Source organism: Nocardioides dongkuii (assembly GCF_014127485.1).
In the GTDB taxonomy this organism is placed as follows: Bacteria; Actinomycetota; Actinomycetes; order Propionibacteriales; family Nocardioidaceae; genus Nocardioides; species Nocardioides dongkuii.
In genome coordinates this window covers 1,518,177-1,574,824 of record NZ_CP059903.1, presented here as the reverse complement: position 1 = coordinate 1,574,824, position 56,648 = coordinate 1,518,177, and the positions used below count along the sequence as shown (strand labels likewise).

The 56,648-nt window shown below is 73.1% G+C and carries 53 protein-coding genes and 1 tRNA gene (2 of these 54 cut by a window edge); 14 read left to right on the top strand and 40 right to left on the bottom strand.

Going from position 1 to position 56,648, the window contains the following annotated elements:
* A protein-coding gene (locus tag H4O22_RS07650; protein ID WP_182526413.1) for an SGNH/GDSL hydrolase family protein crosses the window boundary here: on the bottom strand, positions 1–33 show its 5' end (the start). 1,311 nt of this gene lie to the left of the window's left edge; the window shows 33 of its 1,344 coding nt (coding positions 1–33); the start codon lies at positions 31–33; the stop codon falls past the left edge of the window.
* The gene (locus H4O22_RS07645) at positions 30–974 is read right to left on the bottom strand and encodes a GlxA family transcriptional regulator (RefSeq protein WP_182526412.1); all 945 of its coding nucleotides are present in this window, start codon (positions 972–974) and stop codon (positions 30–32) included. Before H4O22_RS07645 ends, H4O22_RS07650 begins: the two co-directional genes overlap by 4 nt.
* Before the next feature lie 92 nt (positions 975–1,066).
* Here H4O22_RS07645 and H4O22_RS07640 point away from each other — a divergent pair, with 92 nt between their 5' ends.
* Positions 1,067–1,213 (top strand): hypothetical protein, encoded by a 147-nt coding sequence (locus tag H4O22_RS07640; protein ID WP_182526411.1) that lies wholly within the window; start codon positions 1,067–1,069, stop codon positions 1,211–1,213.
* A gap of 89 nt (positions 1,214–1,302) precedes the next feature.
* Here the strand turns inward: H4O22_RS07640 and rpsA are convergent, their stop codons facing one another.
* A complete protein-coding gene (rpsA, locus tag H4O22_RS07635) occupies positions 1,303–2,802 on the bottom strand; it encodes a 30S ribosomal protein S1 (RefSeq protein ID WP_182526410.1) in 1,500 nt (499 codons plus the stop codon).
* A 232-nt stretch (positions 2,803–3,034) separates the two neighbouring features.
* Complete coding sequence (locus H4O22_RS07630; RefSeq protein ID WP_244963151.1) at positions 3,035–3,952, bottom strand: phosphotransferase family protein; 918 nt, start codon at positions 3,950–3,952, stop codon at positions 3,035–3,037.
* 90 nt (positions 3,953–4,042) lie between these two features.
* On the opposite strand from H4O22_RS07630, the gene H4O22_RS07625 reads away from it, so the two are divergent.
* A complete protein-coding gene (locus H4O22_RS07625) occupies positions 4,043–4,888 on the top strand; it encodes a class I SAM-dependent methyltransferase (RefSeq protein WP_244963150.1) in 846 nt (281 codons plus the stop codon).
* Positions 4,889–4,950: 62 nt separating this feature from the next.
* On the opposite strand, the gene pgfA is transcribed toward H4O22_RS07625, so the two are convergent.
* Positions 4,951–5,952 carry a cell envelope lipid trafficking protein PgfA gene (gene pgfA, locus H4O22_RS07620; protein ID WP_227466265.1) on the bottom strand — a complete coding sequence of 334 codons (1,002 nt, stop codon included), beginning with the start codon at positions 5,950–5,952 and terminating at the stop codon, positions 4,951–4,953.
* A 178-nt stretch (positions 5,953–6,130) separates the two neighbouring features.
* Between pgfA and H4O22_RS07615 the strand changes: the two genes are divergently transcribed.
* Entirely contained in the window at positions 6,131–6,826 is a 696-nt protein-coding gene (locus H4O22_RS07615) for a class I SAM-dependent methyltransferase (RefSeq protein ID WP_182526407.1), read from the top strand.
* A 7-nt stretch (positions 6,827–6,833) separates the two neighbouring features.
* Positions 6,834–7,856: a hypothetical protein gene (locus H4O22_RS07610; protein WP_182526406.1), complete on the top strand. Its 1,023-nt coding sequence runs from the start codon at positions 6,834–6,836 to the stop codon at positions 7,854–7,856.
* 16 nt (positions 7,857–7,872) lie between these two features.
* Here the strand turns inward: H4O22_RS07610 and H4O22_RS07605 are convergent, their stop codons facing one another.
* The 6 genes from H4O22_RS07605 to H4O22_RS07585 form a co-directional block, all read right to left on the bottom strand.
* On the bottom strand, positions 7,873–9,042 hold the full coding sequence (locus H4O22_RS07605) for a glycosyltransferase family 4 protein (RefSeq protein ID WP_220451316.1): 1,170 nt from the start codon (positions 9,040–9,042) through the stop codon (positions 7,873–7,875).
* A gap of 3 nt (positions 9,043–9,045) precedes the next feature.
* Positions 9,046–9,822: a glycosyltransferase gene (locus tag H4O22_RS07600; protein ID WP_182526405.1), complete on the bottom strand. Its 777-nt coding sequence runs from the start codon at positions 9,820–9,822 to the stop codon at positions 9,046–9,048.
* 97 nt (positions 9,823–9,919) lie between these two features.
* Complete coding sequence (locus tag H4O22_RS20735; protein WP_264674361.1) at positions 9,920–10,054, bottom strand: hypothetical protein; 135 nt, start codon at positions 10,052–10,054, stop codon at positions 9,920–9,922.
* Between the two features lie 51 nt (positions 10,055–10,105).
* Complete coding sequence (locus H4O22_RS07595; protein ID WP_182526404.1) at positions 10,106–11,800, bottom strand: MmpA family trehalose lipid delivery protein; 1,695 nt, start codon at positions 11,798–11,800, stop codon at positions 10,106–10,108.
* Positions 11,797–13,581: a hypothetical protein gene (locus H4O22_RS07590; protein WP_182526403.1), complete on the bottom strand. Its 1,785-nt coding sequence runs from the start codon at positions 13,579–13,581 to the stop codon at positions 11,797–11,799. The genes H4O22_RS07595 and H4O22_RS07590 overlap by 4 nt, the downstream gene beginning before the upstream one ends.
* Complete coding sequence (locus tag H4O22_RS07585; RefSeq protein ID WP_182526402.1) at positions 13,578–17,693, bottom strand: alpha-(1->3)-arabinofuranosyltransferase domain-containing protein; 4,116 nt, start codon at positions 17,691–17,693, stop codon at positions 13,578–13,580. Before H4O22_RS07585 ends, H4O22_RS07590 begins: the two co-directional genes overlap by 4 nt.
* A gap of 144 nt (positions 17,694–17,837) precedes the next feature.
* Here H4O22_RS07585 and H4O22_RS07580 point away from each other — a divergent pair, with 144 nt between their 5' ends.
* The gene (locus H4O22_RS07580) at positions 17,838–19,100 is read left to right on the top strand and encodes a lipopolysaccharide biosynthesis protein (RefSeq protein WP_244963149.1); all 1,263 of its coding nucleotides are present in this window, start codon (positions 17,838–17,840) and stop codon (positions 19,098–19,100) included.
* Here H4O22_RS07580 and polA read toward each other — a convergent pair.
* The gene (gene polA / locus H4O22_RS07575; protein WP_182526401.1) at positions 19,097–21,784 is read right to left on the bottom strand and encodes a DNA polymerase I; all 2,688 of its coding nucleotides are present in this window, start codon (positions 21,782–21,784) and stop codon (positions 19,097–19,099) included. The genes H4O22_RS07580 and polA overlap by 4 nt on opposite strands.
* A gap of 42 nt (positions 21,785–21,826) precedes the next feature.
* Here polA and H4O22_RS07570 point away from each other — a divergent pair, with 42 nt between their 5' ends.
* On the top strand, positions 21,827–22,258 hold the full coding sequence (locus tag H4O22_RS07570; RefSeq protein WP_182526400.1) for a PaaI family thioesterase: 432 nt from the start codon (positions 21,827–21,829) through the stop codon (positions 22,256–22,258).
* 23 nt (positions 22,259–22,281) lie between these two features.
* Here the strand turns inward: H4O22_RS07570 and H4O22_RS07565 are convergent, their stop codons facing one another.
* Positions 22,282–22,854 carry a GNAT family N-acetyltransferase gene (locus H4O22_RS07565; RefSeq protein WP_182526399.1) on the bottom strand — a complete coding sequence of 191 codons (573 nt, stop codon included), beginning with the start codon at positions 22,852–22,854 and terminating at the stop codon, positions 22,282–22,284.
* A 136-nt stretch (positions 22,855–22,990) separates the two neighbouring features.
* Between H4O22_RS07565 and H4O22_RS07560 the strand changes: the two genes are divergently transcribed.
* Together H4O22_RS07560 and H4O22_RS07555 are read left to right on the top strand one after the other, a co-directional pair.
* Complete coding sequence (locus tag H4O22_RS07560; RefSeq protein ID WP_182526398.1) at positions 22,991–23,737, top strand: DUF554 domain-containing protein; 747 nt, start codon at positions 22,991–22,993, stop codon at positions 23,735–23,737.
* A 144-nt stretch (positions 23,738–23,881) separates the two neighbouring features.
* Complete coding sequence (locus tag H4O22_RS07555) at positions 23,882–25,189, top strand: ABC transporter substrate-binding protein (RefSeq protein ID WP_182526397.1); 1,308 nt, start codon at positions 23,882–23,884, stop codon at positions 25,187–25,189.
* Positions 25,190–25,634: 445 nt separating this feature from the next.
* Here H4O22_RS07555 and H4O22_RS07550 read toward each other — a convergent pair whose 3' ends face one another.
* The 5 genes from H4O22_RS07550 to H4O22_RS07530 form a co-directional block, all read right to left on the bottom strand.
* On the bottom strand, positions 25,635–26,402 hold the full coding sequence (locus H4O22_RS07550; RefSeq protein ID WP_182526396.1) for an ABC transporter ATP-binding protein: 768 nt from the start codon (positions 26,400–26,402) through the stop codon (positions 25,635–25,637).
* Entirely contained in the window at positions 26,399–27,304 is a 906-nt protein-coding gene (locus tag H4O22_RS07545; protein WP_182526395.1) for an ABC transporter ATP-binding protein, read from the bottom strand. The genes H4O22_RS07550 and H4O22_RS07545 overlap by 4 nt, the downstream gene beginning before the upstream one ends.
* Positions 27,294–28,289 carry a branched-chain amino acid ABC transporter permease gene (locus H4O22_RS07540; RefSeq protein ID WP_182526394.1) on the bottom strand — a complete coding sequence of 332 codons (996 nt, stop codon included), beginning with the start codon at positions 28,287–28,289 and terminating at the stop codon, positions 27,294–27,296. Before H4O22_RS07540 ends, H4O22_RS07545 begins: the two co-directional genes overlap by 11 nt.
* A 10-nt stretch (positions 28,290–28,299) precedes the next feature.
* Entirely contained in the window at positions 28,300–29,637 is a 1,338-nt protein-coding gene (locus H4O22_RS07535) for an ABC transporter permease subunit (protein WP_182526393.1), read from the bottom strand.
* A 149-nt stretch (positions 29,638–29,786) separates the two neighbouring features.
* Complete coding sequence (locus H4O22_RS07530) at positions 29,787–30,404, bottom strand: ANTAR domain-containing response regulator (RefSeq protein ID WP_182526392.1); 618 nt, start codon at positions 30,402–30,404, stop codon at positions 29,787–29,789.
* A 38-nt stretch (positions 30,405–30,442) separates the two neighbouring features.
* Here H4O22_RS07530 and H4O22_RS07525 point away from each other — a divergent pair.
* A tRNA-Leu gene (locus H4O22_RS07525) sits at positions 30,443–30,516 on the top strand.
* Between the two features lie 4 nt (positions 30,517–30,520).
* On the opposite strand, the gene pyk is transcribed toward H4O22_RS07525, so the two are convergent.
* The 8 genes from pyk to trpC all read right to left on the bottom strand — a co-directional run bounded on the left by pyk (position 30,521) and on the right by trpC (position 42,701).
* Positions 30,521–31,987 carry a pyruvate kinase gene (gene pyk / locus H4O22_RS07520; RefSeq protein WP_182526391.1) on the bottom strand — a complete coding sequence of 489 codons (1,467 nt, stop codon included), beginning with the start codon at positions 31,985–31,987 and terminating at the stop codon, positions 30,521–30,523.
* A 64-nt stretch (positions 31,988–32,051) separates the two neighbouring features.
* Entirely contained in the window at positions 32,052–33,521 is a 1,470-nt protein-coding gene (locus H4O22_RS07515) for a glutamate synthase subunit beta (RefSeq protein ID WP_182526390.1), read from the bottom strand.
* A gap of 72 nt (positions 33,522–33,593) precedes the next feature.
* Positions 33,594–38,150: a glutamate synthase large subunit gene (gene gltB, locus H4O22_RS07510; RefSeq protein WP_182526389.1), complete on the bottom strand. Its 4,557-nt coding sequence runs from the start codon at positions 38,148–38,150 to the stop codon at positions 33,594–33,596.
* 159 nt (positions 38,151–38,309) lie between these two features.
* Positions 38,310–39,221 (bottom strand): prolipoprotein diacylglyceryl transferase, encoded by a 912-nt coding sequence (gene lgt, locus H4O22_RS07505; protein ID WP_244963148.1) that lies wholly within the window; start codon positions 39,219–39,221, stop codon positions 38,310–38,312.
* 1 nt (position 39,222) lies between these two features.
* A complete protein-coding gene (locus H4O22_RS07500; RefSeq protein ID WP_182526388.1) occupies positions 39,223–39,828 on the bottom strand; it encodes an SCO family protein in 606 nt (201 codons plus the stop codon).
* On the bottom strand, positions 39,821–40,633 hold the full coding sequence (gene trpA / locus H4O22_RS07495; RefSeq protein ID WP_182527014.1) for a tryptophan synthase subunit alpha: 813 nt from the start codon (positions 40,631–40,633) through the stop codon (positions 39,821–39,823). The genes H4O22_RS07500 and trpA overlap by 8 nt, the downstream gene beginning before the upstream one ends.
* An 8-nt stretch (positions 40,634–40,641) precedes the next feature.
* Positions 40,642–41,925, bottom strand: a complete 1,284-nt coding sequence (trpB, locus tag H4O22_RS07490; protein ID WP_182526387.1) for a tryptophan synthase subunit beta — start codon at positions 41,923–41,925, stop codon at positions 40,642–40,644.
* Positions 41,922–42,701, bottom strand: coding sequence for an indole-3-glycerol phosphate synthase TrpC (gene trpC, locus H4O22_RS07485; protein ID WP_182526386.1), 780 nt, complete (start codon positions 42,699–42,701; stop codon positions 41,922–41,924). The genes trpB and trpC overlap by 4 nt, the downstream gene beginning before the upstream one ends.
* A gap of 140 nt (positions 42,702–42,841) precedes the next feature.
* On the opposite strand from trpC, the gene H4O22_RS07480 reads away from it, so the two are divergent.
* The gene (locus H4O22_RS07480; protein WP_182526385.1) at positions 42,842–43,195 is read left to right on the top strand and encodes a DUF4190 domain-containing protein; all 354 of its coding nucleotides are present in this window, start codon (positions 42,842–42,844) and stop codon (positions 43,193–43,195) included.
* A gap of 65 nt (positions 43,196–43,260) precedes the next feature.
* On the opposite strand, the gene H4O22_RS07475 is transcribed toward H4O22_RS07480, so the two are convergent.
* Genes H4O22_RS07475 through H4O22_RS07450 form a run of 6 tightly spaced genes read right to left on the bottom strand, consistent with a single transcriptional unit; the run spans position 43,261 to position 48,464 of the window.
* A complete protein-coding gene (locus tag H4O22_RS07475) occupies positions 43,261–43,686 on the bottom strand; it encodes a DUF2752 domain-containing protein (RefSeq protein WP_182526384.1) in 426 nt (141 codons plus the stop codon).
* 2 nt (positions 43,687–43,688) lie between these two features.
* A complete protein-coding gene (locus H4O22_RS07470) occupies positions 43,689–43,892 on the bottom strand; it encodes an HGxxPAAW family protein (RefSeq protein WP_182526383.1) in 204 nt (67 codons plus the stop codon).
* Positions 43,893–43,946: 54 nt separating this feature from the next.
* The gene (locus tag H4O22_RS07465) at positions 43,947–44,525 is read right to left on the bottom strand and encodes a Trp biosynthesis-associated membrane protein (protein ID WP_182526382.1); all 579 of its coding nucleotides are present in this window, start codon (positions 44,523–44,525) and stop codon (positions 43,947–43,949) included.
* A complete protein-coding gene (gene hisI, locus H4O22_RS07460; RefSeq protein WP_220451315.1) occupies positions 44,525–44,860 on the bottom strand; it encodes a phosphoribosyl-AMP cyclohydrolase in 336 nt (111 codons plus the stop codon). The genes H4O22_RS07465 and hisI overlap by 1 nt, the downstream gene beginning before the upstream one ends.
* A gap of 23 nt (positions 44,861–44,883) precedes the next feature.
* Positions 44,884–46,668 (bottom strand): ABC transporter ATP-binding protein, encoded by a 1,785-nt coding sequence (locus tag H4O22_RS07455; RefSeq protein WP_182526380.1) that lies wholly within the window; start codon positions 46,666–46,668, stop codon positions 44,884–44,886.
* Positions 46,665–48,464 (bottom strand): ABC transporter ATP-binding protein, encoded by a 1,800-nt coding sequence (locus H4O22_RS07450; RefSeq protein ID WP_182526379.1) that lies wholly within the window; start codon positions 48,462–48,464, stop codon positions 46,665–46,667. Before H4O22_RS07450 ends, H4O22_RS07455 begins: the two co-directional genes overlap by 4 nt.
* 120 nt (positions 48,465–48,584) lie before the next feature.
* Here H4O22_RS07450 and H4O22_RS07445 point away from each other — a divergent pair, with 120 nt between their 5' ends.
* Together H4O22_RS07445 and H4O22_RS07440 are read left to right on the top strand one after the other, a co-directional pair.
* Positions 48,585–48,983: a Rieske (2Fe-2S) protein gene (locus tag H4O22_RS07445; protein ID WP_182526378.1), complete on the top strand. Its 399-nt coding sequence runs from the start codon at positions 48,585–48,587 to the stop codon at positions 48,981–48,983.
* Positions 48,980–49,609, top strand: a complete 630-nt coding sequence (locus tag H4O22_RS07440; protein ID WP_182526377.1) for a TIGR03085 family metal-binding protein — start codon at positions 48,980–48,982, stop codon at positions 49,607–49,609. Before H4O22_RS07445 ends, H4O22_RS07440 begins: the two co-directional genes overlap by 4 nt.
* Before the next feature lie 92 nt (positions 49,610–49,701).
* Here the strand turns inward: H4O22_RS07440 and hisF are convergent, their stop codons facing one another.
* Genes hisF through hisD form a run of 7 tightly spaced genes read right to left on the bottom strand, consistent with a single transcriptional unit; the run spans position 49,702 to position 55,247 of the window.
* Entirely contained in the window at positions 49,702–50,484 is a 783-nt protein-coding gene (hisF, locus tag H4O22_RS07435; RefSeq protein ID WP_182526376.1) for an imidazole glycerol phosphate synthase subunit HisF, read from the bottom strand.
* On the bottom strand, positions 50,481–51,212 hold the full coding sequence (gene priA, locus H4O22_RS07430) for a bifunctional 1-(5-phosphoribosyl)-5-((5-phosphoribosylamino)methylideneamino)imidazole-4-carboxamide isomerase/phosphoribosylanthranilate isomerase PriA (protein ID WP_182526375.1): 732 nt from the start codon (positions 51,210–51,212) through the stop codon (positions 50,481–50,483). The genes hisF and priA overlap by 4 nt, the downstream gene beginning before the upstream one ends.
* Positions 51,213–51,228: 16 nt before the next feature.
* Complete coding sequence (locus tag H4O22_RS07425) at positions 51,229–51,558, bottom strand: hypothetical protein (RefSeq protein ID WP_182526374.1); 330 nt, start codon at positions 51,556–51,558, stop codon at positions 51,229–51,231.
* Between the two features lie 4 nt (positions 51,559–51,562).
* Positions 51,563–52,198 carry an imidazole glycerol phosphate synthase subunit HisH gene (gene hisH / locus H4O22_RS07420; protein ID WP_182527013.1) on the bottom strand — a complete coding sequence of 212 codons (636 nt, stop codon included), beginning with the start codon at positions 52,196–52,198 and terminating at the stop codon, positions 51,563–51,565.
* Positions 52,195–52,803: an imidazoleglycerol-phosphate dehydratase HisB gene (gene hisB / locus H4O22_RS07415; RefSeq protein ID WP_182526373.1), complete on the bottom strand. Its 609-nt coding sequence runs from the start codon at positions 52,801–52,803 to the stop codon at positions 52,195–52,197. Before hisB ends, hisH begins: the two co-directional genes overlap by 4 nt.
* Positions 52,800–53,927, bottom strand: a complete 1,128-nt coding sequence (locus H4O22_RS07410; protein WP_182526372.1) for a histidinol-phosphate transaminase — start codon at positions 53,925–53,927, stop codon at positions 52,800–52,802. The genes hisB and H4O22_RS07410 overlap by 4 nt, the downstream gene beginning before the upstream one ends.
* Before the next feature lie 9 nt (positions 53,928–53,936).
* Entirely contained in the window at positions 53,937–55,247 is a 1,311-nt protein-coding gene (gene hisD / locus H4O22_RS07405) for a histidinol dehydrogenase (protein ID WP_182526371.1), read from the bottom strand.
* An 81-nt stretch (positions 55,248–55,328) separates the two neighbouring features.
* On the opposite strand from hisD, the gene H4O22_RS07400 reads away from it, so the two are divergent.
* Both H4O22_RS07400 and ybaK read left to right on the top strand, forming a co-directional pair.
* Positions 55,329–55,994, top strand: coding sequence for an LON peptidase substrate-binding domain-containing protein (locus H4O22_RS07400; protein WP_182526370.1), 666 nt, complete (start codon positions 55,329–55,331; stop codon positions 55,992–55,994).
* An 18-nt stretch (positions 55,995–56,012) separates the two neighbouring features.
* Complete coding sequence (gene ybaK / locus H4O22_RS07395; RefSeq protein WP_182526369.1) at positions 56,013–56,507, top strand: Cys-tRNA(Pro) deacylase; 495 nt, start codon at positions 56,013–56,015, stop codon at positions 56,505–56,507.
* 13 nt (positions 56,508–56,520) lie between these two features.
* Here ybaK and H4O22_RS07390 read toward each other — a convergent pair whose 3' ends face one another.
* On the bottom strand, positions 56,521–56,648 hold the end of the coding sequence (locus tag H4O22_RS07390; protein ID WP_182526368.1) for a hypothetical protein. 1,624 nt of this gene lie beyond the right edge of the window; 128 of the gene's 1,752 nt are visible here — the last part of the coding sequence; its start codon lies beyond the right edge, outside the window — the gene reads right to left on this strand; it ends in the stop codon at positions 56,521–56,523.

Genomic DNA, 56,648 nt, shown 5'->3' with positions numbered 1-56,648 from the left:
CGCTGCCCGCCGCGCGCCCCCGCCGCCGGTCATGCCGAGAACGCCCGGCGGTACTGCTGCGGGCTGACCCCCCGCACCCGGGCGAAGTGGTGCCGCAGGGTCGCCGCGTTGCCGAAGCCGACGTCGCCGGCGATCCGCTCGATCGGGCGGTCGGTCTGCTCGAGCAGCTGCTCGGCGCGGAGCACCCGCTGCGTGGTCACCCAGACGTGCGGCGTGGCGCCGACCTCGTCGCGGAAGCGCCGGGCGAAGGTGCGCGGCGACATCACCGCGCGCCGGGCGAGGGTCTCGACGTCGAGGTCCTGGTCGAGGTTCGCGACGATCCACTGCTGGAGCGCGCCGAAGGTCTCGCCGTCGCAGTCCGGCACGGGGCGGGCGATGTACTGGGCCTGGCCGCCGTCGCGCTGCGGCGGGACCACCATCCGGCGCGCGATCGCGCTGGCCACCCCCGCGCCGTACTCCTGGCGCCACAGGTGCAGCGCGGCGTCGATGCCGGCGGCCGTGCCGGCGCTGGTGATCACCCGCCCGCTGTCGACGTAGAGCACCTCGGGCACCACCCGCGCCAGCGGGAAGCGGGTCGCGAGCTCGTGGGTGTAGCGCCAGTGCGTCGTGCACTCGCGCCCGTCGAGCAGCCCGGCCTCCCCCAGCACGAAGGCGCCGGAGCAGACCGAGAGGATCCGCGCCCCCCGGTCGTACGCCGCGCGCAGCGCCTCGATGACGCTCGCGGGGGTGACCCCGTTGCGCGGCATGGCCGGCACGGCGACCAGGTCGGCCGCGGCGACCCGCTCCAGCCCCTCCTCGACGTTGATCGAGAAGCCCATCGAGGTGGGGACCGCGCCGGTCTCGGGGCCGCAGACCGCGAACTCCAGCCCGGGGATGCCCTCGTCGGAGCGGTCGATCCCGAACGCCTCGCAGAGGACGCCGAGCTCGAAGGGGGCGACGCCGTCGTAGACGAGGGCCGCGACGTTCTTCAGCACCCGGCCATGGTGCCACAGATCTGGCAGGAAATCGGTGCAACATGACTTTCCTGCCACTGTGGCAGCATCACGACGAAGCGCATGATCCTGCCATGACCTTCTTCTTCCTGCTCCTCGCCCTGGCGGCGGTCCTGGCGTACCTGACCGTCCGCACCGTGCTCCGCGACGGCCTGGGGACGACCCGTCCCCCGGTCTCCCACCGTGACGACCCGCAGTTCCACGCCCCGGGCCTCGGATGACCGGCCCCCGACGCACGACCCCGGACAGCCCGAAGGCCCGGTCACCGTGAGGTGACCGGGCCTTCGTCGTCGTGCGGGGTGCTACCGGATCAGCTGGCGCCGCCGGTGAGCTTCTCGCGGAGCGCCTGCAGCGCCTCGTCAGAGGCGAGCGAGCCGCCCTCGGCAGCGCCGCTGCCGTCGCCGTCCTCGGTCGCCTCGGTGCTGCCGCCGCCGCTGGAGTACGACGTGGCCTCGCCGGCCTCGACCTCGGCCTGCTTGGCCTCGGCCTGCTGCTTGACGTGCGCCTCCCAGCGAGCGTGCGCCTTGGCGTACTGCTCCTCCCAGACCGCGCGCTGCTCCTCGAAGCCCTCGAGCCACTCGCCCGTGTCGGGGTCGAAGCCGTCGGGGTAGACGTAGTTGCCCTGCTCGTCGTAGGTCGCGGTCATGCCGTAGAGCGTCGGGTCGAAGTCCTCGACCTCGGCCGCGGCGGCGGTCTCGTTGGCCTGCTTGAGCGACAGCGAGATCCGGCGACGCTCGAGGTCGATGTCGATGATCTTGACCATGACGTCGTCGTTGACCTGGACGACCTGCTCGGGGATCTCCACGTGGCGCTCGGCCAGCTCGGAGATGTGCACCAGGCCCTCGATGCCCTCCTCGACACGGACGAACGAACCGAAGGGCACCAGCTTGGTGACCTTGCCGGGCACGATCTGACCGATCTGGTGGGTCCGGGCGAAGTGCTGCCACGGGTCCTCCTGGGTCGCCTTCAGCGACAGGGAGACACGCTCGCGGTCCATGTCGACGTCGAGCACCTCGACGGTGACCTCGTCGCCGACCGCGACGACCTCGGACGGGTGGTCGATGTGCTTCCAGGACAGCTCCGAGACGTGCACGAGGCCGTCGACGCCGCCGAGGTCCACGAACGCACCGAAGTTGACGATCGAGGACACGACGCCCTTGCGGATCTGGCCCTTCTGGAGCTGGGTCAGGAAGCCGTGGCGAACCTCGGACTGGGTCTGCTCGAGCCAGGCACGGCGCGAGAGGACCACGTTGTTGCGGTTCTTGTCGAGCTCGATGATCTTCGCCTCGAGCGTCTGGCCGACGTACGGCTGCAGGTCGCGGACGCGGCGCATCTCCACCAGCGAGGCGGGCAGGAAGCCGCGCAGGCCGATGTCCAGGATCAGGCCGCCCTTGACGACCTCGATGACGGTGCCCTCGACGACGCCGTCCTCTTCCTTGACCTGCTCGATGGTGCCCCAGGCGCGCTCGTACTGGGCGCGCTTCTTGGACAGGATCAGGCGGCCTTCCTTGTCCTCCTTCTGGAGGACCAGGGCCTCGACCTCGTCGCCGACCGAGACAACCTCGGACGGGTCGACGTCGTGCTTGATCGACAGCTCGCGCGAGGGGATGACGCCCTCGGTCTTGTAGCCGATGTCGAGGAGGACCTCGTCGCGGTCGACCTTGACGATCGTGCCGGCGACGATGTCGCCGTCGTTGAAGTACTTGATCGTCGCGTCGATGGCGGCCAGGAAGTCTTCTTCAGAACCGATGTCGTTGATCGCGACCTGGGGCGCGTCGTAATCGGGAAGAATCGAGATGGTGCTCGTCATAAGGGAATGAGACCTTTGGTGGGCAGAATGTCGGGAAGCACGCGCGCGAAGGCCGGTTTCACTACCGATGTCGACGTGCTCCGACCCCGAGAACGGGAGCGGTGCTGATAGCGAGCGAGCGTCCGCTCCGTCCGGGACGCAGGCAGACCTCTGGCGCGATCTCCAAGAGTACGCCGGTGCGTTCACCGCCGTCCAACCGGCGACGCAGGTCACAGCACACCCGGGGCCGCGCTCAGACGTCAGGGTCCCACGCGGCCGCGTCGCGGGAGCGCGCGACGACGCGCAGCAGCCGGTCCGCGCGGGCCGCCACCGGGTCGCGATCCCGCCGGCCCGCGAGGTCCACCAGCGCCCACAGGTCGGCGGCGCGCGCCAGCGCCAGGGCCCGGTCCGGCGGGGTGCCGCGGCGCTCGGCGTACGCCTCCAGGACGGCGGCAGTGAACGCCGGGTCGCGCTCGAACCGGAGCAGGCTGCCCAGGTCGGCGAAGGGGTGGCCGGCGTGGGCGAGCTCCCAGTCGACGAGCCCGGTGACGGCCAGGGTCGCGGGGTCGACGAGCAGGTTCCCCGGGCTCAGGTCGCCGTGCACCAGCACCCGGCGGGTCACCGTGTCGAGCAGGGCCTGCACTTCCTCGGCCACGGCGGCCAGGCCCTCCCTCTCCACCGGGCTCAGGTGGTCGAGCGGTGCGGCGCCCACCAGCTCGGCCAGGCCGTCGGCGTACCCCTCCCAGCGGCCGACGCGCAGCGTCGCGTCCACGAACGGGCCCGCCTCGAGCTGCGGCATGCCGCCGAGGTCGGCGACCAGGACGCCGAGGTGCCGTCCGAGGGTGCGCCGGCCCGCCTCGTCGAGGTCGGGCAGCAGCAGGTCGCCGCGGACCCCGGGCAGGTAGGAGGTGACCAGCAGCGCGGGCATCCCGGTCGCGGCGTCGGCGCGCTTGAGCTCCAGCACGTCCGGCACCGGCACCAGCCCGCGCACCAGCCGCAGCAGGGACGCGTCGACCTCGGCATCGGCCCCGCGGCGCTGTCCACCGCCCGGCCCACCACCCGGACCACCGTACACCCGGACGACGGAGCGCTCCCCCGCGACCTCGGCCAGGAACATCTGGCCGGACCAGCCCCCGGGGAGCGGCGAGAGGGAGGCGGCGGCAAGGTCCACGGCGCGATGCTGCCACGAGGCGGACTACCGTTTTCCCATGCACCCACCCGAGCTCGCCGGCGGGCAACGCCCGGCCGCGGTCGTCGAGCCGTGAGCGGCAACCCCTCCGCCCCCGACTCCCGGCACCACCCCGACCTCCCGCCGTTCCGCGCGGAGCGGCGCGCGGTGAGCGAGGCGGAGTCGCGGCGGGCCAACGGCCCCGACTGGGACCGGTACGCCGACGAGTACCAGGCCACCCACGGCGAGTTCCTCGGCGACGCGGGCTTCGTGTGGGGGCCCGAGGGCCTGACCGAGGCCGAGGCCGGCGTGCTCGGCGTGCTGACCGACCGCGACGTCCTCGAGGTCGGCTCCGGGGCCGGCCAGTGCTCGCGCTGGGTGCGCACCCGGGGCGGACGCGCCATCGGGCTCGACCTCTCCTACCGGCAGCTCCAGCACTCCCGGCGCCTGGACGCCGACACCGGCGTCGCGGTCCCCTCCGTGCTCGGCACCGCCACCGCGCTGCCGTTCGCCGACGCCACCTTCGACGTCGTCTTCTCCTCCTTCGGCGCCCTGCAGTTCGTGCGGGACGTCGACGTCGCGGTCGCCGAGACCGCGCGGGTGCTGCGCCCCGGCGGCCGGTTCGCGTTCTCGATCACGCACCCGACGCGGTGGATGTTCGCCGACGACCCCACCGACGCGGGTCTGGTCGCGACGCAGTCCTACTGGGACCGCACGCCGTACGTCGAGGTCGACGACGCCACCGGGGAGGTCTCCTACGTCGAGCACCACCGCACCCTCGGCGACTGGGTGTCGCTGCTCGCGGCGGCCGGCTTCGCGCTCACCACGCTGGTCGAGCCGGAGTGGCCCGAGGGCCACGAGCGGGTGTGGGGCGGCTGGTCAGCCGTCCGCGGACGGCTGACTCCCGGCACCGCGATCCTCGGCGCCGACCTGCGCTGAGAACGCGACAGTGGGGCGGGACCCCTCCGGGTCCCGCCCCACTGATGTCGCTTGCGCGGTCCTCAGACCTTGGAGACGTCCTTGCGCGGCGTGACGGACCTGCCGCCTGCGTGTGCGGAGCCGCCGGTGTCCCGCCGACCCAGGAACAGGCCGAGACCGATGAGCACCAGCCCGAGGATCAGCGCGACCAGCGGGAACAGCCCGTTGACCATCCCGAGGAGCGAGGCCTTCGACTCGTACTCCTCGACGTTCTCGAGGACCTGCTCGTCGGTGTAGCTGAGGTTGGCCTCGGTGGTGATGGCGCGCTCCTCGCCGTCGATCTCGAGGATGCTGCGCTGCTCCTCGGTGCGGTCGATGATCGCGCCGGTGACGGGCTCGACCCAGAACGTGCGCTTGTTGGCGTAGGACACGTCGGCCTCGACGTTCTCCTCGTCCGGCTCGTCCACGATCACGCCGGGGACCTCACGGGTGCCCACGACGCCGGCCGGGACCACGGACTCGAACTTGTAGACCGTGAGGCCGTCGATGTCGGTCTCCTCGACGAACTCGGCGGGCACCGTGGTCGCCGCGGTGTTGTCCCACCAGTCGTAGGTCTCCTTCTCGGTGCCGAAGGGGAACTTGTAGATCAGTCCCTCGCGCTGGACCTCGACACGGACGTCCTCCTCGCTCTCGGAGAAGCCGCCGCAGCAGTCCACCGCCTCGCCGGTGTGGGCGTCGAACGCGGCCCGGTCGCGGCTCTGCGAGCGGATGGCGCCGTCGTCGGAGGTGATGGTCTGCGTGCCGGCCCAGACTCGGACCTCCTCGCCCTCCTCGTCGCTGGCCTCCTGGCTCGCCTCGACGTCACCGCGCGTGGTGTTCACGACCGACAGGTCGGTCACGACCTCGCGCAGGAAGTTCGGGTCGGTCTCGAAGATGATGGCGTCCTCGGCCGACAGGTTCGTGACGCTGTCCTGGTCGATCGGCGCGACTGCGAGTGCCGGGTAGGCATAGAACTTCAAGAGGGCTGCAGCCACGAGGAGGAAGACCCCCACACCCACCAGTACTGCTGGAACCACGCGACGCATGAAAACTCCCTCTTACTCTCGCTGAGTGGCACTCGTCACCCAGCCCCGGCGCGCACATTAGCAGCATGATTGCCCCATCTACGTGAACTGGGAAAAGTCGGCCGAATAGTCGGAGAACCCGCGCCCCCTGGCGGATCGTGCGGATGCTCCGGACGGTCGGACAGTAGGGTGCCGCCTCGTGGACGAGCAGGAGATCAGGAAGTCGGCGTCGCTGGAGCAACGGCACTGGTGGTACGCCGAGCGGCGGGCCCTCGTACGGCGCCTGGTGCGGCCCCTCGTCCCCGGCCGGGCGCTCGACGTGGGCTGCGGCGGCGGCGGGAACACCCGGGTCCTGCAGGACCTCGGGTGGGACGTCACCGGGCTCGAGCACTCCCCCGCCGCCGCCGGCATCGCGGCGGGGCGCGGCCTCCAGGTCGTGCGCGGCGACGCCCGCCTGCTGCCGTTCGCCGACGAGTCGATGGACCTGGTCATGTCCACCGACATGTGGGAGCACATCGAGGACGACGGTGCCGTGGCGCGGGAGACCGCCCGCGTGCTCCGGCGCGGTGGCCGAGCCCTGGTGGCGGTCCCCAGCGGGATGGACCTGTGGAGCGGGCACGACGTCGCCCTCGGCCACGTGCGCCGCTACGAGCGGCCCGAGCTGGTGGCCCTCGTCGAGAGCGTGGGGCTCGAGGTCGTCGACGTGGCGTCGTGGAACATCCTGCTGCGACCCGTCGCCCGCGCCCGCCGACGCCACAACACCTCCGAGAGCGAGATGGAGCACGTCCACCCGGTGGTCAACGCGGGACTGCGCGTCGCCGTGGCCGCCGAGCGCGTGCTGCCGATCCAGCGGCTGCCCGGGATCAGCCTGGTGCTCCGGGCCGTGAAGCCCTGAGGCCGTCGTGACCGGTCCCGCAGGTGACGCCGGCCCGCCTGCGTGGGTCGCCGACCCGAGCGCGCCGTGGCGCATCCTGCTCAGCGCCCGGCTCCGGACGCCCCGGCAGGCAGCGGATCTGCACGCGACGCTGAGCCGGTTGTTCGACGACCAGGCGTGGCCGGGCGTCCCCGAGGTCGTCGCCCACGACGACCCGGAGGCGCTGCGTGTCCTGCTGGCGGGCCGGGACCGCGCCCCCGTCGTGCTCGGGGTCGCCGGGTCCGAGGTCGTCGTGTCGGCGCACCACTCCTACGTGGACGGGCTGGGCCTGCTCGCAGTCCTGGCCGCGGTCACCGGCGGCCCGGTCAGCTCGACGGCACGCGGCGTGGCGGACCGTCCCCGCGAGGGGTCCTTCTCCGCGGTGGCCGCCCGCCGTCTCGCGGAGGTCGCGCTCCGTCCGCCGGCCCGGGTCGTCGCTCCCGGTGCGCCCTCCGCGGAGGGGGACGTGCTGGTCCAGCAGACCACGGAGCGGACAGTCCGGACCGCCGAGCTGGTCCACGCCGGGGTCTCGGCCGTCGTCGCCCACAACGCCCGGCACGGCCGGCCCAGCCGCCACGTCGCGGTGGCGATCGGCGCGGGACGCCCCGCCGACGGCGCACGCGCGATCGCCGACCGCAGCCAGCTGCTGCGGCTGCGCGACCTCGAGGGCCGCAGCCTCCCGGAGATCGAGCAGCTGGTGCGCCAGGCTCCCACGCAGCCACCGCCGGCGGCCCGGGGAGCGGCCTCCTCCCGGCTGCTCGAGGCGGCCCTCCGTCTCCTCGCGCCCCGGCTGGGCTCGACGCTGCTCGTCTCCCACCTCGGCGAGGTGTCGGCCCCGGAGGTCGCCGGGCTGGCCTTCCACCCCGTCACCGTGGGCGGCACCGGCCTCTCGCTGGGCGCGGTGGGCCGGGACGGGGTGACCACCCTGGGCCTGCGCGCCCGGGCGGCCGACTGGGACGCCACCGCGCTGCAGCTCCTGCTCGACGACGTCGTGCGAGCCCTGGCCCCGTGACCAGGACCTGCGGGTCCTAGCGCGAGCGGGCGAGCTCCTCCTCGACCACGGCGCGGGCCCGCTCGCGCATGCGCGCCCAGGTGAACCCGGCCGCCCAGCGCTGGCACTCCTCGAACGTCCGGGCCCGGGCCGCCGGAGCGTCCAGCTCCTGGAGGGCCGCGCGCACCTGCTCGGTCAGGCGACTTCCCACCACCTCCAGGTCGTCGTCGTCGGGAACGAGCCACCCGGTGCGCCCGTCGCGGACCGAGTCCCGCAGGCCGGGCACGGCGCGGGCGACCGTGGGGACGCCGGCCCCGGCGGCCTCGATCACCACCTGGCCCCAGCCCTCGCTGTCCGAGGCGCACACGTGCAGCGACGCGCGCCGGAGCAGGTCCCACTTCCGGTCCTCGTCGACGAACCCGTGGAAGGTGACGCGGTCGGCGATGCCCAGCTCGACGGCCAGCTGCCGCAGCCGCCCCTCGTCGGGCCCCTTGCCACAGACGTCCAGGTGCAGTCCCGGGCGGGCCGGGAGCAGCGCCCGGACGGCGTGCAGCACCAGCTCGACCCGCTTGTGCGGGACCAGCCGCCCCAGCGCCACCAGCCGGTCCGGGTCCTTGTCCCCGGGCGCGAAGCTGGCGGCGTCCGGCACCGCCGAGCCGTTGGGGAGGATGTCGACCGCGCCCGCCCACCGCAGCCGGCGCACCATCTCGGCGCGGGTCGACTCCGACACCGCGACCGTGCGCCGCCGCCGGTAGACCCGGGGCATGGCCACCCGCTCGAGGAGCTGGCCGACCTTCGCCACAGGGGCCGGGAAGTAGGTCGCGAACTGGTCCTGGTGCACGTGGTGCACGGGCATCACCACGACCGTCCGGCGCCGGACGAACAGCGGCGAGAACGTCGGGATCCCGCACGCCGGGTCGATCACCACGTCGAGCCGGCGACGGCGTCGCAGCAGGCGCAGCCCCGCCCGGACGTAGAACGTCAGGACCCCGCCACCCCGCCGGATCCGGATGCCGTCGCGGACGTCGGACCGGGTCTGGCCGTGGTCACGCGCGGTGAGGAACTCGACGTCGGCACCCCCGTCCCGGAGGGCCTTCGCGAACTCCCACGCGTAGTGCTCCGACCCACCTGCCGAGGAGTGCTCGAGGTCGCGCCAGTTGACCACGACGGCCGTGGTGCCGCGCAGGGTCCCGGAGGGTCCCGCCACGGACTAGCCGTCGGCCGCGACGGCCGCGGCAGCCGACGGGATCGTCGGCAGAGGCGTGAACGCGGGGGTCACGACTGTCGCGCTGCGCGAACGCAGCCGCCACCCGATGACGGCCAGGCCGGCGAACGACTGGGCGCCGTGCCGGACCGGGTCGAAGGTCGACCCCGGCACGTCGACCCAGACGACGGGGAACTCGTCGATGCGGGCGCCGCGCCGCTGGAGCCGGGCCAGCAGCTCCACGTCGAAGGAGAAGCCGTGCGAGCGCAGCTCGGCGAAGACCGCGCGACCCAGGTCGCCGCGGACCAGCTTGAACCCGCACTGCGTGTCGGCGACACCGGGCACGAGCCGGGCCGTGCACGCGCGGTAGGCACGGGCACCACGGTCCCGGACCCAGCTGTGCCGGGACGCGGTGTCGCTGCCCGCGACCGCCCGGGACCCGATGGCGACGTCGGCACCGAGCGCCAGCCGGCGCCACGCCTCGTCGATGGCCTCCATCTGGGTGGCACCGTCAGCGTCCATGAAGCCGATGACGTCCGCGGTCGTCGCGGCGATCCCGGCCCGCACTGCGGCGCCCTTGCCCGGCACCACGCAGGTGACGACGCGCACCGGCATGGCGGGCGAGTCCGCGGCGAGCGCGACCTCACGGGTCGCGTCCGTGCTCGCGTTGTCGACGACGATGACCTCGACGCGACCGGTCACGTCCTGGCAGGACGCGACGTGCCTGGCCAGCGCACGCAGGGTGCGCGGCAGTCGGGCCTCCTCGTTGAAGGCCGGAATCACCAGCTGAAGCATGGATCCCCCCGGTCGGCAAGGGCCTCGTCCGGGACCGGGTACGAACCGGTCCGGGCGAGGCCCGAGGTCTGAGCTGTCCCGACGACTACTGGTCGGAGTAGGAGTACAGGACCTCGTCGGAGACCGGCTCCGGGTCCCCGCCCTGGTAGGCCTGGACTCCTCCGACGAGCGCCACGCCTGCGACCACGCCACCCACAAGGGCAGAGATGATGAAATTCATGCTGGGTTCCTCCCCAGAACGCTCAGCGGTGAGCCCTCTTGGTGAGAACTCTTACATCCGACGCCGGAGTATGTCGGCAAACACGCCAATTAGCAACAGGATCATGGCTGCGTTCGCGAGCAGCACGCCCACCGGCACCCGGGGGTCCGCGGGGAGGCGCGAGGGCTCCCCGAGGTCCACGACGGACAGCCCCGGTCCGTCGTGCACGCTCGCCCCTGCGGGCACCGCGCCGGCAGGCATCCCCTTCTCGACGATCACCCACCGCACGCCGGCGGCTCGGAGGGCGGCGGCCGGGTCGGGACCGGCGAGAGCCGTGGTCACCTCGCGCACCCGCGGGTCCTCGGACGGGACGACGGCGTCGTCGACGAACGTCCGGTCGTCGACGAGCACCTCCCCCGGGAAGAAGCGCGGCGCCGGGTCCAGCACCGCGCGCCGGTCGTTCCAGTCGAAGCCTCGGTAGCTCCCCCGCCAGGGGAGCACGATGCTGCGGCCCGGGCCGGCCTCCTCGAGCAGCGTCGCGACCTGCTCCCACTCCTCCGGGTAGGAGGAACGCTGCAGGGTGCCGAACCCACCCCAGGCGAGGCTCGGGAGCAGCAGGACCGGCGCCACCACCAGGAGCCCGACCACCCCCCAGACCGCCTCCCGTCCCGGGCGGACCCGACCGCGCACCCAGGTCACCGCGGCCGCGATGCCCGGCACCAGGAGGAGCGCCGCGGGCGCCAGGTAGCGCTGCGTGTCCCGGAGGACCGCCACGCCCGGCACGCGCTCTCCCAGGGACTCGAGCAGGCTGGCCCCGCCGGGGACGACGGGGACCGCGGCCAGCACGAACGACACGGCCGCCAGGGCCACCAGCCGCTCGATCCCCGCACCCGGGGCTCGGAGGTACGCCGCCCGCGCGCCAGCGAGTGCGGCCAGGGTGACCAGGCAGCTCAGCAGGACCACGACCACGCTGGTCCGCTCGTCCGGGACGATCGCCGACTTCCAGGTGCCGCCCAGCGAGAACAGGCTCGCCCAGACCCCGGCGGCCGACTCGGCGCGGGGCGCGAAGGTCCCGAAGACGCCGTCCACGGTGACGGTGTCCGTGTCCGCCAGCAGCGAGGGCACCACCCAGGGCAGGTTGGCCACGACGGCGAGCGCCGCGAGGACCGCGACGTGGCCGCGCCGGCGCCGGACGCCGAGCACCACGGCGGTGAGCACCGCCATCAACCCGCTCGACGGGCTGCACACCGCGGACAGCACCAGGGCGACGGCGAGCCACGGGAGCCCGTCCCGCAGGTCCCGGCGGAACCGGAGTGCCGCGACGGCGACCCAGGGCAGCAGCAGGTAGCCGGCGAGGATCGCCCACTGACCCATCAGCAGCCGCTCGTGCACCCACGGGTTCCAGACGAAGACCGTGAGGCCCGCGGCCCGGGCGTACCACGCGGTCTGTCCCAGGACCTCCGAGGACAGCCTGCCGGCGCCGACGGACCCGGCCAGCAGGGCGCCGCCCAGGAAGCAGCGCTGCACCCAGGAGCCGGGGACCACCTGGGTCAGCAACGAGACCAGGGCGTCCATGGGGACCGCGCGCGCCAGCTGCCCGTCCAGGCCCAGCCAGGTGCTCTTCCAGGGCTGGGACGGGACGAACACCATGTCGCCGAAGAGCCAAAACCCCTGCCCGCCGAACAGCGGTCCGATCATCACGGCGGTCAGCACCAGGCCCAGCACGAGGTCCTGGCCGCGGGGTGCGCGCAGCACCCGCAGGGTCACGGCGTCTCCGGCAGGCCGGCCTCGAGACTCGGCACGCACACCGTCCAGGGACCCGTCGCCCGCAGCCGCAGCTCCTCGACCTCCTCGCCCTGGTCGGGCAGCGGGATCCAGACCTCGTTCGGTCCCGGACGGGCGAGGAACGTGGTGCTCCAGTCCCCCGCGGACACCTCGACCGTGGACTCCCCGTTGGTGAAGTAGCTCAGCCGCACCACCAGCCGACCTCGGATCCCGACGAGGAACGGCACCCGCTTGGTCGCTCTCCCGACGGCGTAGCCGCAGCCTTCCGCGCGACCCGGCTTGCTCGGGATCGAGCCCGCCAGGTCCAGGCGGCGAAGCCTGCCGTCGTCCCCGACCACCCGCAACCGGGACGACGGCTCGTCGAACGCCGGTGACTCCGGCAGGGAGGCGAAGACCGAGGACAGGGTCGCGTCCTCCCCGACGAGCGGGAGCACCAGCTCCGGCGGGATCAGCTCGTCCCGCACGACCTGGTTCGGGTCCGCGGCCAGGTCGGCGCGGAGGTTCGCGACGAAGCTGCGGTCCTCGGTGTTCTGGAAGTGCGGGACCAGCACCGCGGTGCCGAAGCACGCGCCCACGACGTACGCCGCCGTCCCGAGGCCGAGCACGAGCGTGCGCCGGCGCCGCCACCGCGTGTCGGCCCAGGCGAACCCGAACCCGGGAGCGGCCCCCCGCAGCGCGATGGCGACGGCGGGGACTGCCACGTGCAGCACGTCCGCCGCGTACCGGGGGTCGAGCGCGATGATGCGGCCGAAGGACCCCCGGCCGGTCACGAGGAGCGTCAGGTCCGCGACCACGTAGGCCAGCAGCAGTGCCAGCGCCCAGCGGCGGGCCGGCCCCCCGCGCCAGAGCAGCAGCCCCGCGACGGCCGCGGCCAGCACCAGCGAGACGATCGTGACCCACAGGTGCGGTCCGACCGCACCGCCGCGCAGGTCGGCGGCCCAGGGGCCGCCGAGCAGCCCCGGCACGACGTTCCGGCCGATGTACTGCCAGGCGATGGCGAGCGCCTCCCGGACGGAGTCCGTCCCGCCCGAGACCGTCGTCACCGACTCCCGGACCACGAAGTACGCCACCAGCCCGGCCACGAGCACCAGCCACAGGTACCAGAACCTGCGCGTCGCCGCCCACAGCCGGCGCCAGCCCGAGGCTTCGTCGGCCAGCGCGACCGCGAGGCCGAACAGCACCGGCACGATGAGGACCGCGCGGGAGTGCCAGGCCAGCCCGAGCGCGCACCAGCCCACCACGGCGGCCAGGTTCACCCAGGTCCGCCCGGCGTCCTGGCGGGCGCGGACCAGGAAGAGCATCGCCAGCAGCGAGCAGAGCACGTGCGGCCAGAGGGCGAGGGCGGCGGACCACCACAGCGTGGGCATCAGCGTGAGCGGGGACAGGGCGAAGACCGCGAGCAGCGGCACCCGCACCCAGCGTCCCGGGAGCAGCCGGGATAGGAGGTGCCACATCACGATCGTGGCCAGCAGCTGCAGCACCACCACCTCGGCCGCGACCACGCCCCAGTTGAACGGCGCATGGGTGCCGACGAGCCAGAAGTTCAGCTGCTGGGCGGGGATGATGTGCCCCGCGAACGGCTCGAACAGGTAGCCCCAGGTCAGCTCGCTCCGCGCGCCCCGGGCGGAGAGGTAGAAGTCGTCCTGGTTGAAGTAGGACCTGCCCACCAGCACTGAGCGCCAGACGACCATGACCGCCATGACCACCAGGGCCGCCAGGGCGTGCCGGCCTCGCCACGGGCTCCCGGCCGCTACCGGGCTCATGCCGCGACCCGGACTCGGGAGCGGGCGGCCGAGGGCAGCCCCAGGACGATGCCGATGACGATCCCGATGGCCAGGAGCGTCAGGGCGTCCGCCGGCGGCGCGAGCCACCGGGGGCCGGGGGTCACGTCGAGGACGGCGGCGAGGACCACGAGCACCGCCGCCGTGGTGGCCGGCACGTGGCCCTGCCACGCCGCGCGCCACCGGTCCAGGCGGCGACCCGGCCAGGACCGGGCGTGGGACGCGGCCCCGAGCAGCAGCCCCACCGTCGCCGCTGGGCCCAGGAAGAGCAGGACGAGGGCCGCGGCCACGTAGGCGCCCCGGACCCGCAGCCGCGACGGTCGCAGCATCCGCCAGGCGTCGCCGGGCCGCGGCCAGTCCCGGCCGCGCTGACGACGCCACACGCCGACCCCGGCGGCCAGGCCGGCCAGTGCCACCAGACCGCTGACGGCAAGCCCGAACGGCATCATCCAGGCGTACCACCGCTGGGGCTGGTACTGGAGCTGCACGGTGACGTCGCCGCTCTCCGGAAGGACCCAGCCCTGCTGCCAGCCGTCCACCCGGACCGGGTCCAGCGGCTCCCCGTCGACCGTGGCCTCCCAGCCGGGGTTGAAGTTCTCGGGGAGGAAGAGCAGGGACTCGTCCCCGGCCGACACCTCGGCCGAGCGGCTGGTCGCCCCCCACCCCGTGACGTCGACCTCGCGCTCGGCGTACGTCGTGACCGCCTTCCCGGGGACGACCCCGGCGACCTGCGTGACCGTGAACTCGGCGCTCGGCGGCGTGAACAGCCGGTGGCGACCGGGGCTGAGGCGGACCAGGGCGTTCCCGGCGCCGCTGCCCGGGGCGGCGCAGCTCGCGAAGCGCAGGGGGCTCCCGTTGGCGACGTCGCTCATGGTCCCCCACACCCGCGTCTTCACGGCCACCCCGTCGATGACGATGTTGGGCCCGAACCCGCAGGGGCGACCGGTCGGCTCGTCGCCCCGCAGCGGCCGGGTCACCTCGACCCCGGTCAGCCGTACCTCCGGGACCACCACGCGCTCGGTGCCGGAGGGCGGGAGCAGCTCCAGCTCGAGGCGGCGGGTCCGGAACGGGCGCCAGGCCGGGATCTCGGTCCCGATGAGCGAGACCTCGACGGAGCGCCGGCCGTCCCGCAGCAGACCACGGGTCGGCACCCCCTCGGCATCGCTGCCGGGGAGCACCGAGACACCGGAGACCAGCTGCGGCCGCGCCCACTCGAAGACCAGGGTGGGGTTGCGGTCCTCGCCGGCGGACACCCACGCCGTCGTGAGCTCGCCGTCGTAGGCGAACCGGCTCGACACCTTGGGGTCCTGCCCGAAGGTGGAGCTGCTCGTCACCTGCTGCCCGGCGTCGAGGGGCTCCAGCAGGCGGCCCGCCTCGAGGGTCGCCCGCGGTGAGACCCAGCCGCGGACCCGGTGCACGGACGGGGCGGCGGTGGTGAAGGTCCGGTCCATCCCGGCGCGCTCCTCGGGCGCGCGGATCCGGGCGACGTCGCAGCTCGGCACGCCGACCGTGATCGTGCACGCCCGGCGCTCGGCGCCGGTGTGGAACACCCAGGCCGCACCGTGCTCGACCTCGCCCGGCACCACCAGGCTCCGGGTGGGCCGGAGGCCGTCGACGGACAGCTCGCGGATCCCGACCCGGGCCCACCTCTCCCGCGTCGCCGCCTTGGTCACCCGTACCTCGAGCGACTCCACGGGCGAGCCGTCGAACTCGACCACCGAGGGGGCACCGGACGCGTGGCCGCGGACCGTCCGGCGCTGCCCGTCCGCCCGCACCTCGAACTCCCGGACCGGGGCCACCGCCTCGTCGTCGACGACCGGCAGCACCGAGACCTCACGGACCGGTGTGGGCTCGTCGAACTCCAGGCGCAGCCACTGGTCCCGCGGGTTCGTGGCGTACGAGGTGACCCACCGGGTCTGGGGATCGCCGTCGACCGCCGAGTACGGGGCCGCCTGCGGGACCACGGCTCCGAAGTTGTCGGCGTAGCCCTGGGCGGAGGACGCGAGGACCCGGCTCAGTCCGTCGTAGGACGCGACCACCTTCTCCGCGCCCGGCACCGTGGGGAAGTCGTGCGCGGCGCGTTCGGTGCGCCAGTCCTCGTCGGGCCCGAGGACGGCGGAGACCGACTCGTCGTTGACGCCGAAGGCGCGCTCCCGGCGCTGGTCGCCGTCCGTGACGACGTCCGCCTCCCGGTCCCACCCCTGCTCGCCCTCGAGCACGGTGGCCTGTCCCGGCGCGACGGCCTCCGCTTCCTGCAACGACAAGATGCTCTCGGGAGCACCGCGGACCGTGAGCACGTCCCGGGTGGCGGTCGTGCGGAGCACGGGCAGCTCCTCGTCCACCGCGAGGACCTCGACCTCGGGACCACCCTCGCCGTCGCTGCCGAACTGGGCGACGCTCTCGAGACCGCCCCGAGCAGCGGAGACCCCGGAGCCTCCCGGGTGCGGGGAGCCGGTCAGCCGACGCACCAGGTCGCGACGGATGATGACGTGGCCGATCCCGGCCCTGGCCAGCTGCCTGCCGAGCCAGGGGGTGGCGTGCCCGCTGCTGGCCAGCTGGTCGAGCTCGTGGAGGAAGCGGATCGTCTGGCCGGGGACGAGCGGGACCTGGCTGCGGGTCACGCGGTTGACGCCTCCGAGGACGAGGAGGGGCTCGTCGAGCGTCCATCCCCAGTCCTGCTGCGCGAAGCCGGAACCCGGCAGGACCAGGGTGGACCGACCGTCCTGGCGCTCCTCCAGGTAGGCCTGGGCCTGCTGCCAGGGCCGGGAGATCTCGTCCCACCCCGGCGACCGGGCCTGGTTCACCAGGTAGGGGTGGCCCAGCGACAGGATCGTCAGCGCCATCGTCATCACCAGCAACGGGCGCAGCGACACGGTCCGCGGCCATCGGCGGGCCAGGAGGTCCAGGGTGCTGGCCACCGCGTAGCCCAGCCCGAGGGCCAGCGGCAACCGGACGGACGGGTCGATCTTGTGGACGTTGCGGAAGATCTGCAGCTCACCGTCGAGCAGGGGCCGGGCCACGCCGGAGAGCGGGCTGCCCGCCCAGCTGCCGTTCGCCACGGTGAGGGCGACCAGACCCACGACCGCAGAGAGGAGCAGCGGCCCGCGCACCGGGTGCGGGAAGCGCGCCAAGCCGAACAGGCCGACGGCGGAGAGGACCGCCGCGACCAGCACGAGCCACGGCGTCGCCACCAGGGCGTGGGCGGCGGGCCACCAGTGCTGGTCGCCGGTGACCAGGTAGGCGACCCAGTGCGAGCCACCCCGGATCGCCTCGGACGGACCGATGATCGCGGTGGTGTTCGCGGCGCTCTCGACGTACTCGTAGAACGGTGGGGCGTAGCCGGCCAGGAGGAGAAGCGGGAGGATCCACCACACCGAGGCCAGCGTCGTCAGGGCGGCCCAGGACAGGGCGAAGCGACGGTCGACGAGACCGCGCCGGAGGGCCCACACCACGACGATCAGCACCAGCGGCAGCGCGCCGGCGTTCTCGACGGCGTTGACACCGCCCATGCACACGACGGCGGCCGCGCCGAGCAGCAGGGCCGGGCGTGCGGCCAGCCGGCCCTGGACGGCCAGCAGCACCGGCAGCAGCACCCACGGCAGCATGGCCCCGGGCAGTGACTCCCCCGTGATGACCGCGGCCGTGCCCAGCAGCCGCGGGGAGAAGGCGAAGGCCAGGCCGGCCAGCAGGGCGGCGGGGCCGGGAAGCTCCAGGGCCCTGGCGACCCGGCGCGCGCCCTCGCACGCGACGACGAGCACGAGCGCGGACCACAAGCGCTGGCTGACCCAGGCCTCCATCCCGAGCCAGTCGGTCACGAGGAACCACGACCCCTGGGGGAACAGGTAGCCGTAGGCCTGGTTCTGGAACTCACCGAAGTTCGAGTCGGGGTGCCACAGCGTGAAGGTCTCGGCGAGGAAGCTGCCCGGGCGCTCGCTCAGCTCGGCGCGGGTGTCGTACGTCGTGCGCCCCGGCTGCTGGAGGAGCGAGACGAACGCGAAGAGGAGGTAGAGACCGGCGGCCGCCGCGCCCGACGGCGTCCACCACGCCGCGCGTGGCTCCTCGCTGTCGTGGGGCGTCGTCGCGGCGCGGGTCACGGACTGAACACCTGCCGACACGACACCTCCCCCGACCTCGGTCCAGCCCGAGCGGAGGCAAGGGTAGCGGGGGATCCCGGCGGCCCCGGACCGGGCCGAGGTCCGGTCCGGACCCGCCCGCGGGACTGTCCTACCCTCAGGGACGTGACGAACGTGCGCCAGGTCGAGGCCACTCCTGGACGATGGCGTGGGCTCCTCGGCAGTGGCGCCGGCATCGCCGTGGCCATGATGGTCATGAACGTCGCGACCTACGGCTACCAGATGGTCGCCGCCCGGCTGCTCGGTCCTGCCCAGTACGGCGGGGTCGCGAGCCTGATGGCCCTGCTGATGGTCGTCGGGGTGCTGCAGCTGGGCCTGCAGGCCACCGCGGCCCGGCGGATCTCGGCCACCCCGCACCACGTGGCGCAGATCGAGGACGTGATCCTCCGCGTCACCTACCGCGCCGGTCTCGCCCTCGGCCTGCTGCTCCTGGTCCTCGCCCCCGCCGTGTGGCAGCTGCTGCGCCTCGACAGCATCGTCCCCGCGCTGCTGGTGGCGGTGACGGCGGTGCCGCTGACCATCCTCGGCGGACAGGCGGGCATCCTCCAGGGCGAGCGCCGCTGGCTCGGCCTCGGCGCGGTCTACCTGGCCATGGGCCTGTCCCGCCTCGTCCTGGGGTCGTTGGCCATCGTGGTCCGTCCCACCGAGGGAGCGGCCATGGCGGGCGTCACCCTGGCGATGTTCGTCCCCGCCGTCGTGGGCTGGCTCCTCCTGCGGCACCCCCGCAAGCCCGGCGAGCGGAGCGAGACCAACGACCTGCGACCCACCGTCCGCGAGGCCGCCCGCAGCTCGCTGTCCCTGCTGGCCTTCTTCCTGCTCTCCAACATCGACATCGTGATCGCCCGCAACGTGCTCAGCTCCCACGACAGCGGCCTGTACGCCGGCGGCCTGATCCTCACCAAGGCGATGCTCTTCCTGCCCCAGTTCGTGGTCGTGGTCGCGTTCCCGTCGATGTCGACGGTGGGCGAGCGACGGCGCGCCCTGATGCGCAGCCTCGGCTCGGTCCTGGCCCTGGGCGTCGTGGGCGTGCTGGCCTCCTGGGCGCTGGCCGACCTCGCGATGATCTTCATCGGCGGGGACGACTACGCCGACGTCCGCTCCCGCCTGTGGCTCTTCGCGGTGCTCGGCACCCTGCTGGCGATGCTGCAGCTGCTGGTCTACTCGGTGCTCGCCCGCCAGGGCACCCGGTCGGCGTACCTCGTGGTGCTCGCCGTGGTGTGCCTGGTCGTGGCCGGCACGGCCCTGGGGACGCTCGACGGCCTGCTGACCGCCGTCGTGGTGATCGACGCGACGCTGTTCGCGCTGCTCTTCACGCTGAGCCTCTGGCGGATGAACCACCACCGCGAGCAGGAGCCCGCGACCCCCTAGTGGGCGGCCTCGTGCCAGCTGCGGCCGGTGCCGACCGAGACGTCGAGCGGCACGGCGAGGTCGGCGGCGGCACCCATCTCGGCGCGCACCAGGGCCTCGAGCTGCTCGCGCTCCCCCGGCGCGACCTCGAGCACGAGCTCGTCGTGGACCTGGAGGAGCATCCGCGACCTCAGCCCCGCCTCGTGGATCGCCGCGTCGACCCGGAGCATCGCGATCTTGATCAGGTCGGCGGCGGAGCCCTGGATCGGCGCGTTGAGCGCCATCCGCTCGGCCATCTCCCGGCGCTGCCGGTTGTCGCTGGTCAGGTCGGGCAGGTAGCGCCGGCGTCCCATGATCGTCTCGGTGAACCCGGTCTTGCGGGCCTCGTCCACCACCCCGGAGAGGTAGTCGCGGATGCCGCCGAAGGTCTGGAAGTACTCCTCCATCAGCCCCCGCGCCTCGGACGGCTCGATGCCGAGCTGCTGACCGAGCCCGAACGCCGACAGGCCGTAGGCCAGCCCGTAGTTCATCGCCTTGATCTTGGCGCGCATCTCGGCGCTCACCGCGTCGGTCGGGACGTCGAAGACCCGGGCCGCGGCGATGGAGTGGAAGTCGCGGCCCGACCGGAACGCCTCGATGAGCAGGTCGTCCTCGGAGAGGTGGGCCATGATCCGCATCTCGATCTGGCTGTAGTCGGCCGTCATCAGCGACTCGTAGCCCGGGCCCACGACGAACCCCTCCCGGATCCGGCGGCCCTCCTCGGTGCGGACCGGGATGTTCTGCAGGTTGGGGTCGGTGCTGGAGAGCCGGCCGGTCGCGGCGATCATCTGGTTGAACGTCGTGTGGATGCGGCCGTCGTCGGTGACGGTCTTGAGCAGGCCCTCGATGGTCTGGCGCAGCCGGGCCACGTCGCGGTGCCGCAGCAGGTGCAGCAGGAACGGGTGCTCGGTCTTGACGTAGAGCGCCTGCAGCGCGTCGGCGTCGGTGGTGTAGCCGGTCTTGGTGCGCTTGGTCTTGGGCATGTCGAGCTCGTCGAAGAGCACCACCTGCAGCTGCTTGGGCGAGCCGAGGTTGATCTCCTTGCCGATCACCGCGTACGCCTCCTCCGCGGCCGAGCGGACCTCGGCGGCGAAGTGGGACTCGAGCTCCTCGAGGTGCTCGGTGTCCACCGCGATGCCGGTCTGCTCCATCGTCGCCAGCAGGTCGACCAGCGGCAGCTCGACCTCGGCCAGCAGCCGGGTGCCCCCGGCCGCCTCGACCTCGCCGTCCAGCGCCTCGGCGAGGTCGATGACGGCCCGCGCGTGCAGCATCGCGGTCTCGGCGACGTCGTCGCCGCCCGCGGCCGGGTCGTCGAAGAGGCTGCCCTGGTCGGACTCGCTCTCGTGGCGCAGCTCGCGCCGCAGGTGGCGCAGCGTGAGGTCGGCGAGGTTGTAGGAGCGCTGGTCGGGCTGGACGAGGTACGCCGCGAGCGCGGTGTCGCTGACCAGCCCCGCGAGCGTCCAGCCGTGCGCCGCCAGGGCGTGCAGCGGACCCTTCGCGTCGTGGAGCACCTTCGGGCGCGCGGGGTCGGCCAGCCACGCGGCGAGGGCCTGGTCGTCCTCCGGGGTCAGCTCGGCGACGTCGACGTACGCCGCGAGGCCGGTGACGTCGGCGACGGCGATGCCCTCGACGACGCCGGTGCCGGAGCCCCAGGTGCCGCGGACGTGGACGCCGACGTGCTGGCCGCCGAGTCCGGCGAGGAACGCGCCGACCTCGCCCGGGGCGAGCCGGCGTCCGGACAGCTCGAAGCCGCCCTCGTCGACCGGCACCTCCTCGGCGCCGAGCGTGTCGAGGGCGCGGGTGCGCAGCTCGCCGCGGATCTCCAGCTCGTCGAAGAGCGTGAGCGTCGTCTGCCGGTCGAACGGCGCCGGCACCAGGGCCTCCGGCGCGTGCTCGAGGTCGAGGTCGCAGACCAGGGCGTTGAGCTGGCGGTTGCGGATCACGTCGCCGAGGTGGGCGCGCAGGGACTCGCCCTTCTTGCCGGTGATCTGGTCGGCGTGGGTGATGACGTTGTCGAGCCCGTCGAACTGGTTGATCCACCTGGCGGCGTACCCCGGGCCGACGCCGGGGACGCCCGGCAGGTTGTCGGAGGTCTCCCCCACGATCGCCGCCAGCTCGGGGTAGCGGCTCGGCGGCACGCCGTACTTGGCCTCGACGGCCTCGGGGGTCATCCGGGCCAGGTCGGAGACGCCGCGCATCGGGTAGAGCACCGTCGCGTGGTCGCTGACCAGCTGGAGGGAGTCGCGGTCGCCGGTGAGGATCAGCACGTCCATGCCGGCGGCGACCGCCTGCGTGGTGAGCGTGGCGATGATGTCGTCGGCCTCGAAGCCGTCCTTCTTCAGGTAGGTGATCCCGAAGGCGTCCAGGACCTGCTCGATCAGCGGGAGCTGGCTGCCGAACTCGGTGGGGGTCTTGTTCCGCTTGGCCTTGTACTCGGCGTACTGCTCGAGGCGGAAGGTCTGCCGGGAGACGTCGAAGGCGACCGCGACGTGGGTGGGCTGCTCGTCGCGCAGCACGTTGACCAGCATCGAGGTGAAGCCGTAGACGGCGTTGGTGTGCTGCCCGGTGGCCGTCGAGAAGTTCTCCACCGGCAGCGCGAAGAACGCGCGGTAGGCCAGGGAGTGGCCGTCGAGGAGCAGCAGGCGCGGTCGGGTCGGCTCAGGCACCCTGCGACTCTATCGGCGCCCGGGGACAGGCAGGATGGCCCCATGAGCGAGGAGCAGTCCGTCGAGCAGTACCTGGCCTCGATGCCCCACGGGATGGGTGGCCTGAACGACAAGATGGGCGTCGAGATCGTCGAGGTCTCCGCCGAGCGCGTCGTGGCCCGGATGCCCGTGGAGGGCAACACCCAGCCGTACGGGCTCCTGCACGGCGGCGCGTCGGTCGTGCTGGCCGAGACCCTCGGGTCGATCGGCTCCTCGGTGCACGCCGCCCCGACGAAGGTCGCGGTCGGCGTCGACATCAACGCGACCCACCACCGCTCCGCCACCAGCGGGTTCGTCACCGGGGTCGCGACGGCGGTGCACCTCGGCGGGAGCTCGGCCTGCTACGAGGTCGTGATCACCGACGAGCGCGGCAAGCGCGTGTGCACCGCGCGGATCACCTGCGCGCTGGTCCCGCGGGAGCGCGTCGGTCTCTGACCGCCGGGTCGGCGGTCGGCGGCTCAGCCGGCGTCGGCGGGCAGCTGCGAGCGCCGCAGCGACCGGCGCGCGGCCAGCACCTGGCCGAGCTGGCGGCCCCGCTGCCCCGCCGGACGCTGCGCGGTCAGCCGGGCGCGGACGGCGGTCGTCGGCGCGGCCCGGACCACGACCTGCGGGCCGAGGGCGAGCCGGGCGAGGAACCGGTTGGCGTCGCGCGACCCTGCCGCGGCGGCGGTGGTGATCATGCCGACCCCGAGCTCCTCGGCGAACGTCACGGCCGCCTCCATGAGCGAGCGACCGACCCCGTGGCGGCGGAACTCCGGCAGCACGTGCGGCGAGAGCGCCTGCACCGTGCGCTCGAGGTTGATGGAGCTGAGCGTGGCCACAGCGAGGTGGACGGCGCCCGCCGAGCACCCGTCGTACTCCGCGATGACGAGGCGGTGCTCGTCCGAGCCGTGGGCGTGCTCGATGATCTGCTCGAGGTCGGCGACCTGGTCCTCCCGGTCGACCTTGCGCAGGGACTCGCTCCAGAGGCCGACCAGGAACGGCGCGTCCGCGCGCACGGCGCTCCGCTGCGTCACCAAGGTCCGCATCATCGGTCCATCCTCGACATGGTCGTGGTCACCCCCGGGCCGCCTGGTGCGGCGAGCGCGCCGGGCTGTGCCTCGTGGGCGCGACTCTGCGGGCGAGGCTACTCTCTGCTCGCCGCCGATGGGAGAGGGAGGGTCCGGGATGATCCCTGGGACCGGGACCGCCGTGAACGTCGCCACGGTGCTGCTCGGGTCCCTCCTCGGGGTGCTGCTCGGCAACCGGCTGCCGATGCGCACCCGCGAGGTCGTCACCGACGGCCTGGGACTGGTCACGCTCCTGATTGCCGCGACGTCCGCGGTCGCCGTCCTCGACGACGACCTGGCCCGCGAGGTCGGCGACAGCGCACCCATGCTGATCGTGCTCGGGTCGCTGCTCGTCGGCGGGATCGTGGGGTCGCTGCTGCGCATCGAGGACCGGGTCACGTCGTTCGGCGGCTGGCTGCAGCGCCGGCTGGCCGGCGAGGCCGGCACCGCCGAGCGGCGCCGGTTCGTCGAGGGGTTCGTCGCCTCCTCCCTGCTCTTCTGCACCGGCCCGCTGACCATCCTCGGCTCCCTGAACGACGGGCTCGGCAACGGCGCCGACCAGCTCTTCTTGAAGTCGGCGCTCGACGGGTTCGCCGCGATCGCGTTCGCGGCGTCCTTCGGCTGGGGCGTGGCCGCCAGCATCACCACGATCGTCGCCGTCCAGGGCGGCCTCACCCTCGCCGGCCTCGGGCTGGGCGACGTCCTGCCCGACGCGCACCTCGCCGCCCTCACCTCCGTGGGCGGCCTGCTCCTGGTCGGCATCGCGCTGCGGCTGCTGCGCGTGCGCGACGTCCCGGTCGCCGACCTGCTGCCGGCGCTGCTGGTGGCACCGCTGCTGGTCACCGTGGTCGCCGGGCTCCGCTGACCGGGCGCAGGGCGTCATCTTGGTCACAAAACGGCATCAATAGGAGCGATGTCGAGGACCGAGCCACCAAAGACCCGCGATGACACTAGGTTGCCTGGTGGTGCCCATGCCCGCATGGTGCTTCCTGAAAACTCCGGAGGATAGATGAAGCGCAATTCCCTGACTCTCCGCCTGGCCGTCGTGGCCACGGCGAGCGCCCTGGTGCTCGCTGGGTGCGGTAGCGACGACGACGGCGGCGACGAGCCCACGTCCGACCCCAGCAGCAGCGAGAGCGAGAGCTCCACGCCGGCCGCCGAGGGTGGCGACGGCACGCTCACGTTCGGCTCGCTCCTGCCGCAGACCGGCAGCCTCGCCTACCTCGGCCCGCCCGAGTTCGCGGGCGTCGACCTCGCCGTCGAGGACATCAACGCCGCAGGCGGTGTCAACGGCAAGGACGTCGTCCACGTGCGTGGCGACTCCGGCGACACCGACTCGGGCATCGCCCCCGCCGAGACCGACAAGCTGCTCGACGCCGGCGCGGACGTCGTCGTCGGTGCTGCCTCGTCCGGTGTCTCGCTCACCGTGATCGACAAGATCATGTCGGCCGGCTCGATCATGTTCTCCCCCGCGAACACCTCCACGGCGTTCGACGAGGGCGACTACGCGGAGCCCGACCTGTACTTCCGCACGGCGCCCTCCGACATCCTCCAGGGTGCGGTGCTCGCCAACCTCCTGGTCCAGGACGGCCGCAAGAACGTCGCCATCCTGGCCCGCCAGGACGCGTACGGCGAGACGCTGGCCTCCGAGGTCGCCAAGAACCTCGAGGCCGCCGGCTCCAAGGTCGCCGCCACCGTGTTCTACGGCGAGAAGGCCCAGTCCTACGACTCGCAGGTCCAGGAGATCGCCGGCTCGGGTGCCGACGCCGTCGTCCTGATCGCCTTCGAGGAGACCACCTCGATCATCCCGCAGCTCATCGCCGCGGGTGCCGGTCCCAAGGACCAGCCGACCTACTTCGTGGACGGCAACACCGCCGACTACAGCGAGGACGGCGACGCGCCGCTGCCCCCGGGCACGCTCGAGGGCACCAAGGGCACCATCCCCGGCGCCGACACCGCGGGCGACTTCCGCGAGCGTCTCGCCACCGTCGACCCGGACCTGACCGACTACGCCTACTCGGCCGAGTCCTACGACGCCGTCGTCACGTCCTCGCTCGCGGCGATCGCCGCCAAGAGCGACGCCGGTGAGGACGTCGCGGCCGAGATGGTCAACGTCACCACGGGCGGCACCGAGTGCACCACCTTCGAGGAGTGCGCCGGTCTGCTCGAGGACGGCGAGGACATCGACTACAACGGTGTCTCCGGTCCGATCGAGTTCGGTGAGACCGGCAGCCCGACCGCCGCGTCCATCGGCATCTACGAGTACGACGCGAAGAACAAGATCGCGCCCGTCGAGTACATCAGCGGCGCGATCTGAGCACCTGCACCACCCAGCACCACCCGCACCACGAGAAGGGCCCCGGAGCATCGCTCCGGGGCCCTTCCCCGTTCCTGGTGCTGCGCGCTGGGGCTGCGACCGGCGGGAGGATTCACCGGTCGACCGGTGAATCTTCCCCCTGACCGACGGAGTTTCATCGGTCAAGAGGAAGGTCCGTCGGTCAAGAACCAGCGAACCGCCGTACGACGGCCCGCCCTCGCCACGACCGCCACGACGGGCCGCGGGGACGGCAGGATTCACCGGTCAACCGGTGAATCTTCCCCCTGACCGACGGAGCTTCATCGGTCAAGAGGAAGGTCCGTCGGTCAAGAACCAGCGAAACCGTCGTACGGCGGCCTGCCCTCGCCGCCAGGACCGCCGCGCAACAAAGAAGAGGCCCGGGAGCGATGCTCCCGGGCCCCTTCTGTCGTACGTCGTGCGTGGGTCAGGCGGCGCCGAGGGTGCCGAGGTAGAGCTCGATCACCTTGGGGTCGTCGGCCAGCGACTTGCCGGTGCCGGTGTAGGCGTTGCGGCCCTGGTCGAGGACGTAGCCGCGGTCGCAGATCTGCAAACAGCGGCGGGCGTTCTGCTCGACCATCACGACCGAGACGCCGGCCTTGTTGATCTTGCGGGTCTGCACGAAGACCTCGTCCTGCATCACCGGGGACAGACCGGCGGAGGGCTCGTCGAGCAGCAGCACCGACGGGTTCATCATCAGCGCGCGGCCCATGGCGACCATCTGTCGCTCGCCGCCCGAGAGCGAGCCGGCGCGCTGCTTGCGGCGGGTGCCCAGGGTCGGGAACAGCCCGGTCACGAAGTCGAAGCGCTCCGAGAACGTGCTGGGTGCCTGGTAGCAGCCCATCTCGAGGTTCTCCTCGATGGTGAGGCTCGGGAAGACGTTGTTGGACTGGGGCACGAAGCCGATGCCCTTGGTGACCAGCTGGTCGGCCCGCTGGTTGGTGATGTCCTCGCCCTTGAGCTGGACCGCACCGGTGTGCACCTTGACCAGGCCGAACAGCGCCTTGAGCAGCGTCGACTTGCCGGCGCCGTTGGGGCCGATGATGCCGACCAGCTCGCCGGGGTGGCAGTACAGGTCCGCCCCGTTGAGGATGTTCACGCCGGGCAGGTAGCCGGCGATCAGGTTGTCGGCGCGCAGCACCGCGCCGTCGGCTGCCGCCAGGTGCGCCTCGCGCTCCGGGGTCATGTCGCTCATCGCTGCTCCTCCTCGAGCTCGGCCTCGATCTCGGCCTCCAGGGCCGCCTCGTCGATCTCGCTCAGGTCGGTGTCGTGGTGGGCGCCGAGGTAGGCGTCGATCACGCGCTGGTCGGCCATCACCGACTGCGGGGTGCCCTCCGCGACGATCTGGCCCTGGGCCATCACGATGACCCAGTCGGAGATGTGCCGGACCATGTCCATGTCGTGCTCGACGAAGAGCACGGTGCGGCCCTCGTCGCGCAGCGACTGCACGTGCCCCAGCAGGGACTGCTTCAGCGCGGGGTTCACGCCCGCCATCGGCTCGTCGAGCATGATCAGCTCGGGGTCGACCATCAGCGCGCGCGCCATCTCCAGCAGCTTGCGCTGGCCACCGGAGAGCGACCCGGCGAAGTCCTCGCGCTTGGCGTCCAGCTTGAAGCGCGCGAGCAGCTCGTCGGCGCGGCGGGTGATCTCGTCCTCCTGGCTCGACCAGAGCCACTTGAACGGCGCCGCCCAGAACCTCTCGCCCTTCTGGTCGGTCGCGCCCAGCCGCATGTTCTCGATGACGGTGAGCTTGGAGAGGACCTTGGTGAGCTGGAAGGTGCGCACCATGCCCAGCCGGGCGACCTTGAACGCCGCGACCCGCTGCAGCGAGCGGCCGTTGAAGCTCCAGGTCCCCGTGCCGGGCTCGTCGAAGCCGGTCAGCAGGTTGAACAGCGTGGTCTTGCCGGCGCCGTTCGGCCCGATGAGCGCGGTGATCACGCCGCGCTGGATCTCGATGTGCTCGACGTCGACGGCCTTGAGACCGCCGAAGGTGCGGGTGATGTTGCTGCCCACGACGATCGGGTCGGGCTTCTTGGCGCCGGGGTCGGTCGCCACCCCTGCCAGGGCGGCCTGCGCGGCGTTCTTGTCAGCGGCCATCGATCGCGATCTCCTTACGGTCGCCGAAGATCCCCTGTGGTCGGAAGATCATCAGCAGCATGAGAGCCAGGCCGACGAGGATGAACCGGATCAGGCTGGCCTGCGTCCCGTCCATGATCGACGCCGGCAGGATCGGGTCGTCCCCGCGGGTCAGCTGGGAGAACAGCGAGCCGATCCCGGAGAGCAGGAACCAGAAGATGATCGCGCCCACGACCGGGCCGAGGACCCGGGCGGCACCGCCGATCAGCAGCGCGGTGTAGGCGAAGAACGTCAGGTTCGTGGAGTAGTCGTTGGGCACCACGGAGGACTGCTTGAGGGCGAAGTAGAGACCCGCCAGGCCGCCGAACATGCCACCGAGGATCAGCGCCTGCATCTTGTAGGCGAAGACGTTCTTGCCGAGCGAGCGCACGGCGTCCTCGTCCTCGCGGATGGAGCGGAGCACGCGGCCCCACGGGCTGCGCATCAGGGCCCAGACGATCAGGCAGCTGATCGCGACCAGGCCCCAGCCGACCGTGACGTTCCACAGGTCGTCGCGGCTGTAGCGGATGAAGCCCCAGTCGATGCCCTCGGAGTAGGGGTTGAAGTCCTTGTAGGTGCGCGAGTAGCCGGTGAGGCCGTTCGAGCCGCCGAACTGGTCCTTGAGCTCGACGGAGCCGAAGACCAGGCGGAGGATCTCGGCGGTCGCGATGGTCGCGATCGCCAGGTAGTCGGCCCGCAGGCGCAGCGTCGGCAGCCCCAGCACGATGGCCAGCACGAACGGTGCGAGGAAGGCGAACAGCACGCCGATCCAGAACGGCCAGCCGACGATCACCACCGTGACGGCGAGACCGTAGGCACCGACCGCCATGAAGCCGGACTGGCCGAAGTTGAGCAGCCCGGTGTAGCCGAAGTGGATGTTCAGCCCGATCGCGGCGAGCGCGTACACGATGGCGCTGGGGCCGAAGGCCTGCTGCAGCGCGGTGCGGAGAATCTCCAGGAAGTCCACGTGTCCCCCTCTACCCGACCCGCTCGCGGCGGCCGAGGATGCCTTGCGGCCTGATCAGCAGGATGAGGATCAGCACGACGAGCGCACCGACCTCCTTGATGGACGACGGGACGCCGAACACCGGGCCGACCTCGACCATGAGGCCGATGACGATCGAGCCGAACAACGCACCCCAGATGGTGCCGAGGCCGCCGAGCGTGACCGCCGCGAAGACCATCAGCAGCAGCTTGAACCCGGACTGGAAGTTGATCTGGCTGTTGACCGCCAGCAGCACGCCGGAGAGGCCGCTCAGCGCCGTGCCCAGGATCCAGGCGTTGCGGATGACGGTGTCCACCCGCATGCCCGAGGACGCGGAGAGCGCCGGGTTGTCGGAGACCGCCCGCATCGCCTTGCCGAAGCGGGTGCGCATCAGCGCCACGCACACCACCGTGATCGTGATGATGGCGATCGCGAAGATCGCGATCTCCTTGTCGGCGAGGCGCAGGAAGCCGTACTCCTGGCGGGCCTGGGTCGTGTACTCCGAGAGCGAGCGCGTCGAGCTGCTGAAGAAGTACTGGTAGACGCTGCGCAGGAACAGCCCGAAGCCGATCGAGACGATCATCATCGCGATCAGTCCGGTGCCCCGGCCGCGCAGCGGTCGCCACAGCAGCCGGTCCTGGGCATAGCCGAAGAACCCGGAGACGATCACGGCCAGGACGCCCGCCAGGATGACCGGGACCCCGAAGGTCTGGTCGAAGAGGTAGGTGATGATCCCGCCGAAGGTGATCAGCTCACCGTGGGAGAAGTTGGTCAGGCCGGTCGCGCCGAAGATCAGGTTCAGGCCCAGCGCGGCCAGCGCGATGATCAGCCCGATCCGGAGACCGGCGACGATCGAGTCGGCCAGCTCCTGGGCGAACCCGCGGGTGTCGGAGGCCTGCACGCCGATCGGGAAGATGCCGTACGTCGGCGAGCCCTGGATGAGGACCGTGATCTCCAGCCGGTTGCTGGTGCTGGAGTCGAGCTCGACGCCCTCGGGCAGCGTGTCCTCGTCCAGCTCCACGACGTACTTGCCGGAGGAGGGCACCGGGATGAGCGCCTGGCCGGCCTCGTCGGTGACGCCCTCGCCGACGGCTTCGCCCTCGGCCTCGCTCACGGTCAAGGTGACGCCGGGGATCGGCGCCGGGTTCCCGTCCTCGCCCTTCTCGGACTCGTTGGTGAGCGTCACGCCCACCGCGGTCCCGTCGCCGGGCGGCGTACCGGTTGCCGGAGCGGAGGGACTCTCGCTCGGGCTGGTCGTCTCGTCGGCGTAAGCGGCGGTCGGCAGCGCCAGCGCCACCATCACCACCAGCCACGCGATCAGTCGTGACACCACACACAACTCCGTTCGTTCCACGCTCAGGCGGCGAGGGCGAGGAGCAGTCTAGGGGTCACCAGGGTGTGCTGCGGCACATCGGTCCCATCGACGCGAAGCGAAACCGTGCGGTAACCGGGCCGTGACCCGGCGCACACGTGGGCCGGTCAGTCGCCGGCGATCCCCGGGCCGTGCTCGATGACGCCGTCGGCGACCTGCCGCATCGAAAGGCGCAGGTCCATCGCGGTCTTCTGGATCCAGCGGAACGCCTCGGGCTCGGAGAGCTCGAGCTGGCGCTGCAGGACGCCCTTGGCGCGGTCGACGGCCTTGCGGGTCTCGAGCCGCTCGGTCAGGTCGGCCACCTCGGTCTCGAGCTGGCCGAGCTCGGCGAACCGGCTCACCGCCATCTCGATGGCCGGGACCAGGTCGCTCTTGGCGAACGGCTTGACCAGGTACGCCATCGCGCCGGCGTCGCGCGCCCGCTCGACCAGGTCGCGCTGGGAGAACGCCGTGAGGATGACGACCGGGGCGATCCGCCGCCCGGCGATCGCCTCAGCGGCGGCGATCCCGTCGAGCACCGGCATCTTGACGTCGAGGATGACCAGGTCGGGGCGGTGCTGCTCGGCGAGCTCGATCGCCCGGGCGCCGTCGCCGGCCTGCCCGACGACGTCGTACCCCTCCTCGGTCAGCATCTCGGCGAGGTCCATGCGGATCAGCACCTCGTCCTCGGCGATGACGACGGTGCGCGTCGTGGAGGGCGGCGTGGAGGACTGGGTCACGGGCACAGGAACAGGCTAGCGGCGGTAGGGTGTGGCCGCTCGTGGCCCCGGTACTCCAACCGGCAGAGAGAGCGGTCTCAAACACCGTCAAGTGTGGGTTCGAATCCCACCCGGGGCACGGCTCAGCGGCCGCGGCGGTACGCCGGGGCGACGCCCTTGATCGCGTCGCCCATCCGGTGGATGCGCAGCGCGTTGGTCGAGCCCGGGATGCCGGGCGGCGCCCCGGCGATGATGACGACCAGGTCGCCCTCCTGCACGCGGCCGATGCGCAGCAGCTGCTCGTCGACCTGGCGCACCATCTCGTCGGTGTGCTCGACGGTCTGGGTCTTGAACGTCTCCACGCCCCACGACATCGACAGCTGCGAGCGGACGGCGGCCTCCGGCGTGAACGCCAGGATCGGGATCGGGCCGCGCAGCCGCGACATCCGCCGCGCGGAGTCGCCGGACTGGGTGAACGCCACGACGTACTTGGCCTCGACCCGCTCGGCGACCTCCGCGGCCGCCTTGGCGATCACGCCGCCGCGGGTGTGCGGGTCCCACTCGATGTGGCGCAGCCGCGCCACCGTGTCGCCCGAGAGCGCGTGCTCCTCGGTGGCGGCGACGATGCGGCCCATCGTCTCGACCGTGTGCACGGGGTACTCCCCCACGCTCGTCTCGCCCGAGAGCATCACCGCGTCGGCGCCGTCCAGGACGGCGTTGGCGACGTCGGAGGCCTCCGCACGCGTGGGCGCGGGGTTGGCGACCATCGACTCCAGCATCTGGGTCGCGACGATCACCGGCTTGGCGTTGAGCCGGGCCTTCTCGATGATCCGCTTCTGCAGGAACGGCACGTCCTCGAGCGGGCACTCCACACCGAGGTCGCCGCGCGCGACCATGAAGCCGTCGAACGCCGCGATCACCTCGTCGAGGTTCTCGATCGCCTGCGGCTTCTCGATCTTCGCGATGACCGGGAGGTGCACGCCCTCCTCGTCCATGATCTTGCGGACGTCGTCGACGTCGGAGGCGTCGCGGACGAAGCTGAGCGCCACGAAGTCCACCGTGAGGCGGAGGGCGAAGCGCAGGTCGTCGATGTCCTTCTCCGACAGCGCGGGCACGGACACCGCGACGCCGGGGAGGTTGATGCCCTTGTTGTTCGAGACCTTCCCCCCGACCAGCACCTCGGTGAGGACGTCGGTGCCGTCCTCGACCCCGGTCACCCGGAGGCGGATCTTGCCGTCGTCGATGAGGATCGGGTCGCCGGCGTGCACGTCCCCCGGCAGTCCCTTGTACGTCGTGCCGCAGGCCTTGTCGTCGCCCGGGACGTCGCGCGTGGTGATCGTCCACTGCTGGCCGCGCCGGAGCAGGACCGGCCCGTCGGCGAACGTCTCGAGGCGGATCTTGGGGCCCTGGAGGTCGGCGAAGATGCCGACGCCGTGACCGCTCGCGTCGGCGGCCTCGCGGACCAGGCGGTAGGCCTCGGCGTGGTCCTCGTGGCTGCCGTGGCTCATGTTCAGCCGGGCGACGTCCATCCCGGCGTACACGAGCTCGCGGATGCGGCGCGGCGAGGAGGTGGCCGGACCCAGGGTGCAGACGATCTTGGCTCTACGCACGTGACGACTCTAGCGCGACTTTGATCGTTCCAAGCCCCGGAACCGGCCCAGCCTCCCGCAGCGGTCAGACGACGAGCGGCCGGGCGTGCGGCGGGATCGGCGCCGGCAGGGTCGTGGACCCCGTCAGGAACCGGTCCACCGACGCCGCGGCGGCGCGGCCCTCGGCGATCGCCCACACGATGAGCGACTGCCCGCGACCGACGTCGCCGGCGACGAAGACGCCCGGCACCGACGACTGGTAGTCGCCGTCGCGCTTGACGTTGCCGCGCTCGTCGAGGTCGACGCCGAGCTGGTCGACCAGGCCCGCGCGCTCGGGACCGGTGAACCCCATCGCGAGCAGCACCAGGTCGGCCGGGATCTCGCGCTCGGTGCCCTCGACCTCGGTCGGCCGGCCGTTCTCGAACACGACGTCGACCAGGCGCAGCGCGCGCACCCGGCCCTGGTCGTCACCGACCAGCTCCTGGGTGGACACGGCGTAGACCCGCTCCCCCGCCTCCTCGTGCGCCGAGGAGACCCGGAAGACCATCGGGTACGTCGGCCACGGCTGGCCCGCGGGCCGCGCGTGCGGCGGCTCCGGCATGATCTCCAGCTGCGTGATGCTGGCGGCGCCGTGGCGGGTCGAGGTGCCGAGGCAGTCGGCGCCGGTGTCGCCGCCGCCGATGATCACGACGTGCTTGCCGGTGGCCATGATCTGCCCCTCGACCTCCTCGCCGAGCGCGGCGCGGTTGGCCTGCGGCAGGAACTCCATCGCCTGGTGCACGCCGTCGAGCTGGCGGCCCGGGACGTCGAGGTCGCGCGCAACGGTGGAGCCCATGGCGAGCACGACCGCGTCGTACCGCTCCCGGAGCCGGTCGGCGGTCAGCTCGTCGACGCCGACCTCCACCCCGGCCCGGAAGACGGTGCCCTCGCGGCGCATCTGCTCCAGCCGCTTGTCGAGGACCTTCTTCTCCATCTTGAACTCGGGGATGCCGTAGCGCAGCAGCCCTCCGATCTTGTCGGCACGCTCGTAGACCGCGACCGTGTGGCCCGCGCGGGTGAGCTGCTGGGCGGCGGCGAGGCCCGCGGGGCCCGAGCCGACGACCGCGACGGTGCGGCCGGAGAGCCACTCGGGCGGCTGCGGGCGGACGAAGCCGGAGTCCCACGCCTTGTCGGCGATCGTGACCTCGACGTTCTTGATGGTCACCGGGTCCTGGTTGATGCCGAGCACGCAGGCGGTCTCGCAGGGTGCGGGGCACAGCCGACCGGTGAACTCCGGGAAGTTGTTGGTCGCGTGCAGGCGCTCGCTGGCGCCCTCCCAGTCCTCGCGCCAGACCAGGTCGTTCCACTCGGGGATGATGTTGCCGAGCGGGCAGCCCTGGTGGCAGAACGGGATGCCGCAGTCCATGCACCGGCCCGCCTGCGTGCCGATGATCGGCAGCAGCGCGCGTCCGGGGCCGCCGGGGTAGACCTCGCCCCAGTCCTGCACCCGCTCCTCGACCGGACGCCGGGGAGCGACCTCGCGGCCGTCCTTGAGGAAGCCCTTGGGGTCAGCCATCAGGCACAGCCCTCCATCATCGTCGTGACCGTGCAGCCCTGCTGACGGTGGCGCTGGTGTGACGACCTCGTCTCAGCCATGGAGCGCCTCCATCATCTTGTGGGCGGTCTCGTTCTCGTCCAGGCCGTCGGCCTCGGCCTTCGCCTTGGCCTCCAGCACCACGCGGTAGTCGCGCGGCATGACCTCGGTGAACCGGGTCAGGGCGGTCTCCCAGTCGGCCAGCAGCGCGGCGGCGACCTCGGAGCCGGTCTCCTCGGCGTGGGCGCGCACCAGGCCCTCGAGCTCGACCGCCGCCTGACCCGTCACCGGGCCGAGCTCGACGAGCTCCTTGTTGACGCGGAAGTCCTTGAGGTCGAGCACCCAGGCGATGCCGCCGGACATGCCGGCCGCGAAGTTGCGCCCGGTCCGGCCCAGGACCGCGATCCGGCCGCCGGTCATGTACTCGCAGGCGTGGTCGCCCACGCCCTCGGTGACCGCCCAGGCGCCGGAGTTGCGGACGGCGAACCGCTCGCCCACCCCGCCGCGCACCAGGATCTGGCCGGAGGTCGCGCCGTACGCGATCGTGTTGCCCGCGATGATCTGCTCCTCGGAGCGGAACGTCGCGGCCCGGTCGGGCCGGATCACGATCCGGCCGCCGGAGAGGCCCTTGCCGACGTAGTCGTTGGCGTCGCCCTCGAGCCGCAGGGTGATCCCCCTCGGCAGGAACGCGCCGAAGGACTGCCCGGCGGAGCCGGTGAAGGTGATGTCGATGGTGCCGTCCGGGAGGCCCTCGCCGCCGTACCGCTTGGTGACCTCGTGGCCGAGGATCGTGCCGACGGTGCGGTTGACGTTGCGGACCGCGACCTGCGCGCGCACCGGCTCGCCCCGCTCGAGGGCGGGCTCGGCCAGCGGCACCAGCGTGGTGACGTCGAGCGCCTTGTCGAGCCCGTGGTCCTGGGCGGTGACGTTGCGCAGGGCGGCGTCCTCCGGCAGGTCGGGGCGGTGCAGGATCGGCGACAGGTCGAGGCCGGCGGCCTTCCAGTGGTGGACGGCCCGGGCCGTGTCGAGCACCTCGACGCGGCCGATCGCCTCGTTGAGGGTGCGGAAGCCGAGCTGCGCGAGCAGCTCGCGCACCTCCTGGGCGACGTACTCGAAGAAGTTCACGACGTGCTCGGCCTTGCCGGCGTACCGCTCGCGCAGCACCGGGTTCTGCGTCGCGACGCCCACCGGGCAGGTGTCGAGGTGGCAGACCCGCATCATCACGCAGCCCGACACCACCAGCGGGGCGGTCGCGAAGCCGTACTCCTCGGCGCCGAGCAACGCGGCGACGACGACGTCGCGGCCGGTCTTGAGCTGGCCGTCGGTCTGCACGACGATCCGGTCGCGCAGGCCGTTGAGCAGCAGCGTCTGCTGGGTCTCGGCCAGGCCGAGCTCCCACGGGCCGCCCGCGTGCTTGAGCGAGGTGAGCGGCGAGGCGCCGGTGCCGCCGTCGTGGCCGGAGATCAGCACCACGTCGGCGTGCGCCTTGGACACGCCGGTCGCGACCGTGCCGACGCCGACCTCGGAGACCAGCTTCACGTGGACGCGGGCCTCGGGGTTGGCGTTCTTGAGGTCGTGGATCAGCTGCGCCAGGTCCTCGATGGAGTAGATGTCGTGGTGCGGCGGCGGGCTGATCAGGCCGACGCCGGGCGTGGAGTGCCGGGTGCGGGCCACCCACGGGTAGACCTTGTGGCCGGGCAGCTGGCCGCCCTCGCCGGGCTTCGCGCCCTGCGCCATCTTGATCTGGATGTCGTCGGCGTTGGTGAGGTACTCGGAGGTGACGCCGAACCGGCCGCTCGCGACCTGCTTGATCGCGCTGCGCCGCTCGGGGTCGTAGAGGCGCTCGGGGTCCTCGCCGCCCTCGCCGGTGTTGGACTTGCCGCCCAGCCGGTTCATGGCGATCGCGAGGGTCTCGTGCGCCTCCTGGCTGATCGAGCCGTACGACATCGCGCCGGTCTGGAACCGCTTGACGATCTCCGAGACCGGCTCGACCTCGTCGATGTCGAGCGGCGCGCGGCCGCTCTCCTCGGCGTCCTTGAACCGGAACAGCCCGCGCAGCGTCATCAGCCGGTCGGCCTGCTCGTCGACGCGCTGGGTGTACTGCTTGAACACGTCGTAGCGGCCCGAGCGGGTGGCGTGCTGGAGCCGGAAGACGGTCTCGGGGTCGAAGAGGTGCGGCTCGGCCTGGCCGTTGACGCTGCGGCGCCACTGGTACTCGCCGCCGACCTCGAGCTCGCGGTGGGCGGGCGCGATGCCGCCGCGGGGGTACGCCGTGGCGTGGCGCCGCGCGACCTCCTCGGCGATCGTGTCCAGCTCGATGCCGCCGAGCTTGGAGGTGGTCCCGGTGAAGTAGCGGTCCACCACCGACTGCGAGAGCCCGAGGGCCTCGAAGATCTGCGCGCCGGTGTAGGACGCGACCGTGGAGACGCCCATCTTCGACATCACCTTGAGCACGCCCTTGCCGAGCGCCTTGACCAGGTTGCGGACCGCGACCTCGGGCTCGGTCTTGACGTAGAACCCCTCGCGGGCGAGGTCCTCGACGGACTCCATCGCGAGGTAGGGGTTGACCGCGGCCGCGCCGTACCCGACCAGCAGCGCGACGTGGTGCACCTCGCGCACGTCGCCGGCCTCGACGAGCAGGCCGACCTGGGTGCGGGTCTTCTCGCGCACCAGGTGGTGGTGCACGGCGCCGGTGAGCAGCAGCGACGGGATCGGCGCGAGCTCGGCGGTGCAGTGCCGGTCGGAGAGCACGATGATCCGCGCCCCGTCGGCGATCGCGGCGCTGACCTCGGCGCAGATCTCCTCGATCCGCGCCGCCATCGCCTCGCCGCCGCCCTCGACGGCGTACAGGCCGCGGGCGACGTGGCTGATGAAGCCCGGGGCGTCGCCGTCGCGGTTGATGTGGCGGATCTTGGCCAGGTCGTCGTTGGAGATGACCGGGAACGGCAGCACGACCTGCCGGCAGGACGCCGGCGTCGGGTCGAGGAGGTTCGCCTCGGGCCCGATCGACCCGCTGAGCGAGGTCACCAGCTCCTCGCGGATCGCGTCCAGCGGCGGGTTGGTGACCTGCGCGAAGAGCTGCGCGAAGTAGTCGAAGAGCAGCCGCGGCCGCTCGCTCAGCACCGCCACGGGGGTATCGGTGCCCATCGAGCCGAGCGGCTCCCCGCCGGTGTTGGCCATCGGGGTGAGCAGGATCCGCAGCTCCTCCTCGGTGTACCCGAAGACCTGCTGGCGGCGGGTGACCGAGGCGTGGGTGTGGATCACGTGCTCGCGGTCGGGGATGTCGTCGAGCTGGATCAGCCCGGCGTGCAGCCACTCGTCGTACGGGTGCTCCGCGGCGAGCTCGCTCTTGATCTCCTCGTCCTCGATGATCCGGTGCTCGTCGGTGTCGACGAGGAACATCCGGCCCGGCTGGAGCCGGCCCTTGCGGACCACGGTGGCGGGGTCGATGTCGAGCACGCCGACCTCGGAGGCGAGAACGACCAGGCCGTCCTCGGTGACCCAGTAGCGCGAGGGGCGCAGGCCGTTGCGGTCGAGGACCGCGCCGATCTGGCCGCCGTCGGTGAAGACGACGCACGCGGGGCCGTCCCAGGGCTCCATCAGCGAGGAGTGGAACTCGTAGAAGGCCCGCCGGGCGGCGTCCATCTCGCCGTGGTTCTCCCACGCCTCGGGGATCATCATCAGCACCGAGTGCGGCAGCGAGCGGCCGCCCATGTGCAGCAGCTCGAGCACCTCGTCGAAGGAGGCCGAGTCCGACGCGCCGGGCGAGCAGATCGGGTAGAGCCGCTCGAGGTCGCCGGGGATCAGGTCGGAGTCGAGCAGCGCCTCGCGGGCCCGCATCCAGTTGCGGTTGCCCATCACGGTGTTGATCTCGCCGTTGTGCGCGATGAACCGGAACGGGTGCGACAGCGGCCAGCTCGGGAAGGTGTTGGTCGAGAACCGCGAGTGCACGACGGCCAGCGCGGAGGCGACCCGCTCGTCGCGCAGGTCGGGGAAGACCTCGTCGAGCTGCGCGGGGGTGAGCATGCCCTTGTAGACCAGGGTGCGCGAGGACAGCGACGGGAAGTAGGCGTCGGTCTCGTGCTCGGCGCGCTTGCGCAGGCAGAACGCCAGCCGCTCCAGCGCCATGCCCGTGACCCGCTGGCCGGCGCCGGCGACGAAGAGCTGCGCGAACGACGGCATCACGCCGCGGGCGGTCCGGCCGAGGCTGTCGGGGTCGACCGGGACCTCGCGCCAGCCGAGGACGTCGAGACCCTCCTCGGCGGCGATCTCCTCGAGCCGGGCGCGGGTGGCCGCGACCTGCTCGGCGGAGCCCGGGAGGAAGGCCGTGCCCACGGCGTACGCGCGCGGGGCGGGCAGCTCGAAGTCGACCTCCTCGCGCAGGAAGGCGTCGGGCACCTGGATCAGGATGCCCGCGCCGTCGCCGGAGTTCGCCTCGGCGCCCGCGGCACCGCGGTGGTCGAGGTTCAGCAGGGCTCGGACGCCCTGGCGGACGATCTCGTGGCTGGCCACGCCGGTCAGGGTCGCGACGAAGGCCACACCGCACGCGTCGTGCTCGTGGCGGGGGTCGTAGAGCCCTTGGGGCGGCGGGAACGCGTGCTGGTACGGCACGGGGTCCTCCCGTCGTCGTCAGCGCCGGTCGGTCTCACCCGGGAGGCGGAGGACCGGCGGAATCGGCAGTGCAGGGGTGGATCTCGAAGACAAGATCGGCAGGGGACGACACTGGCCCGCGCAGTGCGCCCAGGTTACCAGCACGTTGCCGGGGACCGCCTAGTCGCGACCGGCGCCGGACACCGGCTGGTCCTCCGAGGGACCGGCCGGCGGGACGTCGTACACGCTCTCCTCGCGGCCGGGGTGGCGCCGCGAGCTCCAGGCGAAGTACGCCGCGGCCAGCACGAACAGCACGATCGAGGTCCACACGTTGAAGCGCAGCCCCCCGACGTCCTCGAGCTCGACGGAGTCCACGCGCAGCATCTCGATCCAGCCCCGGCCGAGCGTGTAGAGCATCACGTAGAGCGCGACGACGCGGCCGTACCCGAGGCGGAACCGCTGGTCGGCCCAGATCACGATGCCGAACGCACCGAGGTTCCACAGGCACTCGTAGAGGAACGTCGGGTGGAACGTGGTGCCGACCGGGTAGCCCGCGTCGAGGGCGGCCTCGTCGCCGACCTCCAGCGCCCAGGGCAGGTCGGTGGGCCGGCCGAAGAGCTCCTGGTTGAACCAGTTGCCCCACCGGCCCAGCGCCTGCGCGACCAGGACGCCAGGGGCCATCGCATCGAGGACGGGCAGCAGCCGGATGCCCTTGCGCCGGGCGCCGATGACCACGCCGAGCGCACCCATCGCGATGCCGCCCCAGACGCCGAGGCCGCCCTGCCAGACGTAGAGCGCGCTCCACGGGCTGCGTCCCTCGCCGAAGTAAAGGCTGCTGTCGGTGGCGACGTGGTAGGCGCGGGCGCCGACCAGCCCGAACGGCACCGCCCAGATCGCGAGGTCCTGGATCTCCCCCGCCTGGCCGCCGCGGGCGACCCAGCGGCGCTCGCCGATCCAGATCGCGGCGACGATGCCGAGGATGATCGCGAGCGCGTAGCCCCGGATCGGGAGCGGCCCGAGGTACCAGGTGCCCTGGTCGGGGCTGGGGATCGCCAGCACGGTCGGCAGCGCGGCCAGCAGGGCGGTGGTCACCTCAGACGTCCCGCAGGAGCAGCTCGATGTCGGCGGCGTACTGGGCCGAGGAGGTGTCCTGGCCCCAGAGCACCGGCGCCTCGCCGTCGGCGTCCATGCCGAGGACCTGGGTGCCGTGGGCACCGGGGTCGTACTCCGGGTCGGCCTTCCCCGGCTCGCCCTCGAGCACGAACACGCCCACGGTGTCGGCGACCTCGACGACGTCCTCGAGCTCGCCGGTCAACCCGACGTACGACGGGTCGAACCGGTCGAGGTAGCGGCGGACCACCTCGGGGGTGTCGTGCGCGGGGTCGGTGCTGACGAAGGCGACCTGGACCTGCTCGCGCTGCTCGTCGGTGAGCCGGGTGAGCGCGGAGGCGATGTTCTGCAGCACCAGCGGGCAGACGTCGGGGCACTTGGTGTAGCCGAAGAAGACCAGCGTGAGCCGGGCGTCGACGTCGGTGAGCGCCATCGGCTCGCCGTCGGTGTCGACGAGCTCGGTGTCCCCGACCGCGAACGGCGGGTCGACCGGCGTCCCGTTCAGGGTGCCCTCGGGCGCGTCGTCACCGCTGCAGCCGGTGAGGACCAGCAGCAGCAGGAGCAGCGGGACGAGGACGCGCCTAGCCACGGCGTACTCCCCGGGCGAGGTCCTCGGTCAGCGCGGCGAGCGCCCGCAGGCCCGCGGCCCGGTCGTCGGCGTGGTCGAGCAGGGTGCGGACGAACGCCGACCCGACGATCACGCCGTCGGCGTACGACGCCACCTCGGCGGCCTGGTCCCCGTTGCTCACCCCCAGGCCCACGCAGACGGGCAGGTCGGAGCCGAGGCCCGCGACGGCGGCGCGGGTGCGCGCGACGAGCGGGCCGGCGAGGTCGCTGGTCGTGGTCCGGGTGCCGGTGACGCCCATGACCGCGGTGGCGTAGACGAAGCCGCGGCAGGCGGCGACGGTCATCGCGACCCGGTCCTCGGTGGAGGACGGCGCGACCAGGAAGACCTTGTCGAGGTCGTGGCGGTCGGCCGCGGCGATCCACTCCGGCGCGCTGTCGGGCGTCAGGTCGGGCGTGATCAGGCCCGCTCCCCCGGCGCTGGCCAGGTCGGCGGCGAACCGCTCCACGCCGTACCGCTCGACGGGGTTCCAGTAGGTCATCACGAGGGTCGGGGTGCCGGTGGCGGCGACCGCCTCGACGGTGCGGAGCACGTCGGTGGTGCGCACGCCGCCGTCCAGGGCCGCCTGCGCGGCGGCCTGGATGGTGGGACCGTCCATGACCGGGTCGCTGTAGGGCAGGCCGATCTCGATGACGTCGCAGCCGGCGTCGACCAGGACGCGCAGCGCGTCGATGCCGCCCGCGACGTCGGGGTAGCCCGCCGGCAGGTAGCCGACCAGGGCGGCGCGGTCGTCGGCCCGCGCCTTCTCGAACGCGATGTGGGTGGTCATGCGGGTGGTCATCCGACGGGGTCCTCCGTGGCGCGGTCGGAGACCTCGGCGTCCTCGCGACCGAGGCCGAAGTACTCGATCGCGGTGCCCATGTCCTTGTCGCCGCGCCCGCTGAGGTTGACCAGCACGGTCGCCTCCGGGCCCTTCTCCTCGGCGAGCCGCTCGGCGACGCGCAGCGCCCCGGCGATCGCGTGGGCGGACTCGATCGCGGGGATGATCCCCTCGGTGCGGCTGAGCAGGGCCATCGCCTCCATCGCCTCGGCGTCGGTGACCGGCAGGTACGTCGCCCGCCCGGTCGCCGCGAGGTGCGCGTGCTGCGGGCCCACCCCGGGGTAGTCCAGGCCGGCGGAGATCGAGTGCGACTCGATGGTCTGCCCGTCCTCGTCCTGGAGGACGTAGGTGCGGGCGCCGTGCAGGACGCCGCGGTCGCCGTTGTGGATGGTCGCCGCGTGGCGGGGCGTGTCGACGCCCTCGCCGCCCGGCTCGAAGCCGTAGATCGCGACGTCGGCGTCGTCGAGGAACGCGGTGAACAGCCCGATCGCGTTCGACCCGCCGCCGACGCACGCCGCGATCGCGTCCGGCAGCACGCCGTACCGCTCCAGGCACTGGGCGCGCGCCTCGTCGCCGATGCCGCGGGTGAAGTCGCGGACCATGCTGGGGAACGGGTGCGGCCCGGCCGCCGTGCCGAAGAGGTACGCCGTGTGGTCGACGCTGGCGACCCAGTCGCGCAGGGCCTCGTTGATGGCGTCCTTGAGCGTCGCGCTGCCGGACTCGACCGGCACCACCTTGGCGCCGAGGAGGTTCATCCGGGCGACGTTGAGCGCCTGCCGGCGGGTGTCGACCGAGCCCATGTAGACGGTGCAGTCGAGCCCGAAGTACGCCGCGGCGGTGGCGCTGGCGACGCCGTGCTGGCCGGCGCCGGTCTCGGCGATCACGCGGGTCTTGCCCATCCGCTTGGTGAGCAGCGCCTGGCCAAGCACGTTGCGGATCTTGTGCGCGCCGGTGTGGTTGAGGTCCTCGCGCTTGAGCAGCACGCGGCAGCCGACCCGCGCGCTGAGCCGCTCGGCGAGGTACAGCGGGCTGGGCAGGCCGGCGTACTCGCGCAGGATGGCGTCGAACTCGGCGACGAACGCGGGGTCGGCCATCGCGTCCTGCCAGGCGACGGTGAGCTCGTCGAGCGCGGCGATCAGCGCCTCCGGCATGAACCGGCCGCCGAACCCGGTCTCGGGCCCGCCGAACCAGCCCTGCCCGTCGGCGTCGTAGGACGTGGTCCGTGCCACCTGCGTCGTCATCGCACTCCTGTCATCGCGGCCACCGCGGCGCGGGGGTCGCCGTCCTTGACCAGGGCCTCGCCGACCAGCACCGCGCGGGCGCCCTCGGCGACGTAGCGCGCCACGTCGTCGGGCGAGGTGATGCCGGACTCCGCGACCAGCACCCGGTCACCGGGGACCAGCGGGGCGAGCCGGCCGAAGGCGTCCCCGTCGATCTCGAGGGTCTTGAGGTTGCGGGCGTTGATGCCCACCAGCTCGGCGCCGAGCGCGACCGCGCGCTCGACCTCCGCCTCGTCGTGGACCTCCACCAGCACGGTCAGGCCGAGCTCGCGGGCCTCGTCGTGCAGCCGGCGCAGGTCGTCGTCGTCGAGCGCGGCCACGATCAGCAGGGCCAGGTCGGCGCCGGCGGCCCGCGCCTCGAGGAGCTGGTAGCCGGTCACGATGAAGTCCTTGCGCAGCAGCGGGACGTCGACCGCCGCGCGGACCGCGCGCAGGTCGGCCAGGCTGCCGCCGAAGCGCCGCTCCTCGGTGAGCACGCTGATCGCGGCGGCCCCGCCCGCGGCGTACTCACGGGCCAGGTCGGCGGGGTCCGGGATGTCGGCGAGCGCGCCCTTGCTCGGGCTGCGGCGCTTGACCTCGGCGATCACGCTCGAGCCCGGCGCGCGGAAGTGCGGCATCGGGTCGCGGGGCGGGTCCACGTCGGCGAGCGCCGCGCGCAGGTCGGCCTCCGGCACGGCTTCCTGGCGCCCGCCGAGGTCGGCCCGCACGCCGGCGACGATGTCGTCCAGCACGGACATGCGAGAGCCTCCGGGACGGTGGGACGGGATACGCCTCGAGTCTCCCACGCCGGGCGGGCGGTGGGTTTGACGGGGCCGCAGGACGGTACGTTCACCCCATCGGCCGGGTCCGACACCGGCCCCTCGACGAAGGGCACCACGTGAGCTACTCCGAACCGCCGCCGCCGCCGCAGTACGGCGCCCCGCAGCAGCCCTACGGTCAGCAGCCGCAGAAGACCTCCGGGAAGGCCATCGGCTCCCTGGTGACCGGCATCCTCTCCCTGCCCGGCGTCTGCTGCTGGCCGCTCGGTCTGGCCCTCGCCATCGCCGGCATCGTCCTCGGCGTCCTCGGCCGCAAGGACATCGCCGCGTCCCACGGGCAGCAGAAGGGCACCGGCATGGCCATCGCCGGGATCGTCTGCGGCGCCGTGGCCATCGCGATCATCGCGGTCTCGCTGATCCTGGTCGCGACCGGCACCATCGACACCACCTACGAGTTCGACACCTCGTCCTGAGCACACCGCTCGTCCCCTGACCGGAAGGCCGTCCCCTGCGGGGGGCGGCCTTCGTCGTTCCCGGGTCAGGGAGCCAGCCAGGCGCCGGCAGGGAGGTTGCGCAGCACGGTGAAGACCGTGAGCAGGGCGAGCCCGACCATGGTGACGCCGACCGCCAGGCGCGCGTCGTGGTCCCGCTCGCGACCGGTCCAGGCGTCCACGGTCCAGCGGCCCAGCACGAAGACGACCAGCGGGAGGACCGCGACCAGCATCAGGTTGCTCGACGCGGCCGCGGCCAGGTCGAGGTGGGTCAGGTCGTTGACCGCCCTCAGGCCGCCGCAGCCGGGGCACGCGAACCCCATCGCCGCCGTCGGGCAGATGCCCCAGGAGCCGCCCTCGTGCGGGTCGCGCAGGCGCAGTGCCAGCGTGGCCGCGGCGAGCCCGCCGAGCGTGAGCGCCGGCCCCACCATCCGCGCGCGCCGAGGGCGCGCCGGGGCGAGCGGCCGGCTCATGGTCAGTGGCTGGTGCCGTTGAAGCCGAGCTTGTCCATCACCACGAAGACCACCAGCGAGCCGACCACGAGGCCGATGCCGACCCAGAAGATCGGCCAGCTCGCCGGGTCCACCATCAGCGCGACGCCGCCGACCACGAAGCCCAGCAGCGCCACGACGACCGCCGTCCAGGCCGCAGGGGTGTTGCCGTGGTTGGCGCCGCTCATGTGTGGTGCTCCTCAGGTACGTGGGGACGGTTCGGGGCCAGTCTAGGGAACCGCTCAGGCGGTGGGGTCGTGCCCCTCGTCCAGCGCTCGCCACAGGTCGAGCGAGGACCGGTCCCCGGCGTCGGCATCGGGCTGCGCCGCGGCGGGCGCGGCCGCCGCGTCGGCCGGGGCGTCGTACCGCCGGCCCATCTCGGGCCACTGCGGCACCAGGCGCGCGGCGAGGACGGACGCCACCAGGCTGAGGACCGATCCCACGAGCGCGGCCCACCACCAGCCGGTGTGCGCGACCTCGAGGGTGCCCTCGAGGAGCACGACGTCCTCGCGGAGCTGGTCGGCCGCCTGCGACCAGCCGACGGCGACGGTCACGAGGGTGCCGACCGCGGCCACCGCGGCGAGCACGGCCACCGCCCGGCGGACCCGGCCCCGGGTGACGAGCAGGACCCCCCAGCAGGCGAGCACCACCAGCGCCAAGGCGCCCGCCAGCGGCATCTCGCCGGCGTCCCCGCCGGTGATCGTGGTCGCCGCGCGACCGCCCTGGACCGCGGCCCACGGCTTCGACCCCGCCACGGCGGCCAGGGCGCCCGAGCCGAGGCCGAGGAGCACGACCGGCCCGAAGCTGCGGCGGCCGCCCATCACAGCAGCCGGTCGGCGTCGAAGCAGGTGCGGTCGCCGGTGTGGCAGGCCGCGCCCTCCTGGTCGACGCGCACGAGCAGGGTGTCGCCGTCGCAGTCGAGGCGGACCTCCTTGACGTGCTGGACGTGCCCGGAGGTGTCGCCCTTGACCCAGTACTCCTGGCGCGAGCGGGACCAGTACGTCGCGCGCCCGGTGGTCAGCGTGCGGTGCAGCGCCTCGTCGTCCATCCAGCCCAGCATCAGCACCTCGCCGGTGTCGTGCTGCTGCACCACGGCGGGCACCAGGCCGTCGGCCGTGCGCTTGAGCCGGTCGGCGACGGCGGGGTCCAGGGACATGGCGTCCATCCTCCCAGAGGGGTTCACGAGCGCTGCTGCGCGGCCCAGGAGGCGTGCAGCCCGGCGTACACCGAGCCCTCCTCGGCGGCCAGGACGGCGTGCGGGCCGCGCTGGACGACCCGGCCCCGGTCGACCACGACGACCTCGTCGGCGTTCTCGGCGGTGGAGAGGCGGTGGGCGATGGTCACCGAAGTGCGGCCGTTCATCAGCCGCTCGAGCGCGCGGCCGATGCGCATCTCGAGCTCGGGGTCGACCGAGCTCGTGGCCTCGTCGAGGACCAGCAGGTCGGGGTCCGCGAGGTGGGCGCGGAGCAGCGCGACGAGCTGCCGCTCCCCCGCCGACAGCGACTCGCCGCGCTGGCCGACCCGGGTCTCGAGGCCGCGGGGCAGCCCGGCGAGCCAGTCGCCGAGGCCGAGCTCGTCGGCGCTGGCCAGGATCTCCGCCTCGGTGGCCTCGAGCCGGCCGTAGCGGACGTTGGCGGCCAGGGTGTCGTCGAAGAGGAACCCCTCCTGCGGCACCAGCACCACGCTGCGGCGCAGCGAGGACTGCGCGACCTCGCGCACGTCGATGCCGTCGAGCAGCACCGCACCCTCGCTGGGGTCCATCAGCCGGGTGAGCAGCTTGGCGAAGGTGGACTTGCCCGAGCCGGTCTCGCCGACGATCGCCAGCCGGGTGCCGGCGGCGATGTCGAGGGTGACGTCGCGGAGCACCGGCGGACCGGACGGGTAGGCGAACGTGACGCCGTCGAAGCGGACGTCGATCGGCCCGCGCGGCAGCGTGCGGCCGTCGGGCCCGGGGTCGACCAGGTCGGCCGGCGTCTCGAGGATGCCGATCACGCGGCGCCACCCGGCGATGGCGTTCTGGGCGTCGGTGAGGATCTGGGTGCCCATCTGCACCGGGCCGACGAACAGCGTCACGATGAACGCGAACGCGACCACCTCACCGGCGGTGATGTCGTCGGCGAAGCCCAGCCAGATGCCGACGATCAGGACGCCGGCGTTGGCCAGGCCCGCCGAGACGCCGCCCAGCGAGAACGAGAACGCCGTGAAGCCCTGCGCGCGGGTGCTCGCGGCCTTGTAGGCGTCGATCGCCTCGTCGATGCGGGCCTGGGTGCGGTCCTCCACGGCGTAGGACCGGACGACCGCCGCCCCGACGACCGGCTCGGAGACGGCGGAGAGCATCAGCCCGACCTGGCGGCGGACGGTGCCGTACGCCGCGGACAGCTTGCGCTGGAAGTAGCGCAGCGAGAGGAACAGCGGGGCGAAGCAGAGCCACACGACCAGCGCCAGCTGCCAGCTGTAGACCACCATCACCACCGTCGCCACCAGGACCTGGCCGACGCTGATCACGAACAGCAGGCCGCCGAAGACCAGGAACTGGCTGACCTGGTCGACGTCGCTGGTGACCCGGGAGACCAGGGCGCCGCGGCGCTCGGTGTTCTGGGTGAGCAGCGGCAGGTCGTGGACGTGGCGGAACGCCTTGATCCGCAGCGTCGCCAGCCCCCGCTCGGAGGCGGTGAACAGCCGGCCGGTCATGGCGTACGACGCCCACGCGGCCACCACGATCGCGATGGCCGAGAGCACGCCGGTCCAGACGGTGAAGGAGACGTCGGGGCCGCCGGGCGCGTTGACGCCGCGGTCGAGCACCTGCTGGACCGCGATCGGCACCACGACCTGGCCGAGGGAGGCGACCACCGCGAGCGCCAGGGTGCCCCAGATGCCCTCCTTCAGCTCGGGCGAGAAGTGCACGCCCCGGCGGAGGGTGCGCATCGCGGCGATCTCCTCGCCGGAGTCCATGACGGTGCTCATGCGGTCACCTCCGTCACGACGTGCTCCTCGTGCTGCTCGTAGGCGTTGACCAGCCGCGCGTACGACGGGCTGCGGCGCAGCAGCTCCTCGTGGGTGCCGCGGTCGACGACCCGGCCGCCCTCGAGGTGGACGACCTCGTCGGCCAGCCCGATCGTGGCCTTGCGGTAGGCGACCACCACCAGCGTGGTCTCGGCGTCGCCCGCGCGCAGCGCGGCCAGGATCCGCGCCTCGACCTCGGGATCGACCGCGGAGGTGGCGTCGTCGAGGACCAGCAGCCGGGGCCGGCGGACCAGCGCGCGGGCCAGCGAGATCCGCTGGCGCTGGCCGCCGGAGAGCGACGTGCCGCGCTCGCCGAGCTGGGTGTCGAGGCCCTCGGGGAGGGCGGCGACGAAGCCGTCGGCCTGGGCGGCGCGCAGGGCGGCCCAGACGTCGTCGTCGGGGACGTCGGCGCCGAGCGTGACGTTGCCGCGGACGGTGTCGTCGAAGAGGAACGCGCTCTGCGGGACCACGGCGACCGCGCGGGACAGCTCGCCGCGGGCGAGGTCGCGCACGTCGGTGCCGTCGAGCAGCACCCGGCCGCGGTCGGGGTCGACCAGCCGGGTGATCAGCGTGGTGAGGGTGCTCTTGCCGGAGGCGGTGGCGCCGACGACCGCGACCGTGCGGCCCGGCTCCACGGTGAAGTCGACCTCGCGGAGCAGCTCCTGGCCGGGCTCGTAGGCGTAGGCGAGGCCGTCGACCTCGAGCCGCGCGCCGCCGGAGCCGCCCGGGACCCGCGCGGCGCCGTACGGCATCTCGCCGGTGGCCCCGAGGACGGACTGGACCCGCTGGTAGCCGACGACGCTGCGGGGGAACTCCCCGAGCAGCCAGCCGATCGAGCGGATCGGGAAGGAGACGATCGTCAGCAGGTAGGCGACGGTCACGACGTCGCCGGCCTCGGTGGCGCCGCTCAGCACCCGGGAGACCCCGACGGCGAGGACGACCAGCACGCCGAGGTTGGGCAGCGCGGCGAGCACCGGGTCGAACGCCGCGCGGATGCGGCCGGCGCGGATGTTGACGTCGCGCAGCTCGCGGGCGCGGGCGGCGAACCGCTCGGTCTCCTCGGCCTCGCGGCCGAGTGTCTTGACGACCATCGCGCCGTCGAAGGACTCGTGGGCGATCTCGCTGACCTCGGCGCGCAGCTGCTGGGCACGGGTCATCCAGCCCTGCGCCAGCCGCTGGTAGACGATGTTGGTGGCGATCACCGCGGGGAAGACGAGCAGCCCGACGACGGCGAGCACCAGGTCGGCGGCGAGCATCTGGGCGACCGCGATCACCATCATCGCGACCGTGCCGACCGCCATCGGCAGCGGCGCGATCGGGGCCCAGGCCGCCTCGACGTCGGAGTTGGCGTTGGAGAGCAGCTGGCCGGTGGGGTGACGCTGGTGCCACTCCATCGGGAGGGTGAGGTACTGCCGGGTGACGGCGCGGCGGCTGTGGGCCTGCATCCGGTACTGCATGATGCCCGCGCCCAGCCGGCGGGCCACGATGCCCACGGCGCGCAGGATCGCGACGCCGAGGAAGAGACCGAGGATCGCGAGCAGCATGTCGGCGCCGACCTCGCCGCTCTCGAACGCCGGCAGCACGACGTGGTCGGTCGACCAGCCGAGCACCCAGGCGTCGGCGACGGTGAGCGCGCCGAACAGGACGCTGCCGAGGGTGGAGAGGGCGAAGATGTAGGGCTCGCGCTTGATCGCCACCCACAGGACGCGGAACCCGGCTCCCGTGGACCCGCGCCCGACCCGCTGCTCGTCCGTCACCCGCTCCTGCTCCCGTTCCGCACCCTGGCCCAACTCCCCCGGCCGACCAACCTATTCCCGGCCGCCGACACCGGCCGAATCGCTGCCGAACCACCGGGCCGCGATGGGTACCGGTCCCGCATGGACGACCCCGTGACTCCCGCCCCCGATGCGTCCGACGCGTCCGGCGGCCCCGGCGTACCCGTCTCCCAGCTCGCCGGCGGCCGCGTGCGCCGGTCGGGGCGGTGGGCGGTCGGGCTGAGCGGGGGTGAGCCGTTCGCCGTCTCGCCGCGCTGCCGGCACCAGCTCGCCGACCTCTCGAAGGGTGCGGTCGACGCGGACGGCTGCCTGGTGTGCCCCTGGCACGCCAGCCGGTACGACGTGCGCACCGGGGAGATGGTGTCCGGCCCGCAGGGCTTCGCGACCTACCGGGGCCCCACGCCGAGGTACGCGCGGGTCGTCCGGGCGTACGGCCGGGTGCTCACGCTGCGCCGGCGGCGGACGCGGGTCGTCGGCGACCAGGTGGTCGTCGAGAAGTGACGACCCTGGCCCGCCGCGAGCGGCACGCCCTCTGCGACCTCGTCCTGGCGCTCGGCCCCACCGCCCCGACCCTGCTCGACGGCTGGGACGCCACCGACCTGGTGACCCACCTGCTGGTCCGCGAGCACAGCCCCCTGGGCGCGGCCGGCCTCCTCGTCCCGCCGCTGTCCGGGCTCACCGACCGGGCGATGGCGCGCCGGCGCCGGCAGGACCCCGCCGCCCTCGTCGAGCGGCTGCGCGAGCCCGGGGCCACGCCGTACGCCCTGCCGGGGGTGGAGGTGCTCGCCAACACCCTGGAGTACCTCGTGCACCACGAGGACCTGCGCCGCGCCCAGCCGGGCTGGGAGCCGCGCCGGCTGGACCCGGTCGACCTCGACCTGGTGTGGCGGCTGGTCTCCGGGATGGGCCGGCTGCTGGTGCGTCCCGCCGGCGTCCCCGTGCGCGCCGTACGCTCCGACACCGGCGCCGCCGTCACCCTGCGCCGCGGCCCGGACCCCGTCGTGGTGACCGGGCCGGTCGTCGAGCTGACCCTCTTCCTCTTCGGTCGCGACGCGGTCCGCGACGTCGTCCTCGACGGCCCGCCCGACGCCGTCACCACCCTCCGGGAAGCCGACCTCGGCCTCTGACCCCCGCCGAGTCGGCGCTTGTGTTCGCGTTCTCCACAGCCGATCGGTGGAGAACCCGGACATTGGCGCCGACTCGGCGAAGGGGGGTGGGGTCAGGCGGGGTGGGCGGTGGAGGTGCGGACCGGGTGGCCGGCGGCGGAGAGGGTGGCCTTGACGTCGCCGATGCGCAGGGTGCCGAAGTGGAAGACCGTGGCGGCCAGCACGGCGTCCGCGCCGGCGTCGACCGCGGGCGGGAAGTGCTCGGTGCGGCCCGCGCCGCCCGAGGCGATGACGGGGATGCCGACCTCGCGGCGGACCGCGCGGATCAGCTCGAGGTCGAAGCCGTCCTGGGTGCCGTCGGCGTCCATCGCGTTGAGCAGGATCTCCCCCGCCCCGAGCTCGGCGGCGCGCACCGCCCACGCCACGGCGTCGAGCCCGGCCGACTTCCGGCCGCCGTGGGTGGTGACCTCGAAGCCGGAGTCGGTGCCCGCCGCCCGGCGGGCGTCGACGGACAGCACCAGGACCTGGTTGCCGAACCGGCCGGCGATCTCGGCGACCAGCTCGGGACGGCGGATCGCCGCGGTGTTCACCGCGACCTTGTCGGCGCCCGCGCGCAGCAGCCGGTCGACGTCCTCGACCGCGCCGATCCCGCCCCCGACGGTGAGCGGGATGAAGACCTGCTCGGCGGTCGCCGAGACGATGTCCATCGTCGTGGCGCGGCCCTCGTGGGAGGCGGAGATGTCGAGGAAGGTCAGCTCGTCGGCGCCCTCCGCGTCGTAGAGCCGGGCGAGCTCGACGGGGTCGCCGGCGTCCCGCAGCTCCTGGAAGTTCACGCCCTTGACCACCCGGCCGCCGTCGACGTCCAGGCACGGGATGACCCGGACGGCGAGGGTCATGCGGTCCCCTTGGTCAGCGCCAGCGCGTCCTCGAGGGTGAACCGGCCCTCGTAGAGCGCGGTGCCGGCGATCGCGCCCTCGACGCCGTCGGGCACCAGGTCCATCAGCGCCCGGATGTCCTCGAGCGTCGTCACGCCGCCGGAGGCCACCACCGGGCGGTCGGTGGCGGCGCAGACGTCGCGGAGCAGCTGCAGGTTCGGCCCCTGGAGCATGCCGTCCTTGTTGACGTCGGTGACCACGTAGCGCGCGCAGCCCTCGGCGTCGAGCCGGGCGAGCACCTCGTAGAGGTCGCCGCCCTCGCGGGTCCAGCCGCGCGCGGCGAGGGTGCGGCCGCGGACGTCGAGGCCGATCGCGATCCGGTCGCCGTGCTCGGCGATCACCTTGGCGCACCACTCGGGGTGCTCGAGCGCGGCGGTGCCGATGTTGACCCGGCGGCAGCCGGTGGCCAGCGCGGCCGCGAGCGACTCGTCGTCGCGGATGCCGCCGCTCATCTCCACGTCGATGTCGAGGGCGCCCACGATCTCGGCCTGGAGCTCGCGGTTCGTGCCGCGGCCGAACGCCGCGTCGAGGTCGACGAGGTGCAGCCACTCCGCGCCGGCGTCCTGCCAGCGGCGCGCCGCGGCGACCGGGTCGCCGTAGGCGCGCTCGGAGCCGGCCACGCCCTGGGTGAGCTGGACGGCGCGGCCCTCGGTGATGTCGACGGCGGGCAGCAGCTGGAGATAGGTCATCGGGGATCTCTCGTGGTCAGGTGCGACGGAACAGCAGGGTGTGCAGGACGGGGGCGACGAGCAGCGAGACCACGAGCACCATGGCGCGCGCGGGCCAGTCGGAGGAGAACGCCCAGACCAGCAGGTTGACCAGGAGCAGCAGGAGCCCGGTCGCCCAGACCTGCTTGCGCCGGCGCTCGGCGAGGATCCCGCCGGGACGGGTACGCCGGCGCGGCAGCCTCGCCGTCACCGTCCTGACCCGCGCCTCCCGGCGCTCGCGACGCTCGGCCTCGGCGGCCCGGGCAGCGGCCATCACCGCCGCCTCGCGCTGCCGTTCCTCGCGCCGGCGGGCCCGCTCCTTGCTCATCGGCTCACAGGCTCAGCACCCAGTTGCGCAGCAGCGCCGCGCCGGCGTCGCCGGACTTCTCCGGGTGGAACTGGGTCGCCGAGAGCGGGCCGTTCTCGACGGCGGCGACGAACCGGTCCCCGCCGGTCTCGGCCCAGGTGACCAGCGGCGCCTTGGTGCGGTCGTTGGTGGTGAGCGTCCAGTCGCGCACGGCGTAGGAGTGCACGAAGTAGAACCGCTCGTCCTCGAGGCCCGCGAACAGGGTGCTCCCCGGCGCGGCCTCGACGGTGTTCCACCCCATGTGCGGCACCACGGGCGACTGGAGCCGCTCGACGACGCCGGGCCACTCGTGGCAGCCCTCGGTCTCGACGCCGTGCTCGACGCCGCGCTCGAAGAGCACCTGCATGCCGACGCAGATGCCCAGCACCGGACGGCCGCCCGCGAGCCGGCGGCCGATCAGCCGGTCGCCCTTGACCTCCCGGAGCCCGGCCATGCACGCGGCGAACGCGCCGACGCCCGGCACGAGCAGCCCGTCGGCGTTCAGGCAGGTGTCGAAGTCGGAGGTCAGCTCGACGTCCGCGCCGGCCCGCTCCATCGCCCGCACGGCGGAGCGCAGGTTGCCCGAGCCGTAGTCGAGGACCGCGACCCGCGGGGTGCTCAGAGCGCCCCCTTCGTGGAGGGCACGCCCGTCTCACGCGGGTCGACCGCGATCGCGTCGCGGAAGGCCCGGGCGAACGCCTTGAACTGGGTCTCCACGATGTGGTGCGGCTCGCGTCCCGCGAGCACCCGCACGTGCAGGGCGAGGTGGCCGTGGAAGGCGATCGTCTCGAAGACGTGGCGGGTCAGCGAGCCGAGGTACGACGGGGTGGTGCCGCCGAGCGCGACGTACTGCTGGCCCTCGGGCTCGCCGGTGTGCACGCAGTAGGGGCGGCCGGACACGTCGACCACGGCCTGCACCAGCGCCTCGTCGAGCGGCACGGTGGCGTCGCCGAACCGGCGGATGCCGACCTTGTCGCCGAGGGCGGCGCGCAGCGCCTGACCCAGCACGATCGCGGTGTCCTCGACGGTGTGGTGGGCGTCGATGTGGGTGTCGCCGGCGGTCTGCACGGTCAGGTCGACCAGCGCGTGCCGGGCGAACGCGGTGAGCATGTGGTCGTAGAACCCGACCCCGGTGGAGATGTCGTGGCGCCCGGTGCCGTCGAGGTCGACCTCGACGAGCACCTTCGACTCGCTCGTCTGCCGCTCGATGCGTGCGGTCCTGCTCATGACGCGTCCTCTTCCATCACTTCGGCCATCGCTTGGGTCAGTGCCTGCTTGAACGTCTGCATCTCGTCGGCTGTTCCGACCGAGACCCGCAGCCAGCCCTCGGGGCCGACCTCGCGGACGAGAACCCCCCGGTCCAGGAGCCGCTGCCACACAGCATGGCGGTCCGCGAACGTGCCGAACAGCACGAAGTTGGCGTCGGAGTCGGCGACCCGCAGCCCCTGGGCGCGCAGCCAGCTCACCGTCTCGTCGCGCTCGGCCCGGAGCTCGTCGACCCGGCCGAGCAGCTCCTCGGCGTGCCGGAGCGCGGCCAGCGCGGCCGCCTGGGTGACCGCGGAGAGGTGGTAGGGCAGCCGCACCACCCGGATCGCGTCGCAGATCGCCGGGTCCGCAGCGAGGTAGCCCAGCCGCAGCCCGGCGGCCGCGAACGCCTTGCTCATGGTGCGGGTGACCACGAGGTTGCGGTGCTGCGGGAGCAGCTCCAGCGCGCTCGGCACGCCCGCGCGGCGGAACTCGCCGTACGCCTCGTCGACGACGACCAGGCCGTCCCAGCCGTCACCGGACGCCGCCTCGCACAGCCGGCCGACGGCCTCCGGCGGCAGGGCGGTGCCGGTCGGGTTGTTCGGGCTCGGCAGCAGCACCACGCTCGGCCGCTGCTCGCGCACCAGCGCCGCGGCGGCGTCCAGGTCGAGGGAGAAGTCGTCGGCGCGCCGGCCCTGCACCCAGGCGGTGGAGGTGTCGCGGGCGTACTCCGGATACATCGAGTACGTCGGGGCGAAGCTCAGCGCGCTGCGACCGGGGCCGCCGAAGGCCTGCAGCAGCTGGAGCATCACCTCGTTGGACCCGTTGGCCGCCCACACCTGCTCGGGGACCACGCCGCGCGGGGTGTCCCGGGAGAGGTACGCCGCGAGCGCGGTGCGCAGCGCGACGTGCTCCCGGTCGGGGTAGCGGTTCAGCGTGGTCGCGGCCTCCGCGACCGCGGTCGCGATGTCGGCGATGCAGGCCGCCGAGGGGCCGTAGGGGTTCTCGTTGGTGTTCAGCTGCACCGGCGCCTGCTCGGTGGAGACCTGCGGGGCGCCGTACGGCTGCAGGCCGCGCAGCTCCTCGCGCAGAGGAGGAAAGGTCACGGCGCGCCCCTACCGCTCGAAGCGCACGCGGATGGCGGCGCCGTGACCGGGCAGGTCCTCGGCCTCGGCGAGCGTGACGACGTGGTCGGCGACGTCGGCCAGCCCCTCGCGGGAGTAGTCCACGACGTGCACCGACTTGGTGAACGCGCGCACGGAGAGCCCGCTGCTGTGGCAGGCACAGCCGCCGGTCGGCAGCACGTGGTTGGAGCCGGCGCAGTAGTCGCCCAGCGAGACCGGCGCGTGCGGCCCCACGAAGATCGCCCCGGCGTTGCGCACGCGCGCGGCCCAGGTCGCGGCGTCCGCGGTCTGGATCTCGAGGTGCTCGGCGGCGTAGGCGTCGACGACCTGCAGGCCCTGCTCGAGGTCGTCGACGAGGACGACGCCCGACTGCGAGCCGGTGAGCGCGGTGCGGATCCGGTCGGTGTGCTTGGTCTCGAAGACCTGCTTGTCGAGCTCGCGGAGCACCTCGTCGGCGAGCCGCTCGGAGGGGGTCACCAGCACGGCGGCGGCCAGCGGGTCGTGCTCGGCCTGGCTGACCAGGTCGGCCGCGAGGTACGCCGGCTCCGCGGTGTCGTCGGCGAGGATCGCGATCTCGGTCGGGCCGGCCTCGGAGTCGATGCCGACCTCGCCCTTGAGCAGCCGCTTGGCGGTGACGACGTAGATGTTGCCGGGGCCGGTGACCAGGTCGACCTTGGCGCACGGACCGGCGCCGTAGGCGAACATCGCGACCGCCTGGGCGCCGCCCACGGCGTACACCTCCTCGATGCCGAGCAGCGCGCAGGCCGCCAGGATCGTGGGGTGCGGCAGCCCGCCGAAGTCCTTCTGGGGCGGGCTGGCGAGCGCGATCGAGCCGACGCCAGCGGTCTGCGCGGGCACGGCGTTCATCAGCACGCTGGAGACGAGGGGCGCGAGCCCGCCGGGCACGTAGAGCCCGACCCGCCCGACCGGGACCTTGCGGTGGGTCACCCGGGCGCCCGGGCCGAGGTCGGTGGTCACGTCGTGCTCGAGCTCGGCCGCGCAGGTCGCCCGGAGCCGGCGCACCGACTCCTCCAGGCCCGCCCGGATCGCCGGGTCGAGCTCGGCCAGCGCCTGCTGCAGGGCCGCGGCCGGCACCCGGACGTCGTCGGGCGCGACGCCGTCGAACCGCTCGGAGAGCTCGCGGACGGCGTCCATCCCGCGGGTGCGGACCGCCTCGAGGATCGGGCGGACGGCATGCGTCGCGGCCTCGACGTCGAACTCCGCGCGCGGCACGACCGCGCGGTAGTCGATGGGCCCGCCGCCGTCGGCGGTGGCCCCTCGCAGGTCGATCCGGCGCATCATGCCTCGATCTTACGAGCGGTGGGCCGCTGCTCCCGAACTCGCGACGTCTGCTGGACGGGAGCGATGCCCTACGTTGGGGGGGTGACGGAGACGCTGCCGATGTTCCCGCTGAACATGGTGCTCTTTCCCGGTGTGAGCGTGCCGCTACGGGTCTTCGAGGACCGCTACCGCGCGCTGGTCCACCACCTGCTGCGCGTCGAGGACCCCGCGGAGCGGGTCTTCGGCACCGTCGGCATCCGCGAGGGCTACGAGGTGGGCGACCACGGCGCGCAGTCGCTCTACCGGGTCGGCTGCCGCGTGCAGCTCACCGAGGTCGAGGCGCAGCCGGACGGCACCTTCGAGATCGAGGCGGTCGGGGTGGAGCGGATCGAGCTCGAGCGGCTCGAGACCTCGGGCCCCTTCCCCGTGGGCCACGTGCGGGTCCGTCCCGATACGGAGGCGGTCGTCCCCGCGCACGTGCTGGAGGCGGCCCGGGCCACCTTCTCGGCCTACCGCGCCGCCCTGGCCGGGATCCGCACCGACCCCTACGCCGGCTCGCTGCCCCAGGACCCGACGTACCTGTCCTGGACGCTGGCGGCCTGCGCCCCGCTCCCGATGCCGGAGCGGCAGACCCTGCTGGAGGCCGAGGACGCCGAGGAGCGGCTGGTGCTGGTGACCGACCTGCTGCGCACCGAGCTGCGCGCGATGAACGTCATCCCCTCGCTCCCGGCCACCGAGGTCGCCCGCACCCGCTGGTCCCCCAACTAGCGCGCCGGGACCGCGTCGATGGCGAGGAAGCAGCGGGCCGCGGGCGGCACCCCGGCCACCGTCGCGCTGGCGGCGGCAGGGATCGAGCACACGGTCCACCCCTACGAGCACGACCCGCGGGCGGAGTCCTACGGCCTGGAGGCCGCGCAGGCCCTCGGCGTCGACCCGACGCGCGTGCTCAAGACCCTGATGGCCAGCGTCGACGGCCGGCTCGCGGTCGCGGTGGTGCCGGTGGCGGGCCGCCTGGACCTCAAGGCCCTCGCCCGCGCGCTCGGCGGCAGCCGGGCGGTGCTGGCCGACCCGGCCGCGGCCGAGCGGGCCACGGGGTACGTCGTGGGCGGGATCTCGCCGGTCGGCCAGCGGCGGGCGCACCCGACCGTGCTCGACGCGAGCGCCCTGGACCACCCGACGGTCTACGTGTCCGCCGGCCGCCGCGGGCTCGACGTCGAGCTGGCGCCGGCCGACCTGGTGGCCCTGACCGGCGCCACCGTCGCGCCGGTCAGCCGCTCGTGATCAGTGGTCGTGATCAGTCGGTGCTGATCCGCAGCAGGGAGTGGGCGACGCCGTCGTCCTCCCAGGCGCTCATGCCGAGCGCCACGAGCGGCGCCAGGTTCGCGGCGATCTCGTCGTCGGGGCCCATCGTCCCCTCGACCA

What these genes read in the sequence shown, in the direction of transcription:
- H4O22_RS07640 (WP_182526411.1), top strand. Translation starts at nt 1,067, where the DNA reads ATGACCTTCTTCTTCCTGCTCCTCGCCCTGGCGGCGGTCCTGGCGTAC.
- rpsA (WP_182526410.1), bottom strand. Translation starts at nt 2,802, where the DNA reads ATGACGAGCACCATCTCGATTCTTCCCGATTACGACGCGCCCCAGGTC.
- pgfA (WP_227466265.1), bottom strand. Translation starts at nt 5,952, where the DNA reads ATGCGTCGCGTGGTTCCAGCAGTACTGGTGGGTGTGGGGGTCTTCCTC.
- H4O22_RS20735 (WP_264674361.1), bottom strand. Translation starts at nt 10,054, where the DNA reads ATGAATTTCATCATCTCTGCCCTTGTGGGTGGCGTGGTCGCAGGCGTG.
- H4O22_RS07590 (WP_182526403.1), bottom strand. Translation starts at nt 13,581, where the DNA reads ATGAGCCCGGTAGCGGCCGGGAGCCCGTGGCGAGGCCGGCACGCCCTG.
- H4O22_RS07570 (WP_182526400.1), top strand. Translation starts at nt 21,827, where the DNA reads ATGAGCGAGGAGCAGTCCGTCGAGCAGTACCTGGCCTCGATGCCCCAC.
- H4O22_RS07565 (WP_182526399.1), bottom strand. Translation starts at nt 22,854, where the DNA reads ATGATGCGGACCTTGGTGACGCAGCGGAGCGCCGTGCGCGCGGACGCG.
- H4O22_RS07560 (WP_182526398.1), top strand. Translation starts at nt 22,991, where the DNA reads ATGATCCCTGGGACCGGGACCGCCGTGAACGTCGCCACGGTGCTGCTC.
- H4O22_RS07555 (WP_182526397.1), top strand. Translation starts at nt 23,882, where the DNA reads ATGAAGCGCAATTCCCTGACTCTCCGCCTGGCCGTCGTGGCCACGGCG.
- H4O22_RS07550 (WP_182526396.1), bottom strand. Translation starts at nt 26,402, where the DNA reads ATGAGCGACATGACCCCGGAGCGCGAGGCGCACCTGGCGGCAGCCGAC.
- H4O22_RS07545 (WP_182526395.1), bottom strand. Translation starts at nt 27,304, where the DNA reads ATGGCCGCTGACAAGAACGCCGCGCAGGCCGCCCTGGCAGGGGTGGCG.
- H4O22_RS07515 (WP_182526390.1), bottom strand. Translation starts at nt 33,521, where the DNA reads ATGGCTGACCCCAAGGGCTTCCTCAAGGACGGCCGCGAGGTCGCTCCC.
- trpA (WP_182527014.1), bottom strand. Translation starts at nt 40,633, where the DNA reads ATGACCACCCACATCGCGTTCGAGAAGGCGCGGGCCGACGACCGCGCC.
- trpB (WP_182526387.1), bottom strand. Translation starts at nt 41,925, where the DNA reads ATGACGACGCAGGTGGCACGGACCACGTCCTACGACGCCGACGGGCAG.
- trpC (WP_182526386.1), bottom strand. Translation starts at nt 42,701, where the DNA reads ATGTCCGTGCTGGACGACATCGTCGCCGGCGTGCGGGCCGACCTCGGC.
- H4O22_RS07475 (WP_182526384.1), bottom strand. Translation starts at nt 43,686, where the DNA reads ATGAGCCGGCCGCTCGCCCCGGCGCGCCCTCGGCGCGCGCGGATGGTG.
- H4O22_RS07470 (WP_182526383.1), bottom strand. Translation starts at nt 43,892, where the DNA reads ATGAGCGGCGCCAACCACGGCAACACCCCTGCGGCCTGGACGGCGGTC.
- H4O22_RS07465 (WP_182526382.1), bottom strand. Translation starts at nt 44,525, where the DNA reads ATGGGCGGCCGCCGCAGCTTCGGGCCGGTCGTGCTCCTCGGCCTCGGC.
- hisI (WP_220451315.1), bottom strand. Translation starts at nt 44,860, where the DNA reads ATGTCCCTGGACCCCGCCGTCGCCGACCGGCTCAAGCGCACGGCCGAC.
- H4O22_RS07455 (WP_182526380.1), bottom strand. Translation starts at nt 46,668, where the DNA reads ATGAGCACCGTCATGGACTCCGGCGAGGAGATCGCCGCGATGCGCACC.
- H4O22_RS07445 (WP_182526378.1), top strand. Translation starts at nt 48,585, where the DNA reads ATGGACGACCCCGTGACTCCCGCCCCCGATGCGTCCGACGCGTCCGGC.
- hisF (WP_182526376.1), bottom strand. Translation starts at nt 50,484, where the DNA reads ATGACCCTCGCCGTCCGGGTCATCCCGTGCCTGGACGTCGACGGCGGC.
- priA (WP_182526375.1), bottom strand. Translation starts at nt 51,212, where the DNA reads ATGACCTATCTCCAGCTGCTGCCCGCCGTCGACATCACCGAGGGCCGC.
- H4O22_RS07425 (WP_182526374.1), bottom strand. Translation starts at nt 51,558, where the DNA reads ATGAGCAAGGAGCGGGCCCGCCGGCGCGAGGAACGGCAGCGCGAGGCG.
- hisB (WP_182526373.1), bottom strand. Translation starts at nt 52,803, where the DNA reads ATGAGCAGGACCGCACGCATCGAGCGGCAGACGAGCGAGTCGAAGGTG.
- hisD (WP_182526371.1), bottom strand. Translation starts at nt 55,247, where the DNA reads ATGATGCGCCGGATCGACCTGCGAGGGGCCACCGCCGACGGCGGCGGG.
- ybaK (WP_182526369.1), top strand. Translation starts at nt 56,013, where the DNA reads ATGGCGAGGAAGCAGCGGGCCGCGGGCGGCACCCCGGCCACCGTCGCG.